52 protein-coding genes (1 of these 52 running past the window's edge) are annotated in these 57671 nt (G+C 63.4%); 34 read left to right on the top strand and 18 right to left on the bottom strand.

All coding sequences use genetic code 11. The features are described 5' to 3' along the window. The 10 genes from guaA to Q4543_RS10380 form a co-directional block, all read left to right on the top strand. Positions 1-1526: the 3' portion of a glutamine-hydrolyzing GMP synthase gene (guaA, locus tag Q4543_RS10425; protein WP_303438002.1), read on the top strand. It extends 40 nt beyond the left edge of the window; only the last 1526 of its 1566 coding nucleotides appear in the window; its start codon lies off the left edge, out of view; its stop codon occupies positions 1524-1526. 3 nt (positions 1527-1529) lie between these two features. Then, on the top strand, positions 1530-2561 hold the full coding sequence (locus Q4543_RS10420) for a glycosyltransferase family 2 protein (protein ID WP_303438000.1): 1032 nt from the start codon (positions 1530-1532) through the stop codon (positions 2559-2561). Between the two features lie 70 nt (positions 2562-2631). Then, positions 2632-2904 carry a putative quinol monooxygenase gene (locus Q4543_RS10415; RefSeq protein WP_303437997.1) on the top strand — a complete coding sequence of 91 codons (273 nt, stop codon included), beginning with the start codon at positions 2632-2634 and terminating at the stop codon, positions 2902-2904. Next, the gene (locus Q4543_RS10410) at positions 2901-3773 is read left to right on the top strand and encodes a DMT family transporter (protein WP_303437994.1); all 873 of its coding nucleotides are present in this window, start codon (positions 2901-2903) and stop codon (positions 3771-3773) included. The genes Q4543_RS10415 and Q4543_RS10410 overlap by 4 nt, the downstream gene beginning before the upstream one ends. A gap of 119 nt (positions 3774-3892) precedes the next feature. After that, a complete protein-coding gene (locus Q4543_RS10405) occupies positions 3893-5050 on the top strand; it encodes an OmpP1/FadL family transporter (protein WP_303437992.1) in 1158 nt (385 codons plus the stop codon). Between the two features lie 99 nt (positions 5051-5149). Continuing rightward, positions 5150-6007: an ATPase gene (locus Q4543_RS10400; protein ID WP_303437989.1), complete on the top strand. Its 858-nt coding sequence runs from the start codon at positions 5150-5152 to the stop codon at positions 6005-6007. Positions 6008-6068: 61 nt separating this feature from the next. Continuing rightward, positions 6069-7025, top strand: coding sequence for a homoserine O-succinyltransferase (metA, locus tag Q4543_RS10395; RefSeq protein ID WP_303437986.1), 957 nt, complete (start codon positions 6069-6071; stop codon positions 7023-7025). Continuing rightward, the gene (locus tag Q4543_RS10390; RefSeq protein WP_303437983.1) at positions 7022-7957 is read left to right on the top strand and encodes an alpha/beta fold hydrolase; all 936 of its coding nucleotides are present in this window, start codon (positions 7022-7024) and stop codon (positions 7955-7957) included. The genes metA and Q4543_RS10390 overlap by 4 nt, the downstream gene beginning before the upstream one ends. A 58-nt stretch (positions 7958-8015) precedes the next feature. After that, entirely contained in the window at positions 8016-8885 is an 870-nt protein-coding gene (gene ppk2 / locus Q4543_RS10385) for a polyphosphate kinase 2 (RefSeq protein WP_303437981.1), read from the top strand. Beyond that, complete coding sequence (locus Q4543_RS10380) at positions 8885-9502, top strand: TetR/AcrR family transcriptional regulator (protein ID WP_216004748.1); 618 nt, start codon at positions 8885-8887, stop codon at positions 9500-9502. Before ppk2 ends, Q4543_RS10380 begins: the two co-directional genes overlap by 1 nt. Here the strand turns inward: Q4543_RS10380 and Q4543_RS10375 are convergent. The 5 genes from Q4543_RS10375 to Q4543_RS10355 all read right to left on the bottom strand — a co-directional run bounded on the left by Q4543_RS10375 (position 9499) and on the right by Q4543_RS10355 (position 14041). Next, positions 9499-10641, bottom strand: coding sequence for a glycosyltransferase (locus Q4543_RS10375; RefSeq protein WP_303437979.1), 1143 nt, complete (start codon positions 10639-10641; stop codon positions 9499-9501). The two genes, Q4543_RS10380 and Q4543_RS10375, sit on opposite strands and share 4 nt — an antisense overlap. Positions 10642-10661: 20 nt before the next feature. Next, positions 10662-11423, bottom strand: coding sequence for a putative nucleotide-diphospho-sugar transferase (locus tag Q4543_RS10370; protein WP_303437978.1), 762 nt, complete (start codon positions 11421-11423; stop codon positions 10662-10664). 79 nt (positions 11424-11502) lie between these two features. Further along, positions 11503-11991, bottom strand: coding sequence for a 30S ribosomal protein S9 (gene rpsI / locus Q4543_RS10365; protein WP_216004745.1), 489 nt, complete (start codon positions 11989-11991; stop codon positions 11503-11505). 2 nt (positions 11992-11993) lie between these two features. Further along, positions 11994-12452, bottom strand: coding sequence for a 50S ribosomal protein L13 (rplM, locus tag Q4543_RS10360; protein ID WP_216004744.1), 459 nt, complete (start codon positions 12450-12452; stop codon positions 11994-11996). A gap of 161 nt (positions 12453-12613) precedes the next feature. Next, positions 12614-14041: a PLP-dependent aminotransferase family protein gene (locus Q4543_RS10355; protein ID WP_303437976.1), complete on the bottom strand. Its 1428-nt coding sequence runs from the start codon at positions 14039-14041 to the stop codon at positions 12614-12616. A gap of 71 nt (positions 14042-14112) precedes the next feature. Between Q4543_RS10355 and Q4543_RS10350 the strand changes: the two genes are divergently transcribed. Beyond that, a complete protein-coding gene (locus Q4543_RS10350) occupies positions 14113-14340 on the top strand; it encodes a DUF1127 domain-containing protein (RefSeq protein ID WP_216004742.1) in 228 nt (75 codons plus the stop codon). Between the two features lie 78 nt (positions 14341-14418). Here the strand turns inward: Q4543_RS10350 and Q4543_RS10345 are convergent, their stop codons facing one another. After that, positions 14419-14847, bottom strand: a complete 429-nt coding sequence (locus tag Q4543_RS10345) for a PaaI family thioesterase (RefSeq protein ID WP_303437974.1) — start codon at positions 14845-14847, stop codon at positions 14419-14421. Positions 14848-14904: 57 nt separating this feature from the next. Here Q4543_RS10345 and Q4543_RS10340 point away from each other — a divergent pair, with 57 nt between their 5' ends. From Q4543_RS10340 to Q4543_RS10330, 3 genes are all read left to right on the top strand, one after another. Next, positions 14905-15690 carry an enoyl-CoA hydratase gene (locus Q4543_RS10340; protein WP_303437971.1) on the top strand — a complete coding sequence of 262 codons (786 nt, stop codon included), beginning with the start codon at positions 14905-14907 and terminating at the stop codon, positions 15688-15690. A gap of 79 nt (positions 15691-15769) precedes the next feature. Further along, on the top strand, positions 15770-15970 hold the full coding sequence (locus tag Q4543_RS10335; RefSeq protein WP_303437968.1) for a DUF2892 domain-containing protein: 201 nt from the start codon (positions 15770-15772) through the stop codon (positions 15968-15970). A gap of 114 nt (positions 15971-16084) precedes the next feature. After that, on the top strand, positions 16085-16471 hold the full coding sequence (locus tag Q4543_RS10330; protein WP_303437965.1) for an excinuclease ABC subunit A: 387 nt from the start codon (positions 16085-16087) through the stop codon (positions 16469-16471). 56 nt (positions 16472-16527) lie between these two features. Here Q4543_RS10330 and uvrA read toward each other — a convergent pair whose 3' ends face one another. The 6 genes from uvrA to Q4543_RS10300 all read right to left on the bottom strand — a co-directional run bounded on the left by uvrA (position 16528) and on the right by Q4543_RS10300 (position 26020). Beyond that, on the bottom strand, positions 16528-19398 hold the full coding sequence (uvrA, locus tag Q4543_RS10325; RefSeq protein ID WP_303437962.1) for an excinuclease ABC subunit UvrA: 2871 nt from the start codon (positions 19396-19398) through the stop codon (positions 16528-16530). Between the two features lie 217 nt (positions 19399-19615). Continuing rightward, complete coding sequence (locus Q4543_RS10320; protein ID WP_303437959.1) at positions 19616-20707, bottom strand: ABC transporter ATP-binding protein; 1092 nt, start codon at positions 20705-20707, stop codon at positions 19616-19618. A 14-nt stretch (positions 20708-20721) separates the two neighbouring features. Continuing rightward, the gene (locus Q4543_RS10315) at positions 20722-22368 is read right to left on the bottom strand and encodes an alpha-amylase family glycosyl hydrolase (RefSeq protein WP_303437958.1); all 1647 of its coding nucleotides are present in this window, start codon (positions 22366-22368) and stop codon (positions 20722-20724) included. A gap of 9 nt (positions 22369-22377) precedes the next feature. Then, positions 22378-23631 carry a carbohydrate ABC transporter permease gene (locus Q4543_RS10310; RefSeq protein ID WP_303437956.1) on the bottom strand — a complete coding sequence of 418 codons (1254 nt, stop codon included), beginning with the start codon at positions 23629-23631 and terminating at the stop codon, positions 22378-22380. Beyond that, entirely contained in the window at positions 23631-24605 is a 975-nt protein-coding gene (locus Q4543_RS10305; protein ID WP_303437953.1) for a carbohydrate ABC transporter permease, read from the bottom strand. The genes Q4543_RS10310 and Q4543_RS10305 overlap by 1 nt, the downstream gene beginning before the upstream one ends. A 50-nt stretch (positions 24606-24655) precedes the next feature. Then, positions 24656-26020, bottom strand: coding sequence for an ABC transporter substrate-binding protein (locus Q4543_RS10300; protein WP_303437950.1), 1365 nt, complete (start codon positions 26018-26020; stop codon positions 24656-24658). A 272-nt stretch (positions 26021-26292) separates the two neighbouring features. Between Q4543_RS10300 and Q4543_RS10295 the strand changes: the two genes are divergently transcribed. The 13 genes from Q4543_RS10295 (at position 26293) to Q4543_RS10235 (ending at position 44940) form a co-directional block, all read left to right on the top strand. After that, positions 26293-27339 (top strand): LacI family DNA-binding transcriptional regulator, encoded by a 1047-nt coding sequence (locus Q4543_RS10295; protein ID WP_216004731.1) that lies wholly within the window; start codon positions 26293-26295, stop codon positions 27337-27339. Further along, positions 27336-28670 carry a GH1 family beta-glucosidase gene (locus Q4543_RS10290; protein ID WP_303437946.1) on the top strand — a complete coding sequence of 445 codons (1335 nt, stop codon included), beginning with the start codon at positions 27336-27338 and terminating at the stop codon, positions 28668-28670. Before Q4543_RS10295 ends, Q4543_RS10290 begins: the two co-directional genes overlap by 4 nt. After that, the gene (locus Q4543_RS10285; protein WP_303437944.1) at positions 28667-29635 is read left to right on the top strand and encodes a glucokinase; all 969 of its coding nucleotides are present in this window, start codon (positions 28667-28669) and stop codon (positions 29633-29635) included. The genes Q4543_RS10290 and Q4543_RS10285 overlap by 4 nt, the downstream gene beginning before the upstream one ends. A 94-nt stretch (positions 29636-29729) precedes the next feature. Then, positions 29730-32114, top strand: coding sequence for a glycogen/starch/alpha-glucan phosphorylase (locus Q4543_RS10280; RefSeq protein WP_303437942.1), 2385 nt, complete (start codon positions 29730-29732; stop codon positions 32112-32114). 61 nt (positions 32115-32175) lie between these two features. Then, on the top strand, positions 32176-34359 hold the full coding sequence (gene glgB, locus Q4543_RS10275) for a 1,4-alpha-glucan branching protein GlgB (protein ID WP_303437940.1): 2184 nt from the start codon (positions 32176-32178) through the stop codon (positions 34357-34359). 78 nt (positions 34360-34437) lie between these two features. Beyond that, positions 34438-35703 (top strand): glucose-1-phosphate adenylyltransferase, encoded by a 1266-nt coding sequence (gene glgC / locus Q4543_RS10270; RefSeq protein ID WP_216004726.1) that lies wholly within the window; start codon positions 34438-34440, stop codon positions 35701-35703. Next, the gene (gene glgA / locus Q4543_RS10265) at positions 35700-37112 is read left to right on the top strand and encodes a glycogen synthase GlgA (RefSeq protein ID WP_303437938.1); all 1413 of its coding nucleotides are present in this window, start codon (positions 35700-35702) and stop codon (positions 37110-37112) included. The genes glgC and glgA overlap by 4 nt, the downstream gene beginning before the upstream one ends. Further along, the gene (gene glgX / locus Q4543_RS10260) at positions 37109-39166 is read left to right on the top strand and encodes a glycogen debranching protein GlgX (protein ID WP_303437936.1); all 2058 of its coding nucleotides are present in this window, start codon (positions 37109-37111) and stop codon (positions 39164-39166) included. Before glgA ends, glgX begins: the two co-directional genes overlap by 4 nt. After that, the gene (malQ, locus tag Q4543_RS10255; RefSeq protein WP_303437933.1) at positions 39163-41019 is read left to right on the top strand and encodes a 4-alpha-glucanotransferase; all 1857 of its coding nucleotides are present in this window, start codon (positions 39163-39165) and stop codon (positions 41017-41019) included. Before glgX ends, malQ begins: the two co-directional genes overlap by 4 nt. A 9-nt stretch (positions 41020-41028) precedes the next feature. Beyond that, positions 41029-42663 (top strand): alpha-D-glucose phosphate-specific phosphoglucomutase, encoded by a 1635-nt coding sequence (locus Q4543_RS10250; protein WP_303437931.1) that lies wholly within the window; start codon positions 41029-41031, stop codon positions 42661-42663. A gap of 4 nt (positions 42664-42667) precedes the next feature. Next, positions 42668-43552, top strand: a complete 885-nt coding sequence (locus Q4543_RS10245; RefSeq protein ID WP_303437929.1) for a DMT family transporter — start codon at positions 42668-42670, stop codon at positions 43550-43552. A 139-nt stretch (positions 43553-43691) separates the two neighbouring features. Continuing rightward, positions 43692-44312, top strand: a complete 621-nt coding sequence (locus Q4543_RS10240) for a MarC family protein (protein ID WP_216004720.1) — start codon at positions 43692-43694, stop codon at positions 44310-44312. A 46-nt stretch (positions 44313-44358) separates the two neighbouring features. Further along, a complete protein-coding gene (locus Q4543_RS10235; protein ID WP_303437925.1) occupies positions 44359-44940 on the top strand; it encodes a TIGR02281 family clan AA aspartic protease in 582 nt (193 codons plus the stop codon). 1 nt (position 44941) lies between these two features. Here Q4543_RS10235 and Q4543_RS10230 read toward each other — a convergent pair whose 3' ends face one another. Beyond that, positions 44942-46147, bottom strand: coding sequence for a Bcr/CflA family efflux MFS transporter (locus tag Q4543_RS10230; protein WP_303437922.1), 1206 nt, complete (start codon positions 46145-46147; stop codon positions 44942-44944). A gap of 85 nt (positions 46148-46232) precedes the next feature. On the opposite strand from Q4543_RS10230, the gene Q4543_RS10225 reads away from it, so the two are divergent. From Q4543_RS10225 to Q4543_RS10215, 3 genes are all read left to right on the top strand, one after another. Further along, positions 46233-46859: a TetR/AcrR family transcriptional regulator gene (locus Q4543_RS10225; protein WP_303437920.1), complete on the top strand. Its 627-nt coding sequence runs from the start codon at positions 46233-46235 to the stop codon at positions 46857-46859. Positions 46860-46924: 65 nt separating this feature from the next. Beyond that, positions 46925-47605 carry an aminoacyl-tRNA hydrolase gene (gene pth / locus Q4543_RS10220; protein WP_303437916.1) on the top strand — a complete coding sequence of 227 codons (681 nt, stop codon included), beginning with the start codon at positions 46925-46927 and terminating at the stop codon, positions 47603-47605. 62 nt (positions 47606-47667) lie between these two features. After that, complete coding sequence (locus Q4543_RS10215; protein WP_216004716.1) at positions 47668-48039, top strand: DUF2237 family protein; 372 nt, start codon at positions 47668-47670, stop codon at positions 48037-48039. Between the two features lie 4 nt (positions 48040-48043). On the opposite strand, the gene Q4543_RS10210 is transcribed toward Q4543_RS10215, so the two are convergent. Further along, entirely contained in the window at positions 48044-48568 is a 525-nt protein-coding gene (locus tag Q4543_RS10210; protein ID WP_303437912.1) for a helix-turn-helix transcriptional regulator, read from the bottom strand. Between the two features lie 227 nt (positions 48569-48795). Here Q4543_RS10210 and Q4543_RS10205 point away from each other — a divergent pair, with 227 nt between their 5' ends. From Q4543_RS10205 to Q4543_RS10195, 3 genes are all read left to right on the top strand, one after another. After that, positions 48796-49191, top strand: a complete 396-nt coding sequence (locus Q4543_RS10205; RefSeq protein WP_303437909.1) for a hypothetical protein — start codon at positions 48796-48798, stop codon at positions 49189-49191. A gap of 564 nt (positions 49192-49755) precedes the next feature. Continuing rightward, positions 49756-50940 (top strand): VWA domain-containing protein, encoded by a 1185-nt coding sequence (locus tag Q4543_RS10200; RefSeq protein ID WP_303437906.1) that lies wholly within the window; start codon positions 49756-49758, stop codon positions 50938-50940. Beyond that, positions 50937-51809, top strand: coding sequence for a BadF/BadG/BcrA/BcrD ATPase family protein (locus Q4543_RS10195; protein ID WP_303437903.1), 873 nt, complete (start codon positions 50937-50939; stop codon positions 51807-51809). The genes Q4543_RS10200 and Q4543_RS10195 overlap by 4 nt, the downstream gene beginning before the upstream one ends. Positions 51810-51832: 23 nt before the next feature. Here the strand turns inward: Q4543_RS10195 and recA are convergent, their stop codons facing one another. Further along, entirely contained in the window at positions 51833-52909 is a 1077-nt protein-coding gene (recA, locus tag Q4543_RS10190) for a recombinase RecA (protein WP_303437902.1), read from the bottom strand. A gap of 178 nt (positions 52910-53087) precedes the next feature. Here recA and Q4543_RS10185 point away from each other — a divergent pair, with 178 nt between their 5' ends. Next, positions 53088-53681, top strand: a complete 594-nt coding sequence (locus Q4543_RS10185; RefSeq protein WP_303437899.1) for a gamma-glutamyl kinase — start codon at positions 53088-53090, stop codon at positions 53679-53681. 9 nt (positions 53682-53690) lie between these two features. Here the strand turns inward: Q4543_RS10185 and Q4543_RS10180 are convergent, their stop codons facing one another. The 3 genes from Q4543_RS10180 to Q4543_RS10170 form a co-directional block, all read right to left on the bottom strand. Continuing rightward, positions 53691-55970 carry an ATP-binding protein gene (locus Q4543_RS10180; RefSeq protein ID WP_303437896.1) on the bottom strand — a complete coding sequence of 760 codons (2280 nt, stop codon included), beginning with the start codon at positions 55968-55970 and terminating at the stop codon, positions 53691-53693. Between the two features lie 166 nt (positions 55971-56136). Then, positions 56137-57291 carry an RsmB/NOP family class I SAM-dependent RNA methyltransferase gene (locus Q4543_RS10175; RefSeq protein WP_303437894.1) on the bottom strand — a complete coding sequence of 385 codons (1155 nt, stop codon included), beginning with the start codon at positions 57289-57291 and terminating at the stop codon, positions 56137-56139. A 99-nt stretch (positions 57292-57390) separates the two neighbouring features. Next, on the bottom strand, positions 57391-57671 hold a 281-nt coding region (locus tag Q4543_RS10170; protein WP_303437892.1), incomplete at its 5' end, for a hypothetical protein.

The raw sequence follows: 57671 nt of genomic DNA, 5'->3' as shown, positions 1-57671 counted from the left end.
CTCAGGTGACGCAGCTTATTGCGCGGCGCCTGCGCGAGCTCGACGTCTTCTGCGAAATCCATCCCTATCAGAACGTCACCGACGCCTTCCTCGAAGATTTCGCCCCCAAGGCGATCATCTTCTCGGGCGGGCCGGACAGCGTGACGCGCGAGGGATCGCCCCGGCCGCCGAAAAAGGCCTATGAACTGGGCGTGCCGATCCTTGGCATCTGCTATGGCCAGCAGGTCATGATGCAGGATCTTGGCGGCAAGGTAGAGGCGGGGCAAAGCCATACCGCCGAATTCGGCCGCGCCTACGTGACCCCCAAAGACGACCGCATCGACCTTCTGGCCGGCTGGTTCCTTGACGGAAACGGGCGCGAACAGGTCTGGATGAGCCACGGCGACCACGTCTCGGAAATCGCTCCGGGCTTCGAGGTCTACGCCACCTCGCCCGGCGCGCCCTTTGCCATCACCGCCGATCTGGAGCGCCGGTTCTATGCCGTGCAGTTCCACCCCGAGGTGCACCACACCCCGAACGGCAAGACGCTCTACGAGAATTTCATCAAGGACGCGGGCTTTACCGGCGACTGGACCATGGGTGCCTACCGCGAGGAAGCGGTGCAGAAGATCCGCGATCAGGTCGGCGATGCGCCGGTGATCTGCGCCCTGTCGGGGGGCGTCGACAGTTCCGTCGCCGCCGCCCTGCTGCACGAGGCCATCGGCGATCAGCTGACTTGCGTCTTTGTCGATCACGGCTTGCTGCGCCTCAACGAGGCCGAGGAAGTCGTCGGCATGTTCCGCGACCACATGAACCTCAAGGTGATCCACGCGCAGGAACAAGAGCTGTTCCTTGGCGAGCTTGAGGGCGTCTCTGACCCCGAGACCAAGCGCAAGATCATCGGCAAGCTGTTCATCGACGTGTTCCAGAAATACGCCGATCAGATCGAAGGTGCGCAATTCCTTGCGCAAGGCACGCTGTATCCCGACGTGATCGAAAGCGTCAGCTTCAGCGGTGGGCCCAGCGTCACCATCAAGAGCCACCACAACGTCGGCGGCCTGCCGGAAAAGATGGGCCTCAAGCTGGTCGAACCGCTGCGCGAGCTGTTCAAGGACGAGGTCCGCGTGCTGGGCCGTGAACTGGGCCTGCCCGCCAGCTTCATCGGCCGCCATCCCTTCCCCGGCCCCGGCCTTGCGATCCGCTGCCCGGGCGAGATCACCCGCGAAAAGCTGGAGATCCTGCGCAAGGCGGATGCGGTCTATATCGACCAGATCCGCAAGCATGGCCTGTATGACGAGATCTGGCAGGCCTTTGTCGCGATTCTACCGGTGCGCACCGTGGGCGTGATGGGCGACGGGCGCACCTATGATTATGCCTGTGCGCTGCGGGCGGTGACCTCGGTCGATGGCATGACGGCGGATTACTATCCGTTCAGCCACGAATTCCTGGGCGAGACGGCAACGCGGATCATCAACGAGGTCAAGGGCATCAACCGCTGCACCTATGACATCACCTCGAAACCGCCCGGAACCATCGAGTGGGAATGAGGCGTGGCGCTTTACGCCCCTGAGCCGGACGATATTCGCATCGTCGGCAATGATCTGACGGACCGGCCGGGGCTCAGCCTCGTGTCGGTCCTTCGCAATGAAAGCTACCTGCTACCGGCGTTTCTGGAGCACTACCGCGCGCTTGGCGTCGAACGCTTCGTGCTGCTCGATGATCGTTCTGACGATGGGTCTGCCGCGTTTCTCGCCGAACAGCCTGACGTGATGCTCTTGCAAAGCAGCCGCCGCTACGGCGACAGCGTGCCCGAATCCGAACGCCCACCAACCGTGCGCAGCAACGATTACCGCCAGATCCACCTGTGGCGCAGCGCGCTGGCCAACCGGTTCTGCGACGGGCGCTGGATGGTGCAATGCGACATCGACGAATTCGCCTGCCTGCCGCCGGGACGTCGCCTGCCCGATCTGTGCGCCCTGCTCGATCAGCGCGGCGAAGCCGGGGCGTGGGGCGGCATGATCGATCTCTATCCCGCGCATGTGTCTGATCTTGCCCCTGGTGCGCCCGGCGCCGACGATCCGCGCGGCGCCACGTGGTATTTCGATGGCACGCGGCATTTCTCGCTGCGCGATGGCGGCCCGCCGCGGCATCGCTACGAGGGCGCGCGCAGCCGCCTGAACCGCTCGCTGATCGACGGGCAGGAGCCGCTGTCGCTGCGCGCGCGGCTCAAGCTGAAATGGCTCGGCGCGCGCAAATCGCCTTCGGGGCGGTTCGTGAAGCCGCTGTTGCAGAAATGGCAGCGCGGCACATGGTACCTGTCCTCGCACGAGATCTCGCGCCCGCTGTCGGCACACATACTGATTCCGTTGCTGCATTACCGCTACACCCCGGCGCTCTATGCCAAGGTGGCATGGGCGATCACCGACGGTGGCTATTCCAAGGGCAATTCCGATTACCACACCATCGACAAGCTGCTCGAGGCGATGGCGCGCAAGCAGGCGGGCTTTCTTGGCCCCAATTCGCGCAAACTGACCGGCTACGCCGATCTGAAGGCAACCGGCAACGCCATCGGGCTCGACTAAGCGTCTGAAGCATCTTGTCCTTTGCCAGATCACCGGGCAGTGTCGCCGCCAGTGCAGGAGGAGACGCACCGTGGCCCAGATCATCTTGACCGGCACCCTGACCTGCCCGCCAGAGCGGGCGCAATCGGTGCGCGACGCCCTGCCCGAGCATCTGCGCCTGACCCGCGCCGAACCGGGCTGCATTACCTTTGATGTGCAGGAATCCGCGCCGGGCGTGTTCGACGTGAGCGAGCGTTTTGCCAGCCGCGCCGCGTTCGACGCACACCAGCAGCACGCCGGGCAAAGCGCATGGGCCGAGATCACCCGCGGCTGCCCGCGCGATTACGCGATTTGCGAAGCATGAGCCCGACGTTTCAGGCCGTTCTGTGGATGTCGGGCTCGGTGGTGTCCTTCACCGCCATGGCCTTGGCGGGGCGCGCCATCAGCCTCGAACTCGATACGTTCGAGATCATGCTCTATCGCTCGGTCATCGGCTTTTTCATCGTGATTGCCGCACTGGCCCTGACCGGCCAGTTCCAACAGGTGACGCGGCGCCGGCTGGGCCTGCACGCGCTGCGCAACCTGAGCCATTTCACCGGACAGAACCTGTGGTTCTTCGCCGTTGCCTCGATCCCGCTGGCGCAGGTGTTCGCGCTGGAATTCACCTCGCCGCTCTGGGTCATCCTGATCTCGCCGCTGATCCTGGGCGAGCGCATCACGGCAACCCGCGCGCTGTCAGCGGTCATCGGCTTTCTCGGCATCCTGATCGTTGCCCGGCCTTCGCCCGAAACCCTGTCGCCGGGGTTGATCGCGGCGGCGGGCTGCGCCGTGGGCTTTGCCGGATCGGCGGTGTTCACCCGCAGGCTGACCCGCACCGAGACCGCCGGCTGCGTGCTGTTCTGGCTGACCGCGATGCAGGCGGTGTTCGGCCTGATCTGCGCCGGATATGACGGCGATATCGCCTTGCCGGGGCTGCACAGCTGGCCGCTGGTCGCGGTGATCGCCGTCGCCGGGCTGGTGGCGCATTACTGCCTGACCACCGCGCTTAGCCTTGCCCCGGCGCCGGTGGTGATTCCCATCGACTTTGCGCGCCTGCCGATGGTGGCGATCCTTGGAATGCTGATCTACGCCGAGTCGCTCGACCCTTACGTGTTCCTTGGCGCAGCGATCATCTTTGGGGCGAACTACCTCAATATCCTCAAGGAAACCCGTCCGCGCCCCTCTGTCTCGTGAAAATGACGTGGCGGCGCTTTACGCAAGCTCACGTATCGTAAAGAATTGACTGGCAAATCAGTGGCTCGCTACCCTGATTGGCGGAGGACGAGCAGGCAATGAGGGAGGAGGGTGACGCTATGCAGACGTCGCTTAAGGGGGCTGTCGTTGTCGCCCTGAGTACCGGTGCGGTTCAGGCCGGCGGCATAGAACGCACGCCGCAATCGCCCTTGCTGCTTTACGAGACCGGCAATGTTCTGGAGGTCAGCCTTGCCTATGCGTCGCCGCAACTGACCGGCAAGAACCAGAGCCCGCCGTTCCCGGCGCAGGATTTCGACAATGCCGGGCGGGATTTCTACCTGCCGTCCTTTGCGCTGAAATACGACCTGACAGAGACATGGGCGCTTGGGGTGATCTATGAGCGCCCGTTCGGCGCGGATGTGGCCTATGGCGACGAAAACGTGGTGCTGGGCGGGACCACGGCACAGGCATCGACACACGCGCTGACGACGCTGCTGAAATACCGGATCAACGACAATTTCAGCGCCTTCGGCGGGATTCGCCTGCAACAGGCCTCGGGGCGGATCCATCTTGAGGGCCTCGCCTACGGCGCGGTCAGCGGCTATACCGTCGATCTCGACAAGGCCACCGGCACCGGTTACGTCGCGGGTGTCGCGTATGAAATCCCCGATATCGCGCTGCGCGTCGTGCTGACCTACAGCTCGGCAATCACCCACGACATGAAAACCCGCGAATCCGGGCCTGCGATTCCGGTCGACGTGACCGGCGACGGCGTGCCCGATGTGTCTTTGCCGCTGCTCGACGGCAGCGGCAGCACCGAGGTCAAGACACCGACCAGCTGGACCCTCGATTTTCAGACCGGCATCATGGCAGATACGCTGCTGTTCGGGTCGGTGCGCTACCTCAAGCACCGCGAATTCCGCGTCGACCCCGACAGTTTCGTTCTTGTGACCGGGGACGGGCTGATCGATCTTGACGACACCACCGCCTATACGCTCGGCATCGGACGCAGGTTCAACGACCGGATCTCGGGGGCCATCAGCGCAACCTTCGAGGCGCCGACCGACATCCTCGTCTCGCCGCTGGCGCCAACATCCGGCTACACGCAACTGCGCCTCGCGGGGGCCTACAAGGCAAGCGAGCAGGTGACGCTGTCGGGCGCTGTCAGCCATTTCTGGCTCGGGGATGGCAAGCCGCAGACCGCACAGACCGCAAGGGCGAATTTTTCCGACAACCACGCCTGGGGCATTGGCCTCAAGGTGTCGTACCACTTCTGATCGGCGCTCCCGTCTCCGGCGCGGGGGGATACGGTTTGACGATGCCCTCGGGCGCGATTACGCCTTGCCGGGTTCATATTGTCAGGGATCTTGGCCACGATGCTTTACCAAACTGCCGCCGACTGGCGCACCGCGCAGCATAAGCGTGTCGTGATCTTTGCCATGTCGGGGCTGGGCAAGACCCATGTCTCGTCGATGCTGCGCCAGTCGGGCGACTGGTTTCATTACTCGATCGATTACCGCATCGGCACCCGCTACATGGAGGAATACATCGCCGACAACGCCAAGCGCGAGGCGATGAAAGTGCCGTTCCTGCGTGAACTGCTGCTGTCGGATTCGATCTATATCGGGTCGAACCTGACCTTCGACAATCTCAAGCCGGTGTCGGCCTATCTGGGCAAGCCGGGCGATCCGGCGCGCGGCGGGTTGCCGATGCAGACCTATCAGCAGCGTCAGGACCAGTTTCGCCGCGCCGAGGAACAGGCGCTGCTCGACACGCGCTATTTCATCGACCGGGCGCAGGATCTCTATGGCTATCCGCATTTCGTCTGCGACACCGGCGGGTCGATCTGCGAATGGGTCGATGCCGAAGATGCGGCCGATCCGATCCTGACCGAACTGTCGCGCAGCGCGCTGATGGTCTGGGTGCGCGGCTCCGATGCCCACACCGAAGAGCTGATCCGCCGCTTTGACCGCGAGCCCAAGCCGATGGCCTACCAACCCGCCTTTCTGGCCCGCAGCTGGGCGGCCTATCTTGCGCAGACCGGCCTGTCCGAAGATCAGGTCGATCCCGACAGCTTCATCCGCTGGACCTATGCGCAGGCGCTGGCCCATCGCCAGCCGCGCTACGAGGCGATGGCGCGCAATTGGGGCGTGACGGTCGAAGCCTCCGACATGGCAACGGTGCGCGACGAGGCTGATTTCACCGAAGTCATCGCCGCCGCCCTGCCCGGCTAAGCTTGTTTTCCGGGCGTCTTCGCCCTATTTTCTCTGGTCTGTCCAATCGCTGCGAGCTGCCATGCCCATCCGTCTGCCGTCCGATCTTCCCGCCTATGATGTCCTCACCCGTGAGGGCGTCTCTCTCATGGACGAAGACAGCGCCGCGCGGCAGGACATCCGGCCGATTCGCATCGCGCTGCTCAACCTCATGCCCAAGAAGATCCAGACCGAAACCCAGTTCGCCCGGCTGATCGGCGCGACGCCGCTGCAGATCGAATTTTCGCTGATCCGCATGAGCGAACATCAGACCCGCAACACCGCCGCCGAGCATATGGAGGCGTTCTATCGCCCCTTCACCGAGGTCGAGGCCACGGGTGAGAAATTCGACGGGCTGGTGATCACCGGCGCGCCGATCGAACATCTGCCCTTTGACGAGGTGTCCTACTGGGACGAGCTGACGCGCATCTTCGCCTGGACGCAGACCCATGTGCATTCGACCTTTGGCGTGTGCTGGGGCGCGATGGCGATGATCCATCATTTCCACGGCGTGCAAAAGCATATGCTGGAACACAAGGCCTTTGGCTGCGTGCGCCATCGCAACCTTGAACCCGCCTCGCCGTTCCTGCGCGGGTTTTCCGATGACATGGTCATGCCGGTGTCGCGCTGGACAGAGGTGCGCCGCGCCGAGGTCGAGGCCGCGGGGCTGCCTGTGCTGATCCATTCGCCCGAAACCGGCCCGGCGCTGGTCGAAGATCGATGCCATCGGGCGCTGTATATCTTCAACCATCTCGAATATGATTCCGGCACGCTGAAGGAAGAATACGACCGCGATATCGCCTCGGGCACGCCGATCAATATCCCGGCGAATTATTATCCCGATGACGACCCCTCGCAGCCGCCGCAGAACCGTTGGCGCAGCCATGCCCATCTGCTTTACGGCAACTGGATCAACGAGATCTACCAGACCACCCCGTTCGATCTGGCGCGGATCGGGGTCGAATCCACCGACTGGCGCGCCCGCGCAGGGGCGGCATGAAGCGGCGCGGCTTTTGCGCGATGCTGCTGGCGCTTGGCGCTTGCGGCACCGGCAAAAGCGCCGCGAAGGACGCAGAAACCCGTTATCCGCCCGAGGGGCGCTTTTTGAACGTCAATGGCCACCGGGTGCATTACGTCGAAAAGGGCGCTGGCCCGCCGCTGGTGCTGATCCACGGCGCCAGCGGCAGTCTGCGCGACTGGACCTATGGCGCGGTGGACCGGCTGTCGGCGCGCTACCGCATCATCGCCTTTGATCGCCCCGGCCTTGGCTACACCCCCAGCCTCGATTCCGACGGCGCGTCGATCTTCGAACAGGCCGATCTGCTGTCTGGCGCCGCGCGCCAGCTTGGCGCAGCGCGGCCCATCGTGCTGGGGCACAGCTATGGCGGCGCGGTGGCGCTGGCATGGGCGCAGCGGCATCCTGATGCGGTGTCGGGCCTCGTTCTGGTCTCGGCGCCCTCGCAGACATGGGACACCGGGCTGCCGTTTTTCTACCGGCTCAGCGCTGGGCCATTGCGCGGCATCGCCAATCCGGCCATCGCCTCGCTGGCCTCGGAATCGCAGGTGCAGCAGGCCATCGCCTCGGTGTTCGCGCCGCAGCCAGTGCCGCCGGGCTATGCAGACCACATCGGCGCGGCGCTGGCGCTGCGCCCGGACTCGCTGCGCGAGAATGCCTTGCAGCGCGCCTCGCTGAAATCCGAGATCGCGCAGATGGTGCCGCGCTACCCCACGCTCGACCTGCCGGTGGAACTGCTGCATGGCGACGCTGACACCACCGTCGGGCTCAACATCCATTCGGTGCCAACAGCGCGGCAGATCCCCGGCGCGCGGCTGACGGTGCTGCCCGGCGTCGGCCACGCGGCGCAGCATGTGCGCGCCATCCAGATGGACGCTGCCATCGACCGCACCGCCCGCCGCGCGGGTTTGCGTTAAACCGCGCCGCGTCCCATATTGACTTGCAAGACAAAGATCAAAAAAAGGACAGCAGGCCGTGACCCTTCCCTTCGACGGTGCCATTTCCGAGTTTTACAACAACGACGCCCCGGACGAGATCCGCAACGCGCTCAAACGTTCCGATTCCGATGACATCCTGTCGACTTCCTATCCTTATTCCGAAGAAATGAAGAAAAAGGCCTACGAGAAAGAGATGGCCGCGCTGCAGATCGAACTGGTCAAGATGCAGGCCTGGGCGCGCGAAACCGGCCAGCGCATCGCCATCGTGTTCGAGGGCCGCGACGCTGCCGGCAAGGGTGGCACCATCAAGCGGCTGCGCGAAAACCTCAACCCGCGGGGGGCGCGGGTGGTGGCGCTGTCAAAACCCTCGGATACCGAGGCAACGCAATGGTATTTCCAGCGCTATATCGAACATCTGCCCGCAGGCGGAGAAATGGTGTTCTTCGACCGCAGTTGGTACAATCGCGGCGTGGTGGAAAAGGTCTTTGGTTTTTGTACCGAATCCGAGCGCGAGCATTTCTTTGCGCAGGTGCCGCAATTCGAACAGATGCTGGTGAACGAGGGCATCCGCCTGTTCAAGTTCTGGCTCAACGTCGGGCGGGCCGAACAGCTGCGCCGGTTTCTGTCCCGCGAAAAAGACCCGCTGAAGCAATGGAAGCTCAGCTGGATCGACGCCGAAGGGCTCAAACGCTGGGATGACTACAGCGCCGCGATCGAGGAAACCCTGTCGCGCAGCCACAGCGCGCAGGCGCCTTGGACGGTGATCCGCGCCGATGACAAGAAACGCGCCCGGCTGGCAGCGATCCGCCATGTTCTGAGTCATCTCGATTACACCCAGAAATCCGACAAGGCGCTGGGGGCGCCCGATCCGAAAATCCTCGGCGGTCCGGAGATCTGGAACGCCTGATGGGAAAGCGCGGCTATCATCATGGCAACCTGCGACAGGCGCTGGTCGATGCGGCGCTCGATCTGATCGAACAGAAGGGCCCCACCGGCTTTACCCTGTCAGAGGCGGCAAAGCTGGCGGGCGTGACCCCGGCGGCGGTCTACCGCCATTTCGAGGGGCGTGAAGACCTGATCGCCGAAGCCGCGCGGCAGGGCTATGAGATCTTTGCCGATGTGATGCAATTTGCCTATGACAGCGGCCAACCCTCGGCACTGGCGGCGTTCGAGGCGACCGGCCGCGCCTATATCGCCTTTGCGCGCAAACATCCGGGGCATTACATCTCGATGTTCGAAAGCGGCATTTCGGTCAACCATTCGCCCGAGCTGGCGGCGGTATCCTCCCGCGCGCGCCGGGTGTTCGAGCGCGCCGCCGAAGACCTGTCGCGCCACATCCCGCCGCAAAAGCGGCCCCCTGCCAGCATGTTCTCGGCCCATATCTGGGCGATGAGCCACGGCGTTGTCGAGCTTTACGCCCGCAATTCGCCCGGCACGCAATCGCCCTTTCCGCCCGAAGACCTGCTGGAATCGGGCATCGGCATTTATCTGCGCGGGCTTGGCCTGCTGCCGCCCGACGCCTAGCGCAAGCTGGCGCAGATGGTGTCTTCGAGCCGGATCAGAAGCGCGGCGTTGTCATAGCGCGCAACGGCGGTATCCCGCGCGGCCTGCGCCATGGCGGCGCGCTGCTCCGGTGCAAGCGCCAGCGCCTGCGCCAGCGCCGCCGTATAGCCCGGCGCATCATGTTCGGGCACCAGAAAGCCGGTTTCGCCTTCGCTCACCGCCTCGGGGATGCCCGCATGCCGGGTCGAGACGATGATACAGCCCGCCGCCATCGCTTCCTGAATCGAGGTCGGCAGTCCCTCGGTATTGCCATTGCGGGCGGTGACGGAATGCTGGGCATAGATCTGCGCGCGTTCCAGATGGGCGCGCACCGCGTCATGCGGCAAGGCGCCGGGCAGTGACACCTTGTCGCCCAGACCCAGTTCTGCCACGAGCGCGCGGGCCGGCTCATACAACTCGCCATCTCCGATCAGGGTCAGATGAGCATGGGGGTGGTTTTTCGACGCTTCGGCAAAGGCACGGATGGTCAGCAGCGGATGCTTTTTCTCGACAAATCGCCCGATGCCCAGCACGCTTCCGGGGCGTTTCTCGCCCGGCACAAAGCGGCGCACATCGACCCCAGAGGGAATGACGTGGGCGTTGGGATGCACCACGCCAACCGCCGCGAGGTTGTCGAGCAAGGACTGGCTGACCGCAAACACCCCCGCAAGGCGCGGCATCATCCGCCGGTAGGCGCGCTGCACATGGGTGTGCCGCAGCCGGGAAGACGCATCAGCGCCGCGAAAATAGCAGAACATCGGAATCCCGAGCGCATTGGCGATGGGCGCAAGCGCCACGCCTTGCGGGCCGAATTCGGCGAGGATCACGTCAGGGCGATGCTGGTCAAGAAAATCCCCAACAGCGCGCCGCGCCGCGCCCCAAGGCACCCGGTTCGAGCCGTGCACCAGATGGCCCCTCAGCCGAGCAGTGGGCGCGATCAGCCGGTCGAGCATTGGCCGCGAAATATCGTCAAGCGCCAGATACCGCCCATCCTTCGGCGCATCTGGCGTCAACTGGTCCGCGATCACGCAGACCGCCCCGCCGAACAGATGCTGGATGTGCCGGTTTACGAAGGTCTGACCGGGGGTGATACAGGTCTCGACAACGATGCAGGGTCTCATGAAGGCCTTTCGGGATCGGGTCACAAATCTAGCTGTTTGCGCCGGTATCGGACAAGCCCGCGCACCAGCCCCGGTGCCAGCCGGATCCACCTTGCCCACCGTAGCCATTCACGCCGCTTGCGCGAGCGCCGCCCAAGGTTCTTGAAATGCAGCACCTTGCCGGTGCGCCGCCCGGTATCGTTGAACACCCTTGGATCAAGTCGAGCAAGTGACAGCCCGTCGCGTGTCTCGGCCTTGGATGACGGGTCCAGAGACCAGCCTTTCAACACCTCACTCATCGCCCGTTGATCCGAAAACTCGCTGGAGGCACACAGATCGCGCCACCGCTCTAGCACCGCGCGCGATGCCTCGGACCCCGAGAAATACAGGAAGCCCGCATTGATCTTGCCATTCTGCTGCAGATCATCGTTCGACAGTTCATCGGGATGGCGCGGCGTGACAGCCAGATCGGCGTTCAGAAAGTCTCCCATGACAATCGCTTCGGTCAGCAACATGTCGGCATCCAGATACAGGCAGGGCTGCCCGGCGTTCAGCACATGCGCAATCGCGGTCGGCTTGTGGGTGGTGCGGATGTAGCCATCGGCGTTGATCTGATTGTACTCCGCCGCCACGTCGATGCTGACAAGAGGCGATTTGATCGAGGCTTTCTGCGCATCGGTCAGGCCAAGATCGAATACCGTAGGATAACGCCCCATCACCGCATGGATGTTGCGTTCGAAGACGCGCAGGATCTCGTAGAACTGCGCATCGGCGCAGGTGATGATCTCGAACTCCGGCGTCATTGCAGCCATCCCCGATCGCCAAGACGAAAAAAGGCCGCCGAACCAACGGCGACCCTTCTGAATGCATGATCGTAACCGATCAGCGCTTCGAGAACTGGAAGCTGCGGCGCGCCTTGCGCTTACCGAACTTCTTACGTTCCACCACGCGGCTGTCGCGGGTCAGGAAGCCTGCGGCCTTGAGGGCCGAGCGCAGCGAGGGATCATAGAGCTGCAGCGCTTTGGACACGCCATGCTTGACCGCGCCGGCCTGACCGGAGAGGCCACCGCCCTTGACGGTCGCGACAACGTCGAACTGGTCTTCGACACCAGCGATCGAGAACGGCTGGCGCAGGATCATCTGCAGCACCGGACGTGCAAAATAGCTGTTGATCGGCTTGCCGTTGACGATGACCTTGCCCGAACCCGGCTTGATCCAGACGCGGGCAACCGCGTCCTTACGCTTGCCGGTGGCATAGGAACGCCCCAGCGCATCACGAACCGGCTCACGCGGCTCTTCGATGGCGACGGGTGCGGTGTCGAGACCAGCAGCGGTGCCGAGCTCTTCCAGAGAATTGATCTGTTCAGCCATGATTACACCCGGGTGTTTTTCTTGTTCATCGACTTGACGTCCAGCACTTCGGGCGATTGCGCCTCGTGCGGGTGCTCGGCGCTGGCATAGACACGCAGGTTGGTCATCACCTTGCGCGACAGACGGTTGCCCGGAAGCATCCGCTTGACGGCCTGAACGACGACGCGCTCGGGGTGTGCACCCTCGAGGATCTGGGCCTTGGTGCGCGACTTGATGCCGCCCGGGTGGCCGGTGTGCCAGTAGAAGTTTTCTTCACGCTTCTTGCCGGTCATCTGCACCTTGTCGGCGTTGATGACGATGACATTGTCGCCCATATCCATGTGCGGGGTGAAGGTGGCCTTGTGCTTGCCACGCAGACGTGTGGCGATGATCGAGGCGAGACGGCCAAGAACGACGCCTTCCGCGTCGATCACGATCCATTTCTTCTCGATATCTGCCGGAGTCGCAGAGAAGGTTTTCATTGGATTGCCCTTGAGCTTTGTACTGGATGCGATGTCGCCACCGCCTCCGAATTCCGATTGCCGGGTTATACGCGTGCAGAATTCCCAGTCAAGCGAACAAAACACCTATTAATCATTATAAATCAAACTGTTAGAAATTAGGTATCTGAATACCCCAAATGTCAGGCCATCATCGACTGCTCCGGCGGGTTGTCGAGCAGGCGGCGCAGTCGCGCCAGCGCGGCTTCGAAGTCGGGCAGCGCAATCTGGGCATTCATGCCGATGCGCACCGCATGCGGGGCAAAGCCGTTGCGCGGGGCGAAATCCTCGGCGGGGCGCACCTGCACGCCCTGCGCCTCGGCGGCAAGGCAGAACGCGGCAGAGCGCCAGCCCGGCGGCAACCGCAGCCACGCAAAAGGCGAATGCTCGTTCCAGCTCAGATCGTAATCGCCAAGCGCGTTCACCACCGCGCGCACGTAAACCGCATTCTGGCGGCACACGGCGCGGACGATCTCGCGGGTCTCATCGCGGGTCAGAAGATCCTGCGTCAGATCCGCCAGCGGCTTGGCAAGACCGAAAAAGCCGTTCTCGGCCACCCGCCGCAGCATCTGGCGCTTGCCCTGCGGCGCGATGGCAAAGCCGATGCGCAGCGCCGGTGTCAGCGTCTTGGAGATCGACGACACGAACCACCCCTGCTCCGGCTGCAGTGCCCGGTAGGTTTCGGGGCGACTCTCGCCCAGAAAGGTGCAATCGTCTTCGAGAACATCGAAGGCGCAGCGCCGCGCCACCTCGGCAATCTCGCGGCGGCGGTCGAGCGGGGTGGTGATGGCCGTCGGATTGTTCAGTTCCGGAGAGGTACACAGCAGCTGCGCTTCGTGCTTGCGGGCGAGATCTTCAAGAGCCGCTGGTACAATGCCATGCGCATCCATGGGGACCGATACAATTTCGGCCCGCAGCAATTCGGCGGCACGGCGAAAGCCGGGATAGGCCAGTTCCTCGACCATCACCACCGGGCGACGGCCGCGCAGCACCGCCTGCATCACCAGCGAAATCGCGCTTTGGGCACCATGAGACAGCACCACGTCTTCGTGATTGAGAACGCCAAGCGGCACCGCCGACAGCCAATCGACCACCGCCTGACGCGCCGGAACAAAGGCGGCGGCGGTGGGATACTCCAGAAGCGCCCGGTCGGGACGCTCTGAAAGCCTTTGAAAAGCCCGATTTATCAGCGCCACCTGCCCCAGATCGGGTAGCCGCGCGGTGAACAGATTGATCATTTCGGCCCCGTCCGGGCCTTCGGCCCAGGGCCGCGTTACATAGAGCGGCGGGCGCTGTTCTGCCTGCCCCGCAACGAATGTGCCGCGACCGATCTCGGCGCTCAGCTGGTCTTCGTCGGTCAGCAGCGTATAGGCCCGCGCCACCGTTCCCGGCGTCATCCCCAGCCGCCAAGCCAGATCGCGCACGGGGGGCAATTGCGTACCGGGCGGCAACTTGCCCCCCGAAATCCCCTGCCGCAGCGCGCCAGCAAGCATCCTGTACTTCGCTCCGTCCGGCTGGCGCGCGTAGAGATCGAAGATTGTATCGGTCACAATGTTTTTCTCGACGGTCATACCCGCACAATGTACCAACACGATACCGAACTCAAGGAAATTGTACCAATACACACTAACGGAGACATCCCATGACCTACACTGCCCAAGCCCCGCTCATCGCCGAACTCGACGCGCAGCGCCCGCTGCCGCTGATGGCGAATATTGCGCTGCGCCTTGCGGTGGTGCTGGCGAAATGGTCCGAGCGCGCCCGCAGCCGCAAGGCGCTCGGTCAGCTCGATGCCCATTTGCTGCGGGATGTCGGCCTCGAACGGCGCGTCGCCCAGCGGGAGGCGCACCGGATGTTCTGGCGGAGCTGATCCCCGGATCTGCCGGAACTCTTCCTGAACTGGGCGCGGGCTGTCCCCCGCGCCTTTTTTCATTTCGGGCGCCGCCCCTCATCCAACCCGCGCCGGAGGGATCGAATAGGTCAGCGATGCATGGGCCACCGGCGCGTCTGATCCTTCGGAAAACAACAGCACATCGGTGACGCTAAGCGTGCGCCCCAGCTTGAGCACCCGCGCCTGCGCCAGCAGATCGACCCCGGCTTCGGGTTTGCGCATGAAGTCTATGGAGCAATGCGTCGTCACCGCCAGCGCCTGCCGCCCGATCCGCGCCAGCGTCGCGACATAGGCCGCAACATCGGCCAGACCGAACATCGACGGGCCCGACACCGTGCCCCCCGGCCGCAGATGGGACTCGGACACCACAAGCCGCATCACCAGAAGCTGCTCATCCATCTGGTCGATGATGAACATACCCTCGACCTGCGGGAAAACCTCGGACAGATACTCTGTCATCTCGGCGATCGTGAACGCCAGTGCCATGTCTTTCCTCCTGCAACCGCTGCGGCTAGGCTGACTGCAAAGCCAAGGGAGGACAAGATGGCGCTTCTGGAACGTCACGACACGGGGCCGGTGGCCCATTTGACCATGGCCGCGCCCGAGCGGCTGAATGCGCTGTCCGACGAGATGCTCGCGGCCCTGTCAGAACAGATCACGGCGCTGTCTACGGATCGCACGATCCGCGCGGTGGTGTTGTCGGGCACCGGCAAGGCGTTCTGCGCCGGGCATGATCTCAAGCAGATGCAGGCTGGACGGCAGGCCGAAGACGGCGGCAAGGCGTATTTCGCCGATCTGTTTGCGCGCTGCTCCAAAGTGATGACCGGGCTGCGTGCCCTACCCCAGCCGGTGATCGCGCAGGTTCACGGCATTGCCACCGCCGCTGGCTGCCAGCTGGTGGCAAGCTGTGACATGGCGGTTGCGGCTTCGGGCACGCGCTTTGGCGTCAACGGCGTCAATATCGGGCTGTTCTGCTCGACGCCGATGGTGGCGCTGAGCCGCAACATTCCGACCAAACAGGCGTTTGAAATGCTGACCACCGGCCGCTTCGTCGATGCCGAAGAAGCGCGACAGTTGGGGTTGATCAACCGTGTGGTGCCGCCGGATGCACTGGCCGCCGAAACGCAAGCGCTGGCCAACACCGTCGCCGACAAGCTGGGCGCAGCGGTGAAGATCGGCAAGCTGGCGTTCTACGAGCAGGCCAGCCTGCCGCTGGACGAGGCCTATGCCTACGCCGGGGCTGTCATGGTCGAGAACATGCTGTGGCGCGACACCAACGAGGGGATTGCAGCATTCCTCGAAAAGCGCGCGCCGGGCTGGTCGCAATAGTCTGCGCTGTGTGACTAGGTCACAGACAGGGCGGCGCGACTCGGGCAGACCAAGGCAGCAACACCCGAAAGGACACGCCATGTTTGCAAAGAATGTCGGAGGGATCGACAAGATCCTGCGCATCGCCGTCGGCGCACTGATGATCGCCGCTTTCTTCCTGACCGATGGCCCCTACCACTGGCTTTATCTGCTGGGGATCATTCCCCTCGCGACCGGCCTTATGGGGCGCTGTCCGCTCTACTCGCTCATCGGCGTGAACAGCTGCCCGATGAAGAAGTAGGCCCATCGCTCACGGCCCCGCGCCGTGAGCAATTTTTCGCTTTCGGTAATTTTTCTGGGACGGAACTGCCAAGCTGCCACGTTGTATCTTCAGACAGCCCTCTGGAGACACATAATGTTCCGCACCCTCACCCTCGCCGCAGTATCCATTCTCGCGCTTGGTGCGCCGATGGCCGCCAACGCCGGATCAAAGGACTGCCCGCCCGGGCTGGCCAAGAAAAGCCCGGCTTGCGAAGCCCCTGGTCAGGCAAAGAATCACGACGATCGCGACGACAAGCGCGTCGAGCAAAAGGCGAAAAAGGATACCCGCGAGGTCCGTCAGGAGCTGCACCACAAGCGCGGCGACCGCATTCCCAGCGGCTATGTGCGGGTCAGCCACCCCGAGCGCTACGGTCTGGGCAGCGGCACCTATTACCACCGTGGCGGCGATGTGATCCGGGTCGATCCCGACACGCAAAAGATCCTTGCGGCGATCGGCCTGATCAACGCCCTGACCAACTGATCGCGCCAGAAACGCGATGGCCGGGCCCGGCGGGTCCGGCCATTTTCGACAGGGGTTTATTCCGCCGCAACCGTGCGCGGCTGAAGCATTGGCCCAAGGTAACGCCCGGTATGGCTGCGCTCGACCGCGGCGACCTGTTCGGGTGTGCCGGTGGCAACGATCTCGCCGCCGCCATCGCCACCTTCGGGGCCGATGTCGATGATGTGGTCGGCGGTCTTGATGACATCGAGATTATGCTCGATCACCACCACGGAATTGCCCTGCTCCACCAGTTCGTGCAGCACTTCGAGCAACTTACGGACATCCTCGAAATGCAGGCCGGTGGTCGGCTCGTCGAGGATATACAGCGTGCGACCGGTCGAACGGCGCGCCAGCTCCTTTGACAGTTTGACGCGCTGCGCTTCGCCGCCAGACAGGGTGGTCGCCTGCTGGCCGACCTTGACATAGCCCAGACCCACGCGCATCAGCGCGTCCATCTTTTCGCGGATCGACGGCACCGCCTGAAAGAAGGTCTGCGCCTCTTCGACGGTCATATCCAGAACATCGGCGATGGACTTGCCCTTGAACTGCACCTCGAGCGTTTCGCGGTTGTAGCGCTTGCCCTTGCAGGTCTCGCATTCGACATAAACGTCGGGCAGGAAGTGCATCTCGATCTTGATGACGCCGTCGCCCTGACAGGCCTCGCAGCGCCCGCCCTTGACGTTGAAGCTGAACCGCCCCGGCTTGTAACCGCGCGTCTTGGCCTCGGGGAGCCCGGCGAACCAGTCGCGGATCGGGGTGAAGGCGCCGGTATAGGTCGCGGGGTTGGATCGCGGCGTGCGCCCGATGGGGCGCTGGTCAATGTCGATGACCTTGTCGAGATGCTCGAACCCCTTGATTGTCTCGCAGGGCGCCGGGGTTTCCCGCGCGCCGTTCAGCTTCATCGCGGCGTTCTTGTACAGCGTTTCGATGGTCAGCGTGGACTTGCCGCCGCCCGACACGCCGGTGACGCAGACGAACATGCCCAGCGGGAATTCCGCCGTGACGGTCTTGAGGTTGTTGCCCGTCGCCTTGACCACCTTGAGCTTTTTCTTGTTGCCCTTGCGGCGGGTCTTGGGCACGGCGATTTCGCGGGTTCCGGCAAGGTACTGGCCGGTGAGGCTTGCCGGGTCGGCAATGATCTCGGCCGGGGTGCCCTTGGCGACGACGCGGCCGCCATGAACCCCGGCACCGGGGCCGATGTCAAAGACGTAATCGGCCTGACGGATCATGTCTTCGTCATGTTCGACCACGATCACCGTGTTGCCCTGATCGCGCAGCGATTTAAGCGTGCCGATGAGCCGGTCATTATCGCGTTGGTGCAGCCCGATGGACGGCTCGTCGAGCACGTAGAGAACCCCGGTCAGCCCCGAACCGATCTGGCTGGCCAGCCGGATACGCTGACTTTCGCCGCCCGACAGCGTGCCGGCGGCGCGGCTCATGGTCAGATATTCCAGGCCCACGTTGTTGAGAAATCCCAGCCGCTCGCGGATTTCCTTGAGGATGGCGCGGGCGATTTCGTTCTTCTGCTTGGTCAGCGCGGCGGGAACCGTCTCGATCCAGTCATGCGCCTCGCGGATCGACATCTGCACCACCTGACCAATGTGCATAAGGTTGCCGGGGGTGCCGATCTTGACCGCCAAGGCTTCTTCACGCAGGCGGTAGCCGTCGCAGGTGCCGCAGGGGCGGTTGTTCTGATAGCGCTCGAATTCCTCGCGCACCCAGTTGCTGTCGGTCTCGCGGTAGCGGCGTTCCATGTTGGGAATGACGCCTTCAAAAACGCGGGAGACGTTGTAGACACGCCCTCCCTCGTCATAGCGAAAACCGATTTCCTCGTCGCCGGAACCGTGCAGGAAGACCTGCTGCACATGCGCCGGAAGATCCTTCCAGCGGTCGTTCTTGTTGAACTCGTAATGCTTGGCGATGCTTTCGATGGTCTGCAGGAAATACGGCGATTTGCCCTTGCGCCATGGCGCGATGGCCCCGTCATAGACCTTGAGCGTCGCGTCCGGCACCACCAGCCGCTCGTCAAAGAACAGCTCCATGCCAAGGCCGTCGCAATCGGGGCACGCGCCAAACGGGGCGTTGAACGAGAACAGCCGCGGTTCGATCTCGGGGATGGTGAAGCCGCTGACCGGGCAGGCGAAATTCTCGGAAAAGGTGATGCGCTCGGGCTCGCCGTCCTTGGGCGCGGTTTCCAGAATGGCGATGCCGTTGGCCAGATCCAGCGCGGTGCGGAAACTGTCGGCAAGCCGCGTCTCCAGCCCTTCACGCACCACGATGCGGTCGACCACCACGTCGATGTCATGGCGGAATTTCTTGTCGAGCGTCGGCGGCGTATCAAGCTCGTGGAATTCGCCGTCGACCTTGACGCGCTGAAAGCCCTGCTTGCGCAGTTCCAGCATTTCCTTGCGGTATTCGCCCTTGCGGTCACGGATGATCGGGGCAAGCAGGTAGCCGCGCGTGCCCTCCTCCATCGCCATCACCCGGTCGACCATGTCCTGCACCTGCTGCGCCTCGATGGGCATACCGGTGGCGGGGCTGTACGGGGTTCCGACGCGGGCAAACAGCAGGCGCAGGTAATCGTAGATCTCGGTCACCGTACCGACGGTGGAGCGCGGGTTCTTCGACGTGGTCTTCTGCTCGATGGAGATCGCCGGGGACAGGCCGGAGATCTGATCGACATCGGGCTTTTCCATCATGTCGAGGAATTGCCGCGCATAGGCGCTGAGCGATTCAACGTAGCGGCGCTGCCCCTCGGCATAGACCGTGTCGAAGGCCAGCGACGATTTGCCAGACCCCGACAGGCCGGTGATCACCACCAGCTCGTCGCGCGGAATGTCCACGTCGATGGATTTCAGGTTGTGCTCGCGCGCGCCGCGAACTTCGATCTGCTTCAGCTCAGGCATGAGACCTCCGGGGACGGATAGCCGGTTACATAGGCGAGCGACCCGCCTTCGCCAATGGCAAATGGTGAACATATCGCGAACTTCACGCTGCGACGCTGAAATTCGGTCTCGCCTGTGTAGATCGCTTGGGCAATCGGACTCTGGCGTTCGCGCCATGTTCTCACAGGCGCCCGCAGGCTTTCGGCGCGCGCCCCGAAGCTCGCGGCGCGCACGGGCGTCAGCGGTAGACCAGCGAGCGCCCCTCGCTGAACAGATGCACCTTGGCCGGGTCCGCCGTCAGCTTGACAGTGTTGCCGCGCAGCCCCTGATGAATGCCGGGAAGCTTGGCGATGACCGGCTCTTTCGCGGCCGGGTCCGGCTCGAAATGCAGCAGGGTCACCTCGCCGAGCGCTTCGGTCAGCGCGACCTGCCCGGTATAGATCCCCGCCTGCCGTGCAATGGTGAAATCCTCAGGCCGCACGCCGACATTGACCGACAGGCCAAGATCGCCGTCCCCGGTCGGGATATCCGACACCGCGGTGCCGCCGCCCTCGAGCCTGACCGTGGTGCGCATTCCGGTGCTGGTGATCTCGCCCGGCAGCAGGTTCATCGCCGGAGAGCCGATGAATTGCGCGACGAATTCGCTGTTGGGTGTCTCGTAGAGTTCGAGCGGAGAGCCGACCTGCGCAATGCCCTTGTTGGCAAGCACCACGATCCGTGTGGCCAGCGTCATCGCCTCGACCTGATCATGGGTGACGTAGATCATCGTCCGGTCGGGCATCTGTTCCTTGAGCTGGGCGATCTCGATCCGCGTCGCCACCCGCAGCGCCGCATCAAGGTTCGACAATGGCTCGTCGAACAGAAACACCTTGGGGTCGCGCACGATGGCACGCCCGATGGCCACCCTCTGGCGCTGCCCGCCCGACAGCGCCTTGGGCAGGCGATCGAGATAAGGCGTCAGTTGCAGCATCTTTGCCGCGCGCTCCACCGCCTCGGTGATCTCGGCCTTGGGCTTCTTGGCGATCTGAAGCGCAAAGGACATGTTGTCGCGCACCGTCATATGCGGGTACAGCGCGTAGCTCTGGAACACCATGGCGATGCCGCGCTGCGCCGGGGGCACATCGTTGACGCGCTGACCGTCGATCTCCAGCGTGCCCGAGGTGATCTTTTCCAGCCCGGCGATCATCCGCAGCAGGGTCGATTTCCCACAACCCGACGGGCCGACAAAGACGATCAGCTCGCCCGCCTCGATCTCGAGATCGATGTGTTTAAGCACTTCGATGGTGCCACCGTAGGTCTTGCCCACATCGCTCAGTTTCAGATCGGCCATTGGTCTTCCCCCCGTTACCGTTTGAGCGCGAGCACAGGCTGCCAGCGCCCGAAATGCAGCTTACCGTCGGGCAAAGGCCCGGCCGAGCCAAGTTCCTCGCCGATCTGGAACCACTTGCCCTGCGGCGCCTCGACGGTTGCCAGCTCGTCGCTGATGTTGAAGCCGCAGAAGATTTCCTTGTCGCCAAGGCAGCGGTGGAATTTCAGCACGTTGCCCTCGTGGCTGACATGGCTGATATCGCCGGTTTTCAGCGCGGCATGGGCATGGCGAAAGCTGATCGCGTGCCGGTAGTGGTGCAAAATGGCCGCGGGGTCCTTTTCCTGCGCCGCCACGGTGCGCCGCAGATGCTCGGGGCTGACCGGAAGCCACGGATGCGAGCTGGTGGTGAAGCCGCCGTTATGGGCATCCGCCTCCCAGACCATCGGGGTGCGGGCGCCGTCGCGGCCTTTGAAGGCCGGCCAGAAGCGCTTGCCGTAAGGGTCCTGAAGATCCTCGAAGGCGACATCGGCCTCGGGCAGGCCCAGCTCTTCGCCCTGATAAAGACAGGCCGATCCGCGCAGGCACATCATCAGGGTGATGTACATCCGCGCCGCCTGCTCCGGGATATTCCAGCGCGAGACATGGCGCACCACGTCATGGTTGGAAAACGCCCAGCAGGCCCAGCCACCGGGGGCTTTTTCCGCGATGTCATCCATCACCTTGGCGATATAGGCGGCGGTGGGCGCGTGGTCCGACAGCAGCTCGAACGCGTAGGACATATGCAGGTGATCGCTGCCACGGGTGTAATCGCCCAGCACTTCAAGCCCGCGCTGGTCCTCGCCGATCTCGCCGACGGCGGCGGCTTGATAGTCGTTCATCAGGCTGCGCAATTTCTTCAGGAACAGAAGGTTCTCGGGCCGCGTCTTGTCGTAAAGATGGTTCTGCCATGTGTAGGGGTTGACCGCCGGGGCGGTGATCGGGTTGCGCTCTTCGGGTGGCAGGGGCGGATTGTCGCGCAGCTGCGCGTCATGGGTGTAGAAATTCACCGTATCAAGCCGGAAGCCATCGACGCCGCGATCCAGCCAGAAGCGCGCGATTTTCAGCAATTCGTCCTGCACCTGCGGCTCGTGGAAATTCAGATCGCCCTGCTCGGTCAGGAAGTTGTGCAGGTAATACTGGCAGCGTGTCGCATCCCATTGCCACGCCGATCCGCCAAAGATCGACAGCCAGTTGTTGGGCGGCGTGCCATCGGGCTTGGCATCGGCCCAGACGTACCAGTTGGCCTTGGGGTTGTCGCGCGAGGCGCGGCTTTCGACAAACCACGGATGCTCGGTCGAGCTGTGCGAGATCACCAGATCCATCAGCACCTTCAGCCCGTGAGCATGGGCCGACTGGATCAGCACATCGAAATCGGCGAGCGTGCCGAACATCGGATCGACGTCGCAATAATCGCTGACGTCATAGCCGAAGTCCTTCATCGGCGAGCGGAAGAACGGCGAGATCCACACCGCATCGACCCCCAGCGAGGCGACATAGGGCAGACGGCTGGCGATGCCCAGAAGATCGCCCACGCCGTCATCGTTGCTGTCCTGAAAGCTGCGCGGATAGATCTGGTAGATCACCGCCCCGCGCCACCAGTCGGGCTCTTTGGTCAGATACTGGTTCGGGTTCGTGTCGCTCATCGTAACGTCCTATTTCACCGAGCCGGCCAGCAGGCCGCGCACGAGGTATTTCTGCATGAAGAAGAAGACCAGCAAGGGCACCGCGATCGACACAAAGGCCGCCGCCGCGAGGATGCCCCAGTCGCCGCCGCGCGAGCCCAGAAGGTCGTCGGCGATCTTGACGGTCATCACCCAGCTGTCGCTGCCGGCGGGCAGGAAGACCTTGGCCACCAGCAGATCGTTCCATGTCCACAGGAACTGGAAGATGGCAAAGCTGGCCAGCGCCGGGAAACTGAGCGGCAGCACGATCTTGGTGAACACCTGAAAATCGGTGGCCCCGTCGACCTTGGCGGATTCGATGATGTCGCGCGGCAGCCCGATCATGTAATTGCGCAAAAGGTAGACCGCCAGCGGCAGGCCAAAGCCGGTATGCGCCATCCAGATGCCCAGAAAGCTTTGCCCGATGCCGATCTTGTTGTGCAGCGTCAGCATCGGCACCAGCGCCAGTTGCAACGGCACCACCAGCAGGCCGACAACTGCCGCGACCAGCCAGCCCTTGCCCGGAAATTCCATCCACGCCAGCGCATAGGCGGCAAAGGCCGCGATCAGGATCGGGATCACCGTGGCGGGCACGGTGACTGTCAGCGTGTTGATGAACGCCCGGTCCATTCCGTCGGAGGTCAGGATCTGCTGGTAGTTCTGCAAGCCGAAATCCGGCGGCTGCGTGGTGACCACATAGATCGACGGATCGCGGCTGATCTCGCCCTCGTCGATATAGGTGAAATCGCCGTTCTCTGCGACGGTGAGTGAGCGTTGCAACACGCCGCTGCCGGGGGTGATCGGCAGCCCGTCCGCCGTGGTGTCGGGGAATTGCGGCTCTTCGCCGGCGGGATAGGCGATCTCGATGCGCTCGTCGTCAAGCGCGCCGTCTTCGGTGATGGTGACCTCGTACCATGCATAGGTCTCGCCGACCTTTGCCGCGCCCGGCTCGCGCCCGATCAGGCCAAAGGCCGAGACGCTGCCGGTGCCGCCTTCGAACAGGTTTCCCGTCAGCACGCCGTAAGCGCCATCCATGCCCGCGCCCGCGGCCGAGGGGCGCACCCGCACCGCAGCCTCGACCGGGAACAGCGACTCCCACCAGCCGGTTTCCGAAATCTGCGCCCGCTCGCGGAACGACGACACCAGCAGGCCGACGGTGGGGATCATCCAGATCACCACGAGGAAGATCACCGCAAGGTTGGTGACGATCGACAGCGAGGTTTTCTGTCCGGCAAGATTGTCCATTACAGTTCCCTCCGCGCCTGACGGATGTTGTAGATCATCACCGGCGTGACGATCAGCATGATGACAAAGGCGACCGCCGTCGCGCGCCCGTCGTCGCGGAACATGTAATCCATCATGTAGCTCGGCAGGATGTCGGTTTCGAAATTGCCGCCCGTCATGGTGTAAACGATGTCGAAGACCTTGAGCGTCAGGAAGGTGATGGTGGTCCAGACCACGCCAATGGTACCGGCGATCTGCGGCACCTTGATCTTGAAGAACAGCTGGAACGGGTTCGCGCCGTCGATGATCGCGGCCTCGATGGTTTCTTCGGGAATGCCGCGCAGCGCCGCCGACAGGATCACCATGGCAAATCCGGTCTGCATCCAGACCATGATGATCATGATGAAGAAGTTGTTCCAGAACGGGATTTGCAGCGGATCGACCGGCTCGGCCCCGAAATAGGCCCCGATGGCATTGATGACGCCAATGTCCGGATCACCGGCATAGACGAATTTCCAGATCAGCGAGGCGCCGACAAAGCTGATCGCCATCGGCATGAAGATCAGGGACTTGGCGATGCTACCCCAGCGCAGCCGGTCGGTGAGTTGCGCCACCAGAAGACCGAAAAAGGTCGAGGCGGCAGGCACGAACAGGATCCACAGGAAATTGTTGAACACGGCGGTTCGGAAACCGGGTTCCCCGATCATGTCGACATAATTGCCAAGGCCCACGAAGCTATCGCCCGAGCGGTCGTAGAGCGAGCGGATGAAGCTGCCGATCACCGGGTAAACAAGGTAAAGCCCCAGCGCGAGGATCGCTGGCAGCAAAAACAGCCACGGGCGCACCATGGTGGCGCGGCGGATGTTTCTACCCTGATCGTCGGATCGGGGCGGAAAGATCACCCTATCGAGGATCAGGTTCGATCCGTAGAAATAGGCAAGGCAGCCGCCCACGCCGATAATGATGGTCAGGATGCCCTGAAGCATTGGTGACATGGTCGCCCCCCTGGATGCGAAGGCGCGCCCAGTGAAGGGCGCGCGGCGCTTTACTTCAGCGTATCCCAGCGCGACTGGATCGCCGCTGCCGCGTCTTCGGCCGATTGGCTGGTGACAAAATCGACCATGCCGGACCAGAAGGCCCCCGCGCCGATTTCCGACGGCATCAGATCCGACGCATCATAGCGGAAGGTGGTCGCATCGGCGATGATCTCGCCCATGGCGCGCTGTGCATCGGTTGCATAGACGTCAAGGTTGACCCCCGCATGGGCGGTCAGGAACCCGTCCTGCGCCATCCACAGCTCATGCGCGATCGGCTCCTTGAGCCATTCCAGCAGGACATCGGTCGCCTCGGACGGGTTGGTGATCGAAAACAGCGTCCCGGCCCCAAGCACCGGGGTGCCAAGATCCTTGTCCTCATAGGCTGGGAAGTAGAAGAAATCGACGTTGTCGCCCAGCTCGGCGTTGTCGGGGAAGAACGCCGGAATGAAACTCGCCTGCCGGTGCATGTAGCATTCTGGCGGCACGGCAAACAGGCCCGCCGGGCTGTCGCGGAAATCGGTGGTGGCCGCGGCCTGGCTGCCACCCTTGACGTAATCGTCGGTCTTCACGAACCAGCCGAAATCGTCGATCGCCTCGATAACCTTGGGGTCGTCGAACGGGATCGCGTTGCTCACCCAGTCATCGTAGACCTCGGGCGGCTGGAGCCGCAGCATCAGGTCTTCGACCCAGTCGGTCGCAGGCCAGCCGGTGGCCGCGCCCGACCCCAGCCCAATGCACCACGGCGTGCCACCATCGTCGACGATCTGCTCGGTCAGCTCCTTGAGCTCTTCCATCGACTCGGGGATTTCGTAGCCCATTTCGTCAAAGGCGATGGGCGAATACCACACCAGCGATTTCAGATCGACGCGGTAGAACTGGCCGTAAAGATGGTCTTCGCCATCCTCGCCCTCGTAGGTGGCCAGATCGACCCAGCTTTGCCCGGCGGCGTAATTCTCGGCGACCCAGCTGGCAGTCTCGTCGGGCAGCGGCGTCAGCAGCCCCTGTTTCGCCATATCGGCTGCAAGGCCCGGCTGCGGAAACACCGCGAGATTGGGTGCTGTCCCCGCGCGGGCGGAAATCACGATATCCTGTTCGAAACTGTCCGAGCCGGAATAATTCACCTCGGCCCCGGTCGCCTCTTCGAAGTAGCGGAACATGATGTCGACCTTGGCCTTTTCGTTGCCGGTCCACGGCCCCGTAATGGTGACGGTCTGCCCGCTCAGGTCGTATTTGTCGGCAAAGGCGGTGTAGCCATCCCAGTGAAACCCGCCCTCGCCGATGGCAAAAGGCATGTCCTGCGCCGAGGCGGCACCGGCCAGCAGCGCCGCGACGGCAGCGCCTCCTAGGATCCGGCGTTTGATCTGTGCTGTCATGACGTTCCTCCCGTCTTGTTGCGGTTGATCCCGCGCATCAGTCTGCACTTCAAACGAATCCCTCCCGAGTCGCTTCAAAGCGCTTTGAACTTGCCGCAGGGTCTTACGAGCGACTTAGCGTGTCAATCACCGGTTGCCAGTTTTTCGCGATGTTTTCATGCTGCGCCATCGCCATTGCGACGGATGGAGAAAGGGCCTTCACCTCCCCCCGGATTTGCGGTTACGCTGACGCAAATTCGAAGCGCTTTGGATTGGGACGGGGGACCAGGGCGATGAACCTCAAACAGCTTGCGACCCAGCTCGGGTTGTCGCAGACCACGGTGAGCCGCGCGCTCAACGGTTACCCGGAAGTGTCCGAAGCGACCCGAAAACGGGTCTGCGAGGCGGCGCTTGCGGCGGGCTATGTCGCCAATCCGCGCGCCCGCGGGCTGGCGACCGGCCGCGCCATGGCCATCGGCCACGTGATTCCGATTTCGACCAGCCACGAGATGATGAATCCGGTGTTCGGCGATTTCATCGCGGGCGCCTCGGAAACCTATCTTGCCGCCGGCTACGACATGACGCTGACCCTGACCGGAGACGCGGACGAGGCCGACAATTACCGCCGACTCAAGACCAAGGGCCATGTCGATGGCATCATCGTTCACGGGCCAAAGATTGCGGACGGGCGCATCCCCTTCCTGACCGGGCTGGGCATGCCCTTTGTCGTGCATGGGCGGGCCTCGGACATCGCGCAGCCCTACAGCTGGATCGACATGGACAACGCCAGCGCCTTTCGCCGGGCGACCTCGTTCCTGCTCGATCTCGGGCACCGGCGCATCGCGCTGCTCAACGGGCTCGAATACATGGATTTCGCCCATCGCCGCCGGGTCGGCTATACCGAGGCACTACGCGCGCGCGGTCTTGCCCCGGACCCCGCGATCATCAGCGGGCAAGAGATGACGGAACCCTACGGCTATCGCGCGGCAAGCGAGATGCTGGCGCTGGAGGCACCGCCGACCGCCTTTCTTGTCTCGTCGCTGATCTCGGCCATCGGGGTGCGGCGGGCGCTGCACGAGGCCGGGCTGGAGATGGGGCGCGACGTGTCGGTGCTGACCCATGACGACGATTTCAGCTATTTGTCGAACGGGCGCGACGTGCCGATCTTTACCGCGACCCGCTCGCCGGTGCGCGAGGCCGGGCGGCTGGCCGCCGAGATGCTGCTGCGGCGCATCGCAGAACCGGGCCGCCCCCCCGAAACCCGCATTCTCGAAGCGCAACTGATCATCGGGGCCTCGACCGGCCCTGCCCCCTCTGTCCAGTCGAAGGCCCCTGCATGAAACTGACCCGAAAGGATTTCCCCGAGGATTTCATCTTCGGCACCGCCACCTCGAGCTATCAGATCGAAGGCCACGCCTTTGGCAGCGCGGGCCGCACCCACTGGGATGACTACGCCGCCACGCCCGGCAATGTCAGCCGCGCCGAAGATGGCGGGCGCGCCTGCGATCACTATCACCGCTACCCCGAGGATCTTGACCTCGTGGCGGCTGCGGGTTTCGATGCCTACCGCTTTTCGATCTCATGGGCGCGGGTGCTGCCCGATGGGCGCGGCGCAGTGAATGCCGAAGGGCTGGATTACTACGACCGGCTGACCGATGCGATGCTGGAACGCGGCCTTGCCCCCTATGCCACGCTGTATCACTGGGAACTGCCCTCGGCGCTGGCCGATCTGGGCGGCTGGCGCAACGGCGACATCGGCGACTGGTTCGCCGACTATACCGAGATCGTGATGACCCGGCTGGGCGATCGCATGGCCACCGTCGCCCCGATCAACGAGCCGTGGTGCGTGGCATGGCTGTCGCATTTCATGGGGCTGCAAGCGCCCGGCATCCGCGACATCCGCGCCGCTGCCCGCGCCATGCATCACGTGCTGCTGGCGCATGGCCGCGCCACGCAGGTGATGCGCGGGCTGGGCATGGATGGGCTTGGCGGGGTGTTCAACCTTGAATGGTCGAACCCTGCCGATGACAGCGAGGCTTCCCGCCTTGCCGCCGCGCGCTACGATGGCATCTACAACCGCTGGTTCATGGGCGGCGTGTTCAAGGGCGAATACCCCGCCATCGTGCTCGAGGGCCTGGAGCCGCATCTGCCATCAGGCTGGCAGGATGACATGGCGCTGATCTCGCAGCCGCTCGACTGGTGCGGCATCAATTACTACACGCGCAAGAACATCGCCGCCGATCCGCGCGCGCCATGGCCATCGCTGGCGGATGTGCCCGGCGTGCTGCCAAAGACCTATATGGACTGGGAAATCTACCCCGAGGGGCTGCATGATTTCCTGATCCGCACCGCCCGCGAATACACCGGCGATCTGCCGCTATACGTGACCGAAAACGGCATGGCGGCGCATGACGACATCATGGCCGGGGAATGCCGCGACCCGCATCGCATCGACTACTACGAAAAGCATCTGTCACAGGTGGCCCGCGCCATTGCGGGCGGTGCCCCGGTCAAGGGCTACTTCGCGTGGTCGCTGCTGGACAATTACGAATGGAGCTTTGGCTATGACAAGCGCTTTGGCCTTGTCCATGTGGATTTCGACACGCTTGCGCGCACGCCAAAAGGCTCCTACCACGCGATGAAGGCGGCACTGACGGAGGCAGGACGATGAGCGAAAACATCACGGCGGTTCTTGCGGATATCGGCGGCACCAACACACGGGTTGCGCTGGGCCACGGCACCGAGGTCGACCTGAGCAGCGCCAGAAGCTATCGCAACGTCGATTATCCGGGCATCGACGCGGTGCTGCGCCAGTACCTGAGCGAAACCGGCGTAGCGCCCCAGGGCTGCTGCGTTGCGGTGGCCGGGCCGGTGCGCGACAGCGCCGGGCGGCTGACCAACATCGACTGGACGGTCGATCGCGAGATGCTGCACGAGGCCACCGGCGCACACACGCTGGCGGTGCTCAACGATTTGCAGGCGCAGGGCCATGCGCTGGGCCATATCGCGCCCGAAAACCTGACCACGCTGATGCCCGGCAAGCCGGCCAGCCCGCAGTCTGCGCGGCTGGTGGTGGGGGTCGGCACCGGCATGAATGCGGCCCCGGTCTATCGCCTTGGCGATCGCACGCTGGTGCCCCCGGCCGAGGCCGGACATGCCACGCTGGGCCTGCGATCCGACGAAGAACTGCGGCTGCTCCAGCACGTCTCGCGGCTGCATGAAAGCCCCGGCATCGAGCATTTCCTGTCGGGGCGCGGCTTCGAGCGCATCTGGAACTGGCTCTGCGTCGAGGAGGCCATCGAAGATCCCAAAAGCGCGGCAGAGATCATGGCGCTGATGGAAACCGGCCACCCGCGCGCCATCGCGGCGGTGCGCATGTTCTCGACCCTGCTGGGCCGGGTCTGCGGCGATCTGGCGCTGACCACCCTGCCCTTTGGCGGCATTTTCCTGATCGGCGGCGTGGCGCGGCATTTCGGCCCGCACCTGCTCAGCCATGGCTTCCCAGAGGGCTTTGGCGACAAGGGCCGGTTCAGCGAGTTCATGGCGCAATTCCCCATCCATCTTCTGACTGACGATTACGCGGCACTGACGGGATGTGCGTGCCACTTGACCGAACAGTTGCAATTGCACGACTAACGCTGGCACAATCTTGCCTTTTAGCGCCCCGCCTGTTGAGACAGAGGTGTTTCCGCGCCGGGGCGCGCGGTTCCTCAAAGGAAAGAAGACGCTCATGTTGCAGCTATCAACCCCCTCGCTTCGCGATTCCATTGTTCGGCACCTGACCTATTCCTTTGGCAAGGACCCCGAACACGCGATCCTGGAGGATTGGCGCATGGCGCTGAGTTACGCCGTGCGCGATCGCATCGTCGATGCCTGGTTCAAGGCCACTGAAAAGACCTATGAAACCGGGGCAAAGCGCGTCTATTACCTGTCGATGGAATTCCTGATCGGGCGCTTGCTCGAGGATGGCATCGTCAACCTCGAACTCGTCGAAGAGGCCAAGGCGGCGCTGGCGGAATTCTCCAAGGATTACCACGAGGTGCTGTCGGATGAACCCGACGCGGCGCTGGGCAACGGCGGGCTTGGCCGTCTTGCCGCCTGTTTCCTTGAAAGCCTGTCGACCATCGGCTGCCCGGCGCATGGCTATGGCATCCGCTACGAACACGGGCTGTTCCGGCAAAGCTTTGTCGACGGGCGGCAGGTCGAGCAGCCCGAACAATGGCTTGGCCAACGCCATGCATGGGAATTCGAACGCCCCGAAGTGCGCTACCGGATCGGCTTTGGTGGCCATGTCGATGTGCGCGGCGAAACCGTGCGCTGGTATCCCGGCGAAGAGGTCGAGGCCGAGGCCTTTGACACCCCCGTGGTCGGCTACAAGGGCCGCTGGGCCAACACGCTGCGCCTCTGGTCGGGCCGCGCCATCCATCCGTTCGATCTCGATGCGTTCAACCATGGCGATTATGCCCGCGCCGCCGCGCCCGAGGCGCTGGCCCGCACCATCTCGCGCGTGCTCTACCCGGACGACACCACCGAGCAGGGCAAGGAGCTGCGGCTCAAGCAGGAATATTTCCTGACCGCCGCCGCGCTGCGCGACATCCTGCGCCGCTTCAATCACCAGTTCGGCAATCTGCGCAAACTGCCAAGCAAGGTGGCGATCCAGCTCAACGACACCCACCCGGCGATTGCCGGCCCGGAACTGGTGCGCATCCTGCATGACGAGCGCGGCCTGTCCTTCGAGGAATCGGTCGAGATCGCCCGCGGCACGCTGAGCTACACCAACCACACCCTTCTGCCCGAGGCGCTGGAATCCTGGGGTGAGGGTCTGTTCGGCCGCCTGCTGCCGCGTCACCTGCAACTGATCGACCAGATCGACAATGCGCATGCCACGCAGCACCCCTCGCGCACCCAGTCGATGCGTTCGGACCATCAGGTCAAGATGGGCCAGCTGTCCTTTGTGATGGCGCATCATGTGAACGGCGTCTCGGCACTGCACACCGATCTGATGAAAACCACGGTGTTCTCCGAATTGCACCGCCTGCACCCCGAGCGGATCGTCAACCAGACCAATGGCGTCACCCCGCGCCGCTGGCTGCTGGCCTGCAACCCGGCGCTGGCCGGGCTGATCACCGAGTCCATCGGTGGCGGCTGGGTCGATGATCTTGAACAGCTTGAAAAGCTGGAACCGTTCATCGAAGACAGCGCATGGCTGGACAAATACGGCGAGGTCAAACGCCAGAACAAGGTCGAGCTGTCGAACTGGATGGGCCAGACCTATGGTCTGCATGTCGATCCGTCGATGCTGTTCGATGTGCAGATCAAGCGGATGCATGAATACAAGCGTCAGCACCTCAACATCCTCGAGGCCATCGCCCACTGGCAGGAAATCCGCGAGAACCCCGACGCTGGCTGGATCCCGCGCCTGAAGCTGTTCGCCGGCAAGGCGGCGCCGGGCTATTTCTTTGCCAAGGACATCATCCGGCTGATCAACGACGCTGCCCTTGTGATCAACAACGACCCGGTGACCAACAAATATCTCAAGATCGCCTTCCTGCCGAACTACAACGTGACGCTGGCGGAAAAGCTGGTGCCAGCGGCGGACCTGTCGGAACAGATCTCGACCGCGGGCAAGGAAGCCTCGGGCACCGGCAACATGAAATTCGCCCTGAACGGCGCGCCCACCGTCGGCACGCTGGACGGTGCGAACGTGGAAATCCGCGATCATGTCGGGGCCGAGAATTTCTTCCTGTTCGGCATGACCGCCGAAGAGGTGATGGAACGGCGCAGCGTCGAGAACCACGCGCGTCAGGCCATCGACGCCGATCCCCGCCTTGCCGGGGCGCTCCGGATCATCCGCGAGGGGCGCTTCAACCCCTCCGAACCCGAACGCTATCACGGCGTGGTCAACAATCTCGAAGGGCCGGATTACTTCCTCGTCTGTTCGGATTTCACCGATTACTGGCGTGCGCAACGCGAGGTTGACCGGGCCTTTGCCGACCGTCAGGGATGGGAACGCATGGCGGCGCTCAACACCGCGCGCTCGGGCTGGTTCTCGTCCGACCGGACGATCCGTGGCTACATGAAGGATATCTGGAAAGCAGAGAGTCTTTTGACCTGATCGTCGGGCAACCTTGATCTGGACCATTGCAGAGCGCCAATAGTGTACTAAGCTCCGGGGTATGATGGATGAAATTCACCCCTCCGCCCCGGACTTTCACCGCCTGATCAACGGGCATCACGACGATCCTTTTGCGCTGCTTGGGCCGCATGTCTTCGACGGCGCCCGGCACGTGACCGCCTTCGACCCCGGCGCCGAAGAAATGTGGGCGATGATCGGCGAGGCCTCGCACCGGCTGGAACCGGTCGCAGAGGCACCGGGCATCTTTCGCGGCCCGGTTCCCGGCGATTTGCCCTATTACCTGCGCGGCAGCGCGCAGGGCCGGCACTGGGATTACGAAGACGCCTATCGCTTTGGCCCGGTGCTCGGCGAACTCGATGAATACCTGCTGGGCGAAGGCAGCCACCTGCGGCTCTGGGAAGCCCTTGGCGCCCATGTGATGCAGCACGAAGACCAGCACGGCACCCATTTCGCCGTCTGGGCCCCGAATGCGCGCCGGGTCTCGGTGGTGGGCGATTTCAACGGCTGGGACGGGCGTCGCCATGCCATGCGCCGCCGCGGCGCCACCGGCGTCTGGGAGATCTTCATTCCCTATGTCGGGGATGGCGCGTTCTATCGCTACGAGATCATCGGCGCCGATGGGGCCATGCAACCGCGCAAAGCCGACCCGGTGGGATTCGGCTCGGAACACCCGCCCGCCAATGCCTCCATCGTGCGCGACATCCGCGCCTATGACTGGTCTGACAGCGGCTGGCTCGGCACCCGCGCCGAAGCGCAGCAACGCGAGGCCGCGATCAGCGTCTACGAGGTGCACCTGCCCTCATGGCGACGCAAGGACTGGGGCCGCCCGATTTCCTATATCGAGGCGGCAACCGAACTGGTGGAATACGTCACGCAGATGGGCTTTACCCATATCGAACTGATGCCGATCAGCGAATATCCGTTTGACGGCTCGTGGGGCTATCAGCCCATCGGCATGTTCGCCCCGACCATCCGCTGCGGTCTGCCCAATGAATTCCGCGATCTGATCAACGCCGCGCATCGCGCCGGGCTGGGGGTGATCCTTGACTGGGTGCCGGGGCATTTCCCGTCCGATCCGCACGGGCTTGGCAATTTTGACGGCACGCCGCTGTATGAACACGCCGATCCCAAGGAAGGCTTCCACAAGGATTGGAACACGCTGATCTACAACTTCGGGCGCGCCGAGGTGTCCAACTACCTCACGTCCAACGCGCTGTACTGGCTTGAAGAATATCATATCGACGGGCTGCGCGTCGATGCGGTGGCCTCGATGCTGTACCGCGACTATTCGCGCGATCCCGGCGAATGGGTGCCCAACAAGGACGGCGGGCGCGAGAATTACGAGGCCATCGCCCTGCTTCAGCGCATGAACATCGCCGCCTATGGCGATCACGTCGGCATCATGACCGTGGCCGAGGAAAGCACCGCCTATCCCGGCGTGTCGCAGCCCGTCGATCAGGGCGGGCTTGGTTTCGGGTTCAAGTGGAACATGGGGTGGATGAACGACACCCTTGAATACATGAAGAAAGATCCGATCCACCGGTCTTTTCATCACCACCAGATGACCTTTGGCCTTGTTTATGCATTCTCGGAAAACTTCATCCTGCCGATCAGCCATGACGAGGTGGTGCACGGCAAGGGCTCGATGCTGGGCAAGATGCCGGGCAACGACTGGGAAAAATTCGCCAACCTGCGCGCCTATTACGGCTTCATGTGGGGGCATCCCGGCAAGAAGCTGCTGTTCATGGGGCAGGAATTTGCCCAGCGGTCGGAATGGAACCACGATGCCCAGATCGACTGGCCCTGCCTTGAAAGCCCGATGCATTCGGGGGTGCAGCGGCTGGTGCGCGATCTGAACCATCTTTACCGGGACATGCCGGCGCTACATCGGCGCGACTGTTTTGCCGACGGGTTCCAGTGGATCTGCGGCGACGATGCCCAGAATTCGGTGCTGTCCTGGGTGCGCCGCGGCGCGCCGGGCGATCCCGAAGTGGTGGTGGTGTGCAATTTCACGCCACAAGAGCAGACGCGCTACCGGATGGGCATGCCCTCGGCCGGGACGTGGAAAGAGGCGCTCAACAGCGATGCCGAGGTTTATGGAGGCGGCAATCGCGGCAATTACGGAGCGATCGAGGCCCTTCCGGGCGAGAGCCACGGACAGCCGGCGCATGCAGAGATCCTGCTGCCGCCACTGTCGGTGATCTATCTGGTGCGCGATCACTAGAGCGATTTGACGGGGTCATAAAAATAGCGCCGCCCGGTTCTCGGGGCCGGGTGGCGGGCCATCATGAGGAGACCTGAGATGCCAACGAAAAACCAGCGCCTGACGGCGCGCAGCATGGCCTTCGTGCTGGCCGGGGGCCGCGGCTCACGCCTGTATGAATTGACCAACAGCCGGGTGAAACCGGCGGTGTATTTCGGCGGCAAGGGACGCATCATCGACTTTGCCCTGTCGAATGCGCTCAATTCGGGCATTCGGAAGATGGCGCTGGCGACCCAGTACAAGGCGCATAGCCTGATCCGCCACGTGCAGCGCGGCTGGAACTTCTTTCGCGCCGAGCGCAACGAGTTCCTCGATATCCTGCCCGCCTCGCAGCGGGTCTCCGAAGGCATGTGGTATCGCGGCACGGTGGATGCTGTGGCGCAGAACATCGACATCATCGACAGCTATGACATCGACCATATCGTGATCCTCGCCGGGGATCATATCTACAAGATGGATTACGAGCTGATGCTGCGCCAGCACGTCGAAAGCGGCGCGGATGTCACCGTTGGCTGCCTGACGGTCGATCGCAGCGAGGCCTCGGCCTTTGGCTGCATGGCGGTGGATCGCAACGATCGCATCACCTCGTTTCTGGAGAAACCGCAGGATCCGCCCGGGCTGCCCGACGATCCCGAAAAGACGCTGGTGTCGATGGGCATTTATGTCTTCGACTGGAAACTGCTGCGCGAACGGCTGATCGAAGACATTTCGAACGAGGCATCGAGCCACGATTTCGGCCATGACATGATCCCCGCGATGGTGCGCGACGGCAAGGCGCAGGCTCATCGCTTCGAAGACAGCTGCGTGCGCCCGCGCCCCGATGCACCGGCCTATTGGCGCGATGTCGGCACCATTGATGCGTTCTGGAAAGCCAATATCGACCTGACCGATTTCACTCCGGAGCTGGATCTGTGGGATCAGGAATGGCCGATCTGGACCTATTCCGAACAGCACCCCCCCGCCAAGTTCATTCACGACGAAGAAGACCGGCGCGGCGCAGCTGTCAGCTCGATGATTTCGGGGGGCTGCATCATCTCGGGCACCGAAGTCCGCGAGTCGCTGCTCTCGACCATGGTGCACACCAATTCCTATGCCTCGCTGCACCGCGTCGTGGCGCTTCCGGATGTTTATGTCGCACGCCACGCAAGGCTTAAAAATTGTGTCATCAACCGGGGTGTATACATCCCCGAAGGGCTCGTGGTTGGCGAAGACCCCGAAGAAGACAAGAAGTGGTTCCGCGTCACCCCTCAGGGCGTGACCCTGATCACCCAGAGAATGCTTGACCGACGGGATGCCGAACGATGACCAGAGTGCTGTCTGTTGCATCCGAATGCGTGCCACTGATCAAGACCGGCGGGCTGGCGGATGTCGCGGGGGCGTTGCCGGGGGCGCTGGCGCCGCACGGGGTTGAAATGCGCACATTGCTGCCGGGCTACCCGGCAGTGATGAAAGCCATTGGCCGCAAGCGCAAGGTGGCCGACTTGGACGACCTGTTTGGCGGCTTTGCGCGGGTCTATCGCGGAACCCTTGGCAAGAACGTTCTATATGTTCTTGATGCACCGCATCTTTTCGACCGCGAGGGTGGCCCCTACAGCGACCCGCAAGGGCGCGACTGGCGCGACAATCCCGAACGCTTTGCGGCGCTGTCCAGCGCCGCTGCGATGATCTGCGTCGATGGCATCGAAGGCTGGTTCCCGCAAATCATGCATTGTCACGACTGGCAGTCAGGCTTCGCGCCGCTTTACCTGCGCGAACTTGGCGCGGGCGATCGCGTCGCCTCGCTGATGACCATTCACAACATCGCCTTTCAGGGCATCTGCCAGTCCAACATGATCGACACGCTGGGCCTTCCCCGATCTGGGTTCAACGAAAAGGGCTACGAGTTCTGGAACAATATCAGCGCGTTGAAGGCCGGTCTTGTCTATGCGGATAAGCTTTCGACGGTCTCGCCGACCTACGCGTCCGAGCTGATGACACCAAAGTTCGGCATGGGGCTCGACGGGCTGCTGCGCGAGCGTCAAGAGGATCTGGTCGGTGTGCTCAACGGCATCGACGACGATCTCTGGACGCCGCCCTATGCCACCCCCGCTGGCAAGGCCAAACACCGCGCCGCCCTGCGCGCGGAATTCGATCTGCCCGACTGGCCCGGCCCGGTCTGCGTGCTGGTGTCGCGGCTGACCGAGCAAAAGGGGCTCGACATCCTGCTTCAGGCGCTGCCCGCGCTGCTGGATCGCGGCGGGCAGCTGGTGCTGCTGGGCTCTGGGGATCGCGAGCTTGAACGCGCCTTCCTCGCCTATGCGCAAAGCCATGCGGGCGTGGCGACGACCATCGGCTATGACGAAGCGCTGGCACGTCGGATGATCGCCGGGGGCGATGCCATCCTCGTGCCCTCACGCTTCGAACCTTGCGGTCTGACCCAGCTTTACGGCTTGCGCTTCGGCACGCTGCCGGTGGTGGCGCTGACCGGCGGGCTGGCCGATACGGTGATCAACGCCTCGCCTGCCGGATTGGCCGCTGGATGTGCAACCGGCATTCAATTTCATCCACTTAATGCCCAATCTCTGGCTCAGGCGCTGATGTCTCTGGTCAAGCTGCACGCAGATCGGCCAGTGTGGAGACGGATGATGAAGAATGCCATGGCCTCTCCGGTCGGCTGGGAACACTCTGCCGCGACCTATGCCGCGCTCTATGCCGAGATGGTGAAAACCGTATGACCACACCCGAAATCCTCGCCGGACGCCCCACGCCTCTTGGGGCGAGCTTCGACGGGGATGGCGTCAATTTCGCCATTTTTTCGCAACATGCCCAGTCGATGCACCTGTGTCTCTTCGACGAGCACGGCATCGAAACCGCGCGGCTCGTCATGCCCGAACGCGACGGTGACATCTGGTATGGCCGCGTGCCCGGCATCACCCCGGGTCAGGCCTATGGCTACCGCGCTTCGGGGCCGTTTTCGCCGCGCGACGGCCACCGCTTCAACCCCGCCAAGCTGCTGCTTGACCCCTATGCGCACCGCCTGACCGGGCATCCGACGTGGAACGACGCGCTGATGGGCGGCGTCGAGGCGCCCGACCCCCGCGACAGCGCCCGTTTCATGCCCAAAGGCGTGATCGAGGACACCACCTATGACTGGGGTCACCACGAGGCCCCGCGCACCCCGCTTGAAGAAAGCGTGTTCTACGAGGCCCATGTGAAGGGTCTGACCAAGCGCTTTCCGGGCATCGAACATGCTGGCCATTTCCTTGGGCTTGCCTCTGATCCGGTGCTGGACCACCTGACCAAACTGGGTGTGACGGCGGTTGAGCTTTTGCCGGTACAGGCCTTTCTCAACGACAGATTTCTGGTCAAGAAGGGGCTGGTGAACTACTGGGGCTACCAGACCCTTGGTTTTTTTGCGCCCGAGCCACGCTATCTCAGCCATGGACGGCTCTGGGAATTCCAGTACATGGTGGCGCGGCTGCATTCGGCGGGGATCGAGGTCATTCTCGACGTGGTCTACAACCACACCTGCGAGGGCGACGAGAACGGCCCGACCTTCAGCTTCCGTGGTCTCGACAATCGCGCGTATTACCGTCTGCACGAAGACAAACGGTATTACATCAACGATACCGGCACCGGCAACACCGTGAACATCGAACACCCGATGGTGATGCGCATGGTGATGGACAGTTTGCGGTACTGGGCTACGACGATGGGCGTCGACGGCTTTCGCTTCGATCTGTGCTCGACCCTCGGGCGCACGCGCCATGGCTTTGACCCGAATTCCGCCTTCTTTAAGGCCATTCGACAAGACCCTGTTCTAGCGACGAAAAAGCTGATTGCGGAACCTTGGGACATTGGCCCCGGTGGCTATCAGCTTGGCAGCTATCCCACGCCGTTCTCGGAATGGAACGACCAATACCGCGACGGCGTGCGGCGGTTCTGGCGCGGCGATCTGGGCCATGTGCCGGTGCTGGCCGACCGCATCACCGGCTCTGCCGGAATCTTCGATCACTCCGGGCGGCACGCCACCTCTTCGGTGAACCTGCTGACAGCGCATGACGGCTTCACGCTGGTCGACGTGGTGAGCTACAATGAAAAGCACAACGAGGCCAACGGCGAAGACAACCGCGACGGCCATGGCGAGAACTACTCCGACAATTTCGGCGTCGAAGGGCCGACCGATGATGCTGCCATCAACGCCGCCCGCACGCAGCGCCGCCGCAACATGCTGGCGACCCTGCTGCTGAGCCAAGGCACCCCGATGATCCTTGCCGGAGACGAGATCGGCAACACCCAGCAAGGCAACAACAACGCCTACGCGCAGGACAATGAGATCGGCTGGCTGGACTGGGACGCGGCTGACCCGGACTTTGCCGAGTTCACGCGACGGCTGATCAGCTTCCGCAAATCCCATCCGATCTTGCGGCAGAAGCGCTTTCTTCACTCTATCGCCCGCAAGGTCGATGGGGTGATCGACCTGTTCTGGTGGCGCCCTGATGGCACCGAGATGACCCGTGCCGACTGGACAAATGGCCATCTGCACGTGCTGTGCGCCGAATTTCGCATGGCCAGTGGCACGCCGCTTTATGCGCAGCGCGAAGAGGCGATCTATGTTGCCTTCAACGCCGGCGGCGCGGTCGAGCTGTCGCTCCCTGTCCTGACGGATGGCTTCCACTGGGTGCGCCATATCGATACCGCAGAACCCGAACTGTCCGCCGAACCGGTCGGGACTACCTACGCGATGAAGGCCGAATCCGTGATCGCGCTTGTCGAGGAGCCCGCATGACTGACAAATCGCTTGACGCACGCGCCGAACGTGCCGGAATCATGCATTCTTTCAGAGACTTGTTCGGCGAAACTCAGGTAACGACGGCAGAGACCAAAGCGGCGCTTCTGGCCGCCATGGGGCTGGCTGATCGCGATCTTCCCGAACCGGCCAGCCTGCCGTTCTGGCATGTCTGCGAGCCCGGCCAGCCGGTGGGGATCGACGCCCCCGAAGACTGGACGCTGACGCTTGAAGACGGCACCGAGCAGGAAGGCCGCGGCCCGCTGCCGACCTTGCCGCTGGGGCGTCATCTGCTGCAAAGCGCCGGGGCGCAGTGCTGGCTGCTCTGTGCGCCCGGCAAGCTGGACCTGCCGCCGCGTCTATGGGGCCTGATGGCACCGCTGGCCTGTCTGCGCAGCGCGGCAGAGGGTGGCCTTGGCAGCTATGATGACCTTGCACAGCTGGCCGAGGCCGTCGGCGGCGCTGGCGGGGCCTTTGTCGGCATCAACCCGATCCATGCCGGGTTTCCCACCGAACCGGGCGGCTTCAGCCCCTATACGCCCTCGCACCGCCGCCGGTTCTCGCCGTTTTATCTGCCGACCGGCGCACAAGCGGCGCAGCCCGGCCCGATCCTGATCCTGCCCGAGGAACTCCCCGTCCGGCTTCACGCCCTTGAGGCGGAATATCACGCCAGAGATCCCGGTGACGCCTTCGAGCGCTACCTCGCCCATGAGGGCGCGCCGCTGCACCAGTTCGCGACTCATCAAGCACTTTCGGAAAAGCTTGGAACCTATTGGGATAAATGGGATTCTGCCTATCAAGACCCAGCGTCGGATCAGGTTTCCAAGGCCGCGCGCGAGCTGGCCGACAGGGTGCGCTTTCACGCATGGCTGCAATACCGCACCGAGGGCGCGCTTTCTGAGGCGCAATCGCGCGCGACAGCCTCGGGGATGCGCCTTGGTCTCTATCTCGATCTGGCGGTCGGCACCCATCCGGCTGGCGCTGAAACATGGGCCGACCGCGACAATTTCGCCTTTGGTGCCAGCCTTGGCGCGCCGCCCGATGCCATCGCGCCGCAGGGGCAGAACTGGCATCTGGCGCCCTTTAACCCGCGCCATCTGGAAAAGACCGGCTTCGAGGCGCTTGCCCTGACCCTGCGCCAGCAGCTGCGGTTCAGCGGGGCGCTGCGCATCGATCACATCCTTGGCTTCGAGCGCGCCTATTGGGTTCCCGACGATTCGCCCGGCGCCTATGTCACCATGCCGCGCGAGGCGATGCTGGCCATCGCCCGCATGGAGGCGGCGCGCGCCGGGGCGGTGATCGTCGGCGAAGATCTTGGCGTGATCCCCGACGGCTTGCAGCAATCGCTGATCGACAGCGGCATCCTTGGCTGTCGTCTGACCATGTTCGAACACGCGGGCGATCCGCCGTGGTACAAGGCGCCGCAGGACTATGACGAAGGCGTCATCGCCAGCTTTTCCTCGCATGATCTGCCAACCTGGAAAGGCTGGCGCGACGGGCACGAGGTCAAGACCCGCGTCGAGCTTGGCATCACCCCGGCGGAACATCTCGATGACACGCTGGCCTGGCGCGGGCGCGAGGTCGCGAGCTTTGACGGCGCGACCGAACCTTACCGCGGAGATGCGCCGCCAGACGGGCTCGAGGCGCTGGCAAGCTTCCTTGCGGCGACGTCTGCGCGTATGGTCGCCATTCAGGTCGAAGATATTCTCGAGATGGAGCACCAGCCCAACCTGCCCGGCACTGTCTGGGAATACCCCAACTGGCGCCAGCGCCTTCCGGTGGGTGTCGATGGCATCGCCAACGCACCCCTGCTTGCAAAGACCGCCCGGATCATGAAACGTGCCGGGCGTTAGGAGACGACCATGACGACAATCCGAACCATCCCCACAGAGCCGATCGACCGCCAGAAACCCGGCACCTCGGGCCTGCGCAAGAAGACCGTGGTCTTTCAGGGGCACCATTATCTGGAAAACTTCATCCAGAGCACCTGGAACGGCATCGGCGGGGTCAAAGGCAAGACCCTCGTGCTCGGCGGCGACGGTCGCCATTTCAACAGCCAGGCGGCGCAGGTGGTGATCCGCATGGCCGCTGCGGGCGGTGCCAAGAAGATCATCGTCGGCAAGCGGGCGCAGCTGTCGACCCCGGCCGCCTCGCATCTGATCCGCAAACATGGCGCGGATGGCGGCATCATCCTGTCGGCCAGCCACAATCCCGGCGGGGCGAACGGCGATTTTGGCGTCAAGTACAACATCTCCAACGGCGGGCCAGCGCCCGAGAGCGTGACCGCCAGCATCTATGATGCCACCAAGGTCATCAGCGAATTCCAGATCCTCGAGGCACAGGATGTCGGTCTGCGCATTCCCGAGACGGTGATGCTGGGCGAGATGGAAATCGAGATCGTCGACAATGTCGCCGATTACGCCGCCCTGATGCAGGAGCTGTTCGATTTCGATGCCATCACCGGGCTGTTCAAGAGCGGCTTCCGGATGCGCTTCGATGCGATGCATGCGATCACAGGGCCCTATGCGCAGACCATCTTCGAAGACATGCTCGGCGCGCCGCCGGGCACGGTGATGAACGCCCTGCCGCTGCCGGATTTCGGCGAAGGCCATCCCGACCCGAATCCGACATGGGCCAAGACGCTCTGGGACGAGATGATGTCCGACACCGGCCCCGATTTCGGCGCTGCCTCGGACGGTGACGGCGATCGCAACATGATCGTCGGACGTCAGGCTTATGTCTCGCCCTCCGACAGCCTCGCGGTGCTGGCCGCGAATGCCACGCTGGTGCCCGGCTACAGGGATGGGCTCAAGGGCGTGGCGCGTTCGATGCCGACAAGTCAGGCGGTGGACCGTGTGGCGGCAAAGCTCGGCATCGACTGCTACGAGACCCCGACCGGCTGGAAATTCTTCGGCAACCTGCTGGATGCGGGCCGGGCCACCCTGTGCGGCGAGGAAAGCTTTGGCACCGGCTCCGACCATGTGCGCGAAAAGGATGGCGTCTGGGCGGTGCTGTTCTGGCTCAACATCCTTGCGGTCAAGGGCGGCTCGGTGGCCGATCTGCTCAAGGCGCATTGGGCCGAATACGGGCGCAACTACTATTCGCGCCACGATTACGAAGGCGTCGACAGCGACGCCGCCAGCGCGCTGATGGATCACGTGCGCGGCCAGCTTGTCAGCCTGCCGGGCAGCAAGTTTGGCACGCTGACGGTCGAGACCGCCGACGAGTTCGCCTATGACGATCCGGTCGACGGCTCGCGCTCCGAAGGTCAGGGCCTGCGCATCGGCTTTGCCGGAGGTGGCCGTGTGGTGCTGCGCCTGTCGGGCACCGGGACCGAAGGCGCAACCCTGCGCGTCTATCTCGAGAAGGTCGAGGAAGACCCGGCCAAGTTCGCTCAGGACCCGCAGGAAGCTCTCGCCGAGACCATCGCCGCAGCCGAAGCCATCGCCGGGATCAAGGCCCGCACCGGACGCGACGCGCCCGATGTGATCACCTGATCGCGTGGACACGCTGCGCGCCATCGGGCTGATGGTGGTCGCGATGGCGTTCCTCGCGCTAAGCGACGCCTTCCTGAAACTTGCCTCGGGCTACGCATCCCCGGGGCAGGTCATGGTGATGCTCAGCGTCGGAGGAACGCTGCTCTTCGTTCTGGTCGCCCGCCTGCGCCGGGTGCGCTTGTCACTGAACGATCTGCGCCACCCAAGGATCATCCTGCGCAACCTGTGCGAGATGGTCGGGGCAATCGGCATGGTGATCGGTCTGTCAAAGATCCCCCTGTCGCTGATGGCCGCGATCATGCAGACTGCGCCGCTGGTGGTGACACTTGGCGCGGCGGCGATCCTGCGCGAGCCGGTGGGCTGGCGGCGCTGGACGGCCATTGCCGTCGGGCTCACGGGCATGCTGATGGTGATCCGCCCCTTCGGTGCGGCGTTTACCGGCTGGGAGATCTTTCCGGTGATCGGCGTCACCGGGCTTGCTGCCCGCGATCTGGTGACCCGGACACTGCCCCCCTCGATGCCTTCGCTCGCGGTCAGCGCCTACGGCTTCGCCGCCGTAGCGCCCGCCGGACTGGCCGTGCTGCTGATCAGCGGCGCGCCGATCTCGACCGCCCCCATGGCATTCGGTTTTATGGCCTGCGCCGTTGTCGTCACCGCGATTGGATATCTCGCGGTGACATCGGCCATGCGCATGGCGCCGGTCTCGTCGGTCTCGCCCTTCCGTTACACCCGGCTGGTGTTCACTGCCGGGCTCGGCATGGCCATCTTCGGTGAACGGCCAGACGGCTGGACATGGGCCGGCGCGGCGCTGATCCTCTGCGCCGGGCTCTACAGCTTCCTGCGCGAACACCGCCTCGCCCGCCAGCAATTCGAACTCCAGCACCCCTGACGCCCCCTGCAACGCCGGGAACACAAGCGCGGCGCCCCGGCTTCATCTTGCCCGGCAAACTCCGGGGGGAGCGCGCAGCGCGGGGGCTGGCCCCCCTCGACGCTGGACAAGCGCGCACGCGGCCACTACCGCTTGATCCATGGACATCGCCTTTTACGTCACCGCCTTTGCCACGCTTTTCGTGGTGATCGACCCGATCGGGCTGGCCCCGGTCTTCATCGCGCTGACCCAAGGCGCCGATGCGCGCCATCGCCGCGTTCTTGCGCTGCGCGCCTGCATCATCGCCGCCGGCATCCTGATGCTGTTCACCTTCTTCGGCGAAGCGGTGCTGGGCTTCATCGGCATTTCCATGCCGGCCTTCCGCATCGCGGGCGGCATCCTGTTGTTCATCACCGCCCTCGATATGCTGTTCGAACGCCGCAGCAAGCGGCGCGAGGACAAGGCGGGCGAAGACGGCGCTCTGCCGGACCCGTCGGTGTTTCCCATCGCCATCCCGCTCATCGCCGGGCCGGGCGCCATCGCCACGATGATCCTGCTCGCCGGGCAGACCGATGGCGCGCTTGGCGTCGCCGGGGTGATCGGCGTGATGCTGAGCGTCCTCGCCATCGTGCTGCTGCTCTTCCTGACCTCTGGCCCGATCGAACGCGCGCTAGGCCACACCGGCATCGTGGTGGTGACGCGGCTGCTGGGCATGTTGCTGGCGGCGCTGTCGGTGCAATTCGTGCTCGACGGGCTCAGCAACGTCGGCGCGCTTGGCTGACAGGCCCTGCGCCCCCATATATGTCTGGTCCGCCAAGGAGCCTTACGTGAGCCAGCATGACGTCGTCCGCCTGATCTACCTCGGCCTGCTTGTCCTCGTGATCGGCGGTGGCCTGTTCCTGAGCAAGCGCCTGACCCCGGGCCGAAAACTGCACTACCTGGGCTCTTGGGCGCTGATCTTTCTCGGGGTGATCGTCGCGGTCGGGCTGTGGCAGGATGTGCGCGCCACGGTCCTGCCGCAGCAAGCGGTCTTTGCCGAAGCCGGCCGGATCGAGCTGCCCCGCGCCCCCGATGGGCATTATTACGTCTCACTCGAGATCAACGGGGCACCGACGCGCTTCGTGGTCGACACCGGCGCCACGGGGATGGTGCTGACCCGCCGCGATGCCGAGCGCGCCGGGCTTGATGTCGACGCGCTGCTGTTCCGGGGCGAAGCAAGCACCGCGAACGGCCCTGTGCGCACGGCGCCTGTCACGCTTGATGACGTGGCGCTTGTTCCCTTCAACGACACGAACCTGCGCGCCTATGTCAACGAGGGAGAGATGACCACCTCGCTGCTTGGCATGAGCTATCTGCAACGCTTCGAGCGGCTTGAGATCTCGTCAGGCCGCTTGGTTCTGGAACGCTAAGCTACTGCGCCGGGGAGACAACGCCGCACAGGCGGCGAAATACAAGCCACGCCCCCCAGCCCGTGGACGCCGACACGAGGATCGCCGTAGCCATCGGCCCCGCGCTGCCGGTTCCGGCCAGCGCCACCAGCGTCGATGTCGCAAAGGCCAGCCCGAATTGCAGCGCACCGATGCCAGCGCTGCCAAGCCCCGCGGCCCCGGCTGCGCCCGCCATCGCGATGCTCATCACATTGGCAGACAGCAGGCCGACCAGCCCCAGCGACAGCCACAGCGGCACCACCAGCACCCAGAGCACGGACGTGCCTGACACCCCAAGCAGCAGCGCTGCGGTCAGCACGAACAGCGGCAGCCCCCACGCCACGATCTGCTCTGGCTCGTAGCGGTTCAACAGCCATGTGTTGATCTGGCCAAAGATCACCATCGCCGAGGCGATCAGGCCGAACAAAAGCCCGTAAGCCTGGCTCGACAGCCCGAACGCGCCCTGAAACACCCCCGAAGAGCCGGTGATGAAAGCAAAGATCGACGCCTGCACGCAGGCCGTCACCAACGCTGGCAGGATAAAGGCTGGAGTGCGGCACAGGCCCGCAAGGCGGCGCAGGGTACCGCCAATGGCGGCCTTGTTGCGTTTGTCCGCCGGCAGGGTCTCGTGGATCACCACCTGCGTCAGCACCAGCGCGAAGAGCCCCACCAGAACCAGCGCCACGAAGATCGAGCGCCAGCCAAGCAGCGTCAGCAGCAACGAGCCAAGGAACGGCGCAAGGATCGGGCCCAGCGTCATCAGCATCACCAGAACGGTCATCACCTGCGCAGCGCGCCGACCCTCGTAGAGATCGGTCACCACGGCCCGCCCGACCACCATGCCCGCACAGGCCCCAAGCGCCTGAACGAAGCGCAGCGTGTTGAACACCACGATATTGTCGGTCAGCAGCAACCCGATCGACGCCAGCGTGAACACCGCCACCCCGATCAGCAGCGGCCCCTTGCGCCCTGCCACGTCGATCATCGGCCCCACGATCAGCTGGCCGACACAAAGCCCGAGAAAGAACAGAGACAGCGACAATTCTGCGCCCGCGGAACTGGTGTTCATCGCTTCGGCCAGAGGCTCCATCGCCGACAGGTACATGTCGGTCGCCAACGGCGGAAACATGGCCAACAACGCCAGAACGATGGTAATCATAGTGGCTTTCATGCCGGTGGGGCTGAGCATCTGGATCTCCGATGTGACGCGCTTTGGCTAAATTTATTGACCGTAGTCCATAAATGCAACGGATAAAATTGACTGCAGTCTTGTAATGGGTATTTTCAACCCGCTTGCCCCGGTGTATGCCGCGTTCATGACCACAAATGATTCCAGCAAACGCAACGGACCCGGACGCCCGCGCGACGCAGAGGCCGCGGATGCGCTCAAGGCCGCCGCGCTCCGGTTGGTACGCGAACGCGGCTATTCCCGTGTTACCATCGGCGCGCTCACCGATGCCGCCGGCGTGTCGCGCCAGACGCTATACAATCGCTGGCCGTCCAAGGCGGAACTGGTGATGGATGCGTTTTACGACGCCGCAAGCGTGAACGTGCCCAATCCCGGCCCGGACGTGCCGGGAGAGACCGCCCTGACCCAGTTCCTGTCGGAAATCTTTGAACACCTGAAGCGCGACGGCGACTGCCTGCGCAGCCTCGTGGCCGCCGCGCAGGATGATACCGATTTCCGCGACGTCTTCTGGCAGCGCTTCGTCGCGCCGCGGTCCGTAATCGTCAAAGATCTCTTGCGTCGCTCGCAAACCCGCGGAGAGCTTGCGCCGGATCGAGACATCGACATCCTCTCCAACATGATCCACGGGGCGTTCTGGTACCGATCGCTCAACGGTCAGCCGCTGGGCGCGCGCGAGGCGCAGCTGATTGCACGCGACGTCTTTCGCCAATAACCGCGGCTTGTGACTTCCCCCCGCCCTGGCCTATCTAGGGGGCAGATGCGGCAAGGAGACATGGCGTGCAGATCTTTGTTGGGCTGGGCAACCCCGGCGCGAAATACGCCGGAAACCGGCACAATATCGGCTTTATGGCGATGGACCGGATCGCGCAGGATCACGGCTTTTCGCCGTGGCGCGCGCGGTTTCAGGGCGAGGTCGCCGAGGGCCGCCTTGGCGGTGACAAGCTGCTGTTGCTCAAGCCCGCGACCTTCATGAACCTGTCAGGCCAGTCGGTCGGCGAAGCCATGCGGTTCTTCAAGCTCGAGCCCGGCGATGTCACGGTGTTCCACGACGAGCTCGATCTTGCGCCCGGCAAATGCCGGGTCAAGACAGGCGGTGGCCATGCCGGCCACAACGGGTTGCGCTCGATCCATGCCCATATTTCCGAAGTCTATCACCGCGTCCGGCTTGGCATCGGCCACCCGGGGCGCAAAGAGGCGGTCGCGGGCTATGTGCTGCATGATTTCCCCAAGGCCGAGCAAGACTGGCTTGATGATCTGATGCGCGGCATCTCGGACGGGGCCGATGCGCTGGCGTCCGGCGACCGGTCTAAATTCTTGACTGCGGTGGCATTGCGGGTCAATCCGCCGCGCTCGTCAACCACCCCGGCCAAGCCGCCCGCCCCAAAGGAAGCGCCTGCCGTCGAAAGCGCCGAAGATCCGCGCTCGCCGCTGCAGAAGCTCGCCGACAGGTTCCGCTAAGCGTATCATGCTGGACAGCCGCGCAGCGCTTTGACAGGCTGCGCCGCGAGGAGGCCGACGCCATGCCAGTCAAAGACCCGTCGCTGAACGTGCTGAACCGAGCGCTGGAACCCTGTTCCACCGCGCCGCTCACCGGCTATTTCCGGGATGGTCATTGCAACACCTGCCCCGAAGACAGCGGCAGCCATACGGTCTGCGTGGTCGTGACGGCGGAATTCCTTGCCTTTTCGGCCTATGTCGGCAACGATCTCAGCACCCCGCGCCCGGAATTCGGCTTTGCGGGGCTGAAACCCGGGGATTGCTGGTGCCTCTGCGCCATCCGCTTCCTGCAAGCCCATGACGAGGGCTGCGCCCCAAAGGTCCGGCTGGCATCGACCCATCGCCGGGCGCTCGAGATCGTGCCGCTTGGCGTACTGAACCAGCATTCGATCTGACGGCTCACGCCTTTGGAAGCAGGCGCGCCTCGACCTGACCGTCGAGCAATTCATCGATGAACAGGCTGAGCAATTGCGTGCGGCCCGACACCCCGGCCTTGCGATAGATCGCGTTGGTCTGCGCCTTGACCGTGCCATCCGACACGCCGCGCATCCGGGCAATCTCGGCGATGGGAAACCCTTTGATCGCCATCATCGCCACATCGCGTTCCGCCGGGGTCAGGGACCATTCGGCAAAACGTTCTTCGAGCACATCGAGAAACGCACCGGAGGCAAGGCGCAGACTGTCCTCGGCCTTGTCGCGGGCACTCAGCGAGCGCAGCAGCAGCTTCGCCGTGACCGCAACCCCGATCAGCAGGCCGACCGCCGCGCCGATTTCGATCAGCTCGTAAATCTGCCAGTCGATCGGGGCGATCCGAAGCCCCAGAAGCGATGACAGGATGTCGTAAAGGAAGAACCCGGTGCAACAAAGCTGGACCGCAAGAAGCACGACAAACACGCTGCGCTCGGCGACCCTGGCACCGCTCACGGGGCGGGCATCAGGCGCCGCCCCCGTCCCCAAGGCCACCGCATACTCGCGTGCCTTGGTCCGCCAGATGGTAGCGCCACGCAACCACGAGAAATCAATCATGTCGTATCTTTGCCTTGTTGCCGCTATTGCGCCAGCCCCGAAGGCGGCCCGCCCGGCTCTGGCGGATGGCCGCCAGCCGAAGGCGGGCGATCCTTCGGCCCCGACGGCGGATTTCCCCTGCCCTTTTGCCCGTCGCGTTCGCCATCACGCTCGTCAGGAAGGCGCCGGCGCGTGACATAGTCTCGAAGGATGACGCCAGTGGATGGGTTCAGAACGACTTCACGCAGGATGTCGCCGCGCTGTGCCCGGAAGCGAAGACGGCCCAGCAAAGTCCTGCGGATATCGAGCACTTCGAATCCGTCGGCGGCCAGATGCTCTACGACATCCTCGGCATCGGATTGCGCCATGGCATCGGCAGGCAACAGGGCCAACACCGTCGCAAATCCGCATATGCAAAGGAACCCGCGCAACTGCATCTGCTCAGCCGGCGATCCGCCAAAGCCCGTTTTCCGGGCGTGGCTCTGCCTTGGTCGCGCCAACTGTATCGCCCGCACGGCGCACCCGGGTGGATTTTGACATGATCTTGGTGGTGCAATCGCCGATCGTTACCGACGTCACGGTCTGCTGCGTTGTCCAAACCGACGTCACCGCGAGCGTCACTACAGACCTCGTGACCTTTGCAGTCTTTGCACGCATGATGACCTCTTGCCTCGGCTTTGCCTTTATAACGCACCAACTGCCACCTCGTGCAGGGATGCGCCACAGTTAAGTTGTGGCCGTTCGCTGCGCACCCGAAAGACCGGGATATAATGCCGGATGGTCGGTCCCAAATGGGGGCTTCACACCGGCACTGAATGACCCTCGATCCGGAGGATCACCCGACGAGCCTTTCACGGGGACATGTGAGAGGCACGCAGCGAACGACGACCGGCGGGGGGACCGGCCTGATCATCACAGCACATCCGTGCGGCCCGCAAAATCAGCCGCGGGTTTAGAAATCCGGGATAAACCAAAGTTTATGCCAATATTTCGGGCGGCATTGCGCCAGAATAGCGTTTCGGTGACAAGGGTTGCAGATAGCAAAGCGGGCGTTACCATGTCGGGGCGTTCCCGGTTTGATCGCGTCGCCACGAAGGGTCCAAGCCATGTTCGTACCGTTTTTCGAAGCCCTCCGCAGCGCGCAGGTTCCCGTCAGCCTGCGCGAATACCTGACGTTCCTCGACGCGATGAAGGCCGGGCTGGCCACCTATGACGTCGAAGGGTTTTACTACCTTGCCCGCGCCTCGATGGTGAAGGACGAGCGCCATCTCGACCGCTTTGACCGTGCCTTTGCCGAAGCCTTTCGCGGCATCGACGCGCTGACACCCACCGAGATGCTCGAAGCGCTCGAACTCCCCGCCGACTGGCTGCGCAAAATGGCCGAAAAGCACCTGAGCCCCGAAGAGCGCGCCGAGATCGAGGCGCTTGGCGGGTTCGACAAGCTGATGGAGACGCTGAAGCAGCGGCTCGAAGAGCAGGAGGGCCGCCATCAGGGCGGCAACAAATGGATCGGCACCGCTGGCACCTCGCCCTTTGGCGCCTACGGCTACAATCCCGAAGGCGTGCGCATTGGACAAAAGGAAAGCCGCCACCGCCGCGCCGTCAAGGTCTGGGACAAGCGCGAATTCCGCAATCTCGACGATTCCGTCGAACTGGGCACGCGCAACATCAAGATGGCGCTGAAACGATTGCGCAAATGGGCGCGGGACGGGGCTCATCAAGAGCTCGACCTTGATGGCACCATTCGCGCCACCGCCGAACATGGCTACCTTGACGTAAAGACCCGCCCCGAACGGCGCAATGCCGTCAAGCTGGTGCTGTTCCTCGATGTCGGCGGCTCGATGGATATGCATATCCGCGTGGTCGAAGAGCTGTTTTCGGCCGCCAGATCGGAATTCAAGCATCTGGAGCACTACTATTTCCACAACTGCCTGTATGAGGGCGTCTGGCGTGACAATCGCCGCCGCTGGGATGCCCAGATTCCAACCTGGGAAATCCTCAACACCTATGGCCCCGATTACAAATGTGTTTTCGTCGGTGATGCGTCGATGTCCCCCTATGAGATCGCCTATCCGGGCGGCGCCAACGAGCATTGGAACGCCGAGGCCGGACAGGTCTGGCTGAAGCGCGCCAAAGCGCAATGGCCCGATCATCTGTGGATCAACCCGGTGCCCGAAAGCCACTGGGGCTATACCCAGAGCATCGACATGATCCGCGAGATCTTCGACGATCGCATGGTGCCGATGACGCTTCAGGGCATTGAGCGCGGTATGCGGGAGTTGACGCGATGATCCTTGGTGTCGATGCGGGCGGCTCGACCTGCCGGCTTGCGCTCGCCAGCGGCGCGCAGCGCTTTGACGTGACCCTCGGCCCCTGCAACGTGACCAGCGATTTCGACGGGGCGATCGCGGTGCTTTTGACCGGTCTGGAGCAGCTTGCAGCGCGGGCCGGCGTGACATTGTCGGCGCTGGCGCCCTGCCCGGCGTGGCTGGCCCTCGCTGGCGTCACCGGGCCTGCGATGGCCGAACGTGTGCGCACCGCGCTACCATTGACGCGCGCGATTATCGATGAAGATCGCCGCGCCGCGCTTGTCGGCGCGCTCGACGCACGCGACGGCTGCCTCGTCGGCATCGGCACCGGCAGCTATCTGGCGCGCCAGCACAACGGCGGCTTCGCAACGCTTGGTGGGCACGGGCTTGTCTTGGGCGACGAAGCGTCGGGCGCATGGCTCGGGCGTGAGTTGCTGGTCTATGCGCTGCGCGCGCACGACCGGCTGGAGCCGCCGACGCCGCTGGCAAAGCTCATTCTGGGCGAAATGGGCGGTCCGGCAGGGGTCATCGATTTTGCCCAAAATGCGCGCCCGGCGCAATTCGCCGCGCTCGCGCCGCGCATCCTGCGGTCTGAAGATCCGGCAGCAATGACGCTGATGCGACGCGGCTGCTCTTGGCTGACAACCGGGCTGAACGCCCTTGGCTGGCGACCCGGAGAGCCGATCTGCCTCGTCGGAGGCATTGCCCCCAGCTACGCGTCCTGGCTTCCCCGCGACATGGCCGACGCCCTCATGAACCCGGCTGGCAGCGCGCTGGATGGTGCCCTGACACTGGCACGCCGGACGGGCGAAACAAGGCCGCCGCAGAGCGAAAGCATCTGCGGCGGCTGAAAAATCATCTTGCGAAGAGCGGGTTACTCTTCGATGAAATCATCGTCTTTGCTCTCGGATTCCGACATGTGAAAATCAAGGCCATGGGCGGCGCGGATCTTGTCCTCGACTTCGATCGCCATGTGAGAGTTTTCGCGCAGGAAGTTCTTGGCGTTCTCACGCCCCTGCCCGATCCGCTCATCCCCATAGGAATACCACGCGCCGGACTTGTCGATCACCCCCGCCTTGACACCAAGATCGAGCAGTTCGCCCATCTTCGAGATGCCCTCACCGTACATGATGTCGAATTCCACCTGCTTGAACGGCGGCGCCACCTTGTTCTTGACGACCTTGACCCGGGTCTGGTTGCCGACAACCTCGTCGCGATCCTTGATCGACCCGATGCGGCGAATGTCGAGGCGCACCGAACTGTAGAACTTCAGCGCATTGCCGCCGGTCGTGGTCTCGGGCGAACCGAACATCACGCCGATCTTCATGCGGATCTGGTTGATGAAGATCACCATGCAGTTCGACCGGCTGATCGACCCGGTCAGCTTGCGCATCGCCTGACTCATCAGACGCGCGTGAACGCCGACGCTTGAATCGCCCATGTCGCCTTCGAGTTCGCTCTTTGGGGTCAGCGCCGCCACAGAGTCCACGACCACAAGGCTGACCGCACCAGAGCGCACCAGCGTATCAGTGATCTCGAGCGCCTGCTCGCCAGTGTCGGGCTGCGAGATCAGAAGATCATCGAGATTGACACCAAGCTTTTTGGCATATTGCGGATCGAGGGCGTGTTCTGCGTCGACAAACGCACAGACGCCGCCCTTTTTCTGCTCTTCAGCCACGACATGCAGCGTCAGCGTGGTCTTGCCCGAGCTTTCGGGACCGTAAATCTCGATGATGCGGCCCTTGGGCAGGCCGCCAATTCCAAGAGCGATATCCAGACCGAGCGAGCCGGTGGAGGTCGATTCGATATCCTTGAGGGCGTTCTCACCGCCGAGCTTCATGATGGAGCCCTTGCCGAACTGCCGTTCGATCTGGGCCAACGCCGAATCCAGCGCCTTCTGTCGGTCCGCGTTGCGCTTTCTATCCATATTGAGAAGATCTGCCGTTGCCATGTATCTTGATCCTTATTCCACACCCGGGGTGGGGCGGCAATCGCTGCTTTCGTTCGCCGCTTGTTCTCGACAAGATGAGATCAAAAGGAGAACATTTCAAGTTAAATTTTCATGGACCATCCTGTTCCGAGGAGGTTAAGAAGTTATTGACGGCAGACGGAATTCGAAAGGACCGCGCGTGCTGGTGTTCTGGAATGCACGACTGGTGATGCTTGCGGTTCCCAAAACAGGCAGTTCAGCCTATGAACGCGCGTTGGCGCCGCATGCATCGATTAGCGTTCTCGATCCGCCAGAGCTGAAACATGCGCCGGTTTATCGCTACAACAGATTTTTTCGCCCGATGTTCGACAAGATGGACCGGCCGGACATGGAGCTGATGGCGGTCCTACGCGAGCCGATATCCTGGCTCGGTTCGTGGTATCGGTATCGGCAGCGATCCTTTCTGGATGGCAAGCCGGTCTCGACCAAGGGACTGAACTTCGATGATTTTGTCGACGCTTACGCCGGCGGCAATCGGCCGGCCTTCGCCAATGTCGGAAGTCAGGCAAAGTTCATTGAACCCCGGCTTAACGGAACCGCCGTAAGCCATCTTTTCCGATACGAGAATCAGGCGGCCATCATCGCCTTTCTGGAAAACCGCATCGGTCAGTCGATTGACCTGCCCCGCGCCAATGTATCGGCGGCGATGCCACTTGATCTCAGTCCGCGCGTCGAGGCGAAGCTACGCCGCAATTGCGCAGCGGACTTTGCCGCGTGGGAACGCGCGACATGAGCTTTTCGGTCAGTTCAGCTGAAGATGCACCGTTTCGGTCAACTGGTTGAGCGAGAACGGTTTCGGCAGGAAAATCGAATTGGGCACTTGGGCCTCACCTTCCGCAAAAACATCTTCCGCATAACCGGAGACAAAGACGACGCGGGTTCCCGGGCGTTGCTTCAAGGCTTCACGGACCCAGCTTGGCCCATCCATGCCCGGCATGACCACATCGGTCACGAAAAGATCGATCTTCATATCGCGGTCTTCGAGCAATTCGAGCGCCTCTTCGGCGGTTCCGGCCTCGTGGACCGTGTAGCCGCGCATCCTCAAAGCGCGCGCCGCGAAAGCCCGCACCGGCGCCTCGTCTTCAACCAGTAGGACGACGCCACTACCCGTTTGCGGCATCTTGCGTTTTTCGACGACTTTTTCCGGAAGCTGCGCGGTGACAGGCATCTCGTAAGCGGGGAAGAGCAACGAAAAACTGCTGCCTTCGCCAACCGCGCTGTCGACAAAGATGAAACCGCCGGTCTGCTTCACGATACCATAGACTGTTGACAGCCCGAGGCCGGTTCCCTCGCCGGTGCGCTTTGTCGTGTAGAACGGCTCGAACACCTTCTGGAGTTTATCTTGTGGAATGCCGACGCCCTGGTCAGACACCCGAACGACGGCATATTGGCCCGGCTCGACAATGGCCCGATCTCGTTGCAGAGGTTCCATCAAGGTACGGCACTCTGTCTCTATGTGGATTTCCCCGCCATCGGGCATCGCGTCGCGCGCGTTGACCACGAGGTTCATCATCACCTGTTCGAGCTGACGCCGATCGCCGCGAATGGTTGGCAGGACCGGGTCGTGAGACAGCGTCAGCTGCACCTTCTCGCCAACAAGCCGGTTCAGCAGGTGGGTCAGATCAGACAGCGTGTCACGAAGATCGAGGATCTCCGGGCGCAGCGTCTGCTTGCGTGAAAACGCCAGAAGCTGTCCGACCAAAGCCGCGGCGCGATTGGCGTTCTGGTTGATCTGGACCAGATCGCAATAATCCGGGTCGCCCTGATCGTGACGCAGCAGCAGCAGATCGCAATGACCTGAGATTGCGGTCAGGAGGTTGTTGAAATCATGCGCGACGCCGCCGGCAAGTTGCCCGATTGCCTGCATCTTCTGGCTCTGCACGAACTGGGCTTCGAGGGTCTTCAGCTCCGTCGCATCATTCAGAACCGCGACCAGTTCCGGCATTCCGTCGATCCGGACCCGTGTCAGCGTCACCTGCACGAATATCTCGCGATCTGATCGGGTCAGCCTGAGAAACTCCGACCGGTGCAACCCGCGCCCCGCCGCCGCCTCAGAGATCCAGCCGCGGATCGAACGCCCCAGCCCCTCCATGAACTCGGACATGTTGCGCCCATCGGCGCGCTCGGCATCCAGCAGCTTGCAGGCCCCGGGATTGGCCCGCAGGATCGTCCCGTCCGGACTGAGCCGCAGCAACGGGACCGGCAGGTCATCGAACCCGTCTGCCGCAGAGCTTTCAGCGACCACCGGTTCGATGGCGTCGAGAATGACCTCCTGCCGCCCGATCCCGGTGTCAACACAGCGCACATTATAGCCTTTCGGCCCTTCGGGCGTGATGAAGTGGTGCACATGGCCGTTCTGCAGCGGCGGATCCTCGAGCACCTCGTCGAGACGCTTGATCCGACGCCCCAGCACCACCCGCGCGCGGCCGTTCATGTAGAGCACAGCCCCGCTGCGGCCAAGCGTCAGCACCGGTGGTTCATGCAGCGCATCTTGGCCCTCAGCAGGCAGGGTGTCGGATTCAAACCGCCACAGCAAGTTCGACCGGTCCAGTCGGCGCAACGACAAAGCCGTGCGCGGCTCGCCCGAAGCGGACGCCTCGCGGGCAAATCCGGAACTTTCCGATCGCATCCCAAGCCGGTGAATCAACCCATCCGCGTTTGAAATACGGGTCGCCAGAAGGTCTGAAAGTGGCTCTCCGACGGTGGCGCGCAACTGTTCGATTGCAGCCGGGTTCGCATAGGTGATCGTCAGCGAGGCATCCGTTGACAGCGTCGGCACATGATCGTCGCCAGCAAAGCGTCGGATCGCGGCGTAGGACGCACGCACCCGCCCCTGCTGCACGAGATAGCCGATCGCCGAAATCATGCCCATCGCAGCAAAGGCCGTTGCGGCGGCCAGAAACGCCCCCCTGAAGGCGGCTTCGGCGGCAACCACAGCAACACCGCCGCAAATCAGCGCCAGCACCAGCAGCATCGCCGCACTGCGCAGCACATCGGGTGTCCACTGCGATCTGCGGCGCATCGTTGGCACAACTTCGGACACGTTGCTCCCTTTCCTCTCCTCAGACCGATGTGTCATCGCACGGTAGGGATTAACCAAAAGTAAATCACCGCGAGATTACATCCAGAAGTTGCAACTGACGAGGGAAAAGCCGCGCTAAAATGGAAGCATTACAACGAACCCGCCGTCAGGCCGGCGCTGTCAGACAGGTCAGGAAGAACCCGTCCCCGCCATCCGAGGGCAGGAACTGCCGCTGAAACGTCACCTTCCAACCCGGCATATCGGCGGTGAATTGCGCAATTCGATCCGTGTTTTCGGGATAGAGCATCGAGCAGGTTGCATAAGCGAGCGTGCCGCCAGCTGCGACAAGCGGCGCGGCCCGCTGCAGAATATCGGACTGGATGTCGGTCAGCTCGCGCAGACGCTCGGCGGTCAGGCGCCACTTGCCTTCGGGCGCGCGCCGCCATGCACCCGCCCCGGAACAGGGCACGTCGCAGAGCACGACATCATAGCGGCCCTGCGGCTTGGCAACCACCCGGATCTGTGCCCCGGCACGCTGGGCCCGGGCGGGCAGATCCTTCATTCGGGCCGGATCGGCGTCATGCGCATCGACCGCCCCGCCACTGCGCGCCGCCATCGCCAGCGCCTTGCCGCCACCGCCCGCGCAATAATCCAGCACCCGCGAGCCGGGCTCAAGCGGTAGCGCAAGCGCGATGGCCTGGCTGGCCACGTCCTGCAATTCGACCAGCCCATCGAGATAAGCCTTTGATCGCGCGACGCCGCGCGCGCCGCCCGTCACCTGAAGCGCGGTCTGCGCCAGCGGATGCGCCACGCTCTTGATGCCTTCAGCGGCCAGCAGCGCCTGCGCCTCGGGCACCGAAAGCTTCGCGGTATTGACCCGCAGATACACCGGTGCGCGCTGCCTCAGCGCCAGAGCCGAGGGTTCCGCCGCATCGCCAAGACTTTGGGTCCAGACATCGGCGAGCCAGTCCGGCAGGTCCAGCGCCTCGGCCCCTTCGGGCGCGCGTCCGGCGGCGTGTTCGGCGTCGCTCAGCGGCTCTGGCGCATGGCCCTCGCCGGTGAACAGGCTGTCCGGGTCGATCCCGGATTGCCGCAGCAAACCCAACATCCGCCCCCGCCCGGTGTCGGCCCCGCCTTGCGCCGCCGTCGAACGCCAGCGCCGCAGCACGTCAAAGACGTGATCGCGCACCGCGGCGCGGTCCTTGGACCCGGCATAGCGGGCCCCGCGCGACCAGCCGAGCAAGGCCTGCTCAGCGGCCGCGCCCGAAGCGATGCGGTCCAGAATCTCGATCGCCGCCTGTATCCGTGCTGCGGGGGTCATGGGCTCAGCCGATCCGGTAGTTGGGCGACTCGCGGGTGATCTGCACGTCGTGCACGCGCATCACCTTTGACTGATGCTTATTGAATTCAAGCACAAATCTTACTCCGTTGCATCAGTTAGCTTCAGTCGATCGGCGTCAGAACGAAGATCTACGTTGGTAAAAGGCTGTATCGATGGCCACCACTCCTCGTCAAGCACCCGCGCAACTTCGAGGATCGGTCCCAGCTTTCGCCGCTTATAGATGTCGGTCATGGGGCTGCCCGTCTCGAAAAGCTGGCGACGGTTTCGAGCTGAGATCTCGAAGTGGCTCTGTTGCACAAAGCCGCTGATGGCCAAGCTGCCCCTTCCCCCGGACACACTTATCCTACAGCCTCGGTCAC

Source organism: Salipiger sp. 1_MG-2023 (assembly GCF_030547555.1).
Classification (GTDB): Bacteria; Pseudomonadota; Alphaproteobacteria; order Rhodobacterales; family Rhodobacteraceae; genus Salipiger.
This window is presented reverse-complemented; position numbering and strand designations above follow the sequence as displayed.

What these genes read in the sequence shown, in the direction of transcription:
- Q4543_RS10410 (WP_303437994.1), top strand. Translation starts at nt 2,901, where the DNA reads ATGAGCCCGACGTTTCAGGCCGTTCTGTGGATGTCGGGCTCGGTGGTG.
- Q4543_RS10405 (WP_303437992.1), top strand. Translation starts at nt 3,893, where the DNA reads ATGCAGACGTCGCTTAAGGGGGCTGTCGTTGTCGCCCTGAGTACCGGT.
- Q4543_RS10400 (WP_303437989.1), top strand. Translation starts at nt 5,150, where the DNA reads ATGCTTTACCAAACTGCCGCCGACTGGCGCACCGCGCAGCATAAGCGT.
- metA (WP_303437986.1), top strand. Translation starts at nt 6,069, where the DNA reads ATGCCCATCCGTCTGCCGTCCGATCTTCCCGCCTATGATGTCCTCACC.
- Q4543_RS10390 (WP_303437983.1), top strand. Translation starts at nt 7,022, where the DNA reads ATGAAGCGGCGCGGCTTTTGCGCGATGCTGCTGGCGCTTGGCGCTTGC.
- Q4543_RS10380 (WP_216004748.1), top strand. Translation starts at nt 8,885, where the DNA reads ATGGGAAAGCGCGGCTATCATCATGGCAACCTGCGACAGGCGCTGGTC.
- Q4543_RS10375 (WP_303437979.1), bottom strand. Translation starts at nt 10,641, where the DNA reads ATGAGACCCTGCATCGTTGTCGAGACCTGTATCACCCCCGGTCAGACC.
- Q4543_RS10370 (WP_303437978.1), bottom strand. Translation starts at nt 11,423, where the DNA reads ATGACGCCGGAGTTCGAGATCATCACCTGCGCCGATGCGCAGTTCTAC.
- rpsI (WP_216004745.1), bottom strand. Translation starts at nt 11,991, where the DNA reads ATGGCTGAACAGATCAATTCTCTGGAAGAGCTCGGCACCGCTGCTGGT.
- rplM (WP_216004744.1), bottom strand. Translation starts at nt 12,452, where the DNA reads ATGAAAACCTTCTCTGCGACTCCGGCAGATATCGAGAAGAAATGGATC.
- Q4543_RS10355 (WP_303437976.1), bottom strand. Translation starts at nt 14,041, where the DNA reads ATGACCGTCGAGAAAAACATTGTGACCGATACAATCTTCGATCTCTAC.
- Q4543_RS10350 (WP_216004742.1), top strand. Translation starts at nt 14,113, where the DNA reads ATGACCTACACTGCCCAAGCCCCGCTCATCGCCGAACTCGACGCGCAG.
- Q4543_RS10345 (WP_303437974.1), bottom strand. Translation starts at nt 14,847, where the DNA reads ATGGCACTGGCGTTCACGATCGCCGAGATGACAGAGTATCTGTCCGAG.
- Q4543_RS10340 (WP_303437971.1), top strand. Translation starts at nt 14,905, where the DNA reads ATGGCGCTTCTGGAACGTCACGACACGGGGCCGGTGGCCCATTTGACC.
- Q4543_RS10335 (WP_303437968.1), top strand. Translation starts at nt 15,770, where the DNA reads ATGTTTGCAAAGAATGTCGGAGGGATCGACAAGATCCTGCGCATCGCC.
- Q4543_RS10330 (WP_303437965.1), top strand. Translation starts at nt 16,085, where the DNA reads ATGTTCCGCACCCTCACCCTCGCCGCAGTATCCATTCTCGCGCTTGGT.
- uvrA (WP_303437962.1), bottom strand. Translation starts at nt 19,398, where the DNA reads ATGCCTGAGCTGAAGCAGATCGAAGTTCGCGGCGCGCGCGAGCACAAC.
- Q4543_RS10320 (WP_303437959.1), bottom strand. Translation starts at nt 20,707, where the DNA reads ATGGCCGATCTGAAACTGAGCGATGTGGGCAAGACCTACGGTGGCACC.
- Q4543_RS10315 (WP_303437958.1), bottom strand. Translation starts at nt 22,368, where the DNA reads ATGAGCGACACGAACCCGAACCAGTATCTGACCAAAGAGCCCGACTGG.
- Q4543_RS10310 (WP_303437956.1), bottom strand. Translation starts at nt 23,631, where the DNA reads ATGGACAATCTTGCCGGACAGAAAACCTCGCTGTCGATCGTCACCAAC.
- Q4543_RS10305 (WP_303437953.1), bottom strand. Translation starts at nt 24,605, where the DNA reads ATGTCACCAATGCTTCAGGGCATCCTGACCATCATTATCGGCGTGGGC.
- Q4543_RS10300 (WP_303437950.1), bottom strand. Translation starts at nt 26,020, where the DNA reads ATGACAGCACAGATCAAACGCCGGATCCTAGGAGGCGCTGCCGTCGCG.
- Q4543_RS10295 (WP_216004731.1), top strand. Translation starts at nt 26,293, where the DNA reads ATGAACCTCAAACAGCTTGCGACCCAGCTCGGGTTGTCGCAGACCACG.
- Q4543_RS10290 (WP_303437946.1), top strand. Translation starts at nt 27,336, where the DNA reads ATGAAACTGACCCGAAAGGATTTCCCCGAGGATTTCATCTTCGGCACC.
- Q4543_RS10285 (WP_303437944.1), top strand. Translation starts at nt 28,667, where the DNA reads ATGAGCGAAAACATCACGGCGGTTCTTGCGGATATCGGCGGCACCAAC.
- Q4543_RS10280 (WP_303437942.1), top strand. Translation starts at nt 29,730, where the DNA reads ATGTTGCAGCTATCAACCCCCTCGCTTCGCGATTCCATTGTTCGGCAC.
- glgB (WP_303437940.1), top strand. Translation starts at nt 32,176, where the DNA reads ATGATGGATGAAATTCACCCCTCCGCCCCGGACTTTCACCGCCTGATC.
- glgC (WP_216004726.1), top strand. Translation starts at nt 34,438, where the DNA reads ATGCCAACGAAAAACCAGCGCCTGACGGCGCGCAGCATGGCCTTCGTG.
- glgA (WP_303437938.1), top strand. Translation starts at nt 35,700, where the DNA reads ATGACCAGAGTGCTGTCTGTTGCATCCGAATGCGTGCCACTGATCAAG.
- glgX (WP_303437936.1), top strand. Translation starts at nt 37,109, where the DNA reads ATGACCACACCCGAAATCCTCGCCGGACGCCCCACGCCTCTTGGGGCG.
- malQ (WP_303437933.1), top strand. Translation starts at nt 39,163, where the DNA reads ATGACTGACAAATCGCTTGACGCACGCGCCGAACGTGCCGGAATCATG.
- Q4543_RS10250 (WP_303437931.1), top strand. Translation starts at nt 41,029, where the DNA reads ATGACGACAATCCGAACCATCCCCACAGAGCCGATCGACCGCCAGAAA.
- Q4543_RS10240 (WP_216004720.1), top strand. Translation starts at nt 43,692, where the DNA reads ATGGACATCGCCTTTTACGTCACCGCCTTTGCCACGCTTTTCGTGGTG.
- Q4543_RS10230 (WP_303437922.1), bottom strand. Translation starts at nt 46,147, where the DNA reads ATGCTCAGCCCCACCGGCATGAAAGCCACTATGATTACCATCGTTCTG.
- Q4543_RS10225 (WP_303437920.1), top strand. Translation starts at nt 46,233, where the DNA reads ATGGGTATTTTCAACCCGCTTGCCCCGGTGTATGCCGCGTTCATGACC.
- Q4543_RS10215 (WP_216004716.1), top strand. Translation starts at nt 47,668, where the DNA reads ATGCCAGTCAAAGACCCGTCGCTGAACGTGCTGAACCGAGCGCTGGAA.
- Q4543_RS10200 (WP_303437906.1), top strand. Translation starts at nt 49,756, where the DNA reads ATGTTCGTACCGTTTTTCGAAGCCCTCCGCAGCGCGCAGGTTCCCGTC.
- Q4543_RS10195 (WP_303437903.1), top strand. Translation starts at nt 50,937, where the DNA reads ATGATCCTTGGTGTCGATGCGGGCGGCTCGACCTGCCGGCTTGCGCTC.
- recA (WP_303437902.1), bottom strand. Translation starts at nt 52,909, where the DNA reads ATGGCAACGGCAGATCTTCTCAATATGGATAGAAAGCGCAACGCGGAC.
- Q4543_RS10180 (WP_303437896.1), bottom strand. Translation starts at nt 55,970, where the DNA reads ATGCGCCGCAGATCGCAGTGGACACCCGATGTGCTGCGCAGTGCGGCG.
- Q4543_RS10175 (WP_303437894.1), bottom strand. Translation starts at nt 57,291, where the DNA reads ATGACCCCCGCAGCACGGATACAGGCGGCGATCGAGATTCTGGACCGC.